The organism is Hymenobacter sp. GOD-10R (assembly GCF_035609205.1).
Classification (GTDB): domain Bacteria; phylum Bacteroidota; class Bacteroidia; order Cytophagales; family Hymenobacteraceae; genus Hymenobacter.
Genome location: NZ_CP141184.1, coordinates 2,625,245 through 2,682,915 on the forward strand (window position 1 = coordinate 2,625,245; position 57,671 = coordinate 2,682,915).

At 54.0% G+C, this 57,671-nt stretch carries 48 protein-coding genes (1 of these 48 cut by a window edge); 28 read left to right on the top strand and 20 right to left on the bottom strand.

Going from position 1 to position 57,671, the window contains the following annotated elements; all coding sequences use genetic code 11:
* Nucleotides 1-295 precede the first annotated feature (295 nt).
* The 7 genes from SD425_RS10560 to SD425_RS10590 form a co-directional block, all read right to left on the bottom strand.
* Nucleotides 296-1,054, bottom strand: a complete 759-nt coding sequence (locus tag SD425_RS10560) for an SDR family NAD(P)-dependent oxidoreductase (protein ID WP_324678246.1) — start codon at nt 1,052-1,054, stop codon at nt 296-298.
* A gap of 756 nt (nt 1,055-1,810) precedes the next feature.
* Complete coding sequence (locus tag SD425_RS10565) at nt 1,811-2,521, bottom strand: pirin family protein (protein WP_324678248.1); 711 nt, start codon at nt 2,519-2,521, stop codon at nt 1,811-1,813.
* A gap of 525 nt (nt 2,522-3,046) precedes the next feature.
* On the bottom strand, nt 3,047-3,616 hold the full coding sequence (locus SD425_RS10570) for a Crp/Fnr family transcriptional regulator (RefSeq protein ID WP_324678250.1): 570 nt from the start codon (nt 3,614-3,616) through the stop codon (nt 3,047-3,049).
* Between the two features lie 879 nt (nt 3,617-4,495).
* Nucleotides 4,496-4,933 (bottom strand): hypothetical protein, encoded by a 438-nt coding sequence (locus tag SD425_RS10575; RefSeq protein WP_324678252.1) that lies wholly within the window; start codon nt 4,931-4,933, stop codon nt 4,496-4,498.
* 704 nt (nt 4,934-5,637) lie between these two features.
* Nucleotides 5,638-5,919 (bottom strand): hypothetical protein, encoded by a 282-nt coding sequence (locus SD425_RS10580; RefSeq protein ID WP_324678254.1) that lies wholly within the window; start codon nt 5,917-5,919, stop codon nt 5,638-5,640.
* Between the two features lie 286 nt (nt 5,920-6,205).
* Nucleotides 6,206-6,562, bottom strand: coding sequence for a hypothetical protein (locus SD425_RS10585; RefSeq protein WP_324678256.1), 357 nt, complete (start codon nt 6,560-6,562; stop codon nt 6,206-6,208).
* 145 nt (nt 6,563-6,707) lie between these two features.
* A complete protein-coding gene (locus SD425_RS10590) occupies nt 6,708-7,232 on the bottom strand; it encodes a hypothetical protein (protein ID WP_324678258.1) in 525 nt (174 codons plus the stop codon).
* 427 nt (nt 7,233-7,659) lie between these two features.
* Here SD425_RS10590 and SD425_RS10595 point away from each other — a divergent pair, with 427 nt between their 5' ends.
* A complete protein-coding gene (locus tag SD425_RS10595; protein ID WP_324678260.1) occupies nt 7,660-8,211 on the top strand; it encodes a hypothetical protein in 552 nt (183 codons plus the stop codon).
* Between the two features lie 100 nt (nt 8,212-8,311).
* On the opposite strand, the gene SD425_RS10600 is transcribed toward SD425_RS10595, so the two are convergent.
* From SD425_RS10600 to SD425_RS10610, 3 genes are all read right to left on the bottom strand, one after another.
* Complete coding sequence (locus SD425_RS10600) at nt 8,312-8,602, bottom strand: hypothetical protein (RefSeq protein ID WP_324678262.1); 291 nt, start codon at nt 8,600-8,602, stop codon at nt 8,312-8,314.
* Between the two features lie 427 nt (nt 8,603-9,029).
* Nucleotides 9,030-9,434 carry a VOC family protein gene (locus SD425_RS10605; protein ID WP_324678264.1) on the bottom strand — a complete coding sequence of 135 codons (405 nt, stop codon included), beginning with the start codon at nt 9,432-9,434 and terminating at the stop codon, nt 9,030-9,032.
* A gap of 90 nt (nt 9,435-9,524) precedes the next feature.
* The gene (locus SD425_RS10610; RefSeq protein ID WP_324678266.1) at nt 9,525-10,220 is read right to left on the bottom strand and encodes a YafY family protein; all 696 of its coding nucleotides are present in this window, start codon (nt 10,218-10,220) and stop codon (nt 9,525-9,527) included.
* A gap of 270 nt (nt 10,221-10,490) precedes the next feature.
* Here SD425_RS10610 and SD425_RS10615 point away from each other — a divergent pair, with 270 nt between their 5' ends.
* The 3 genes from SD425_RS10615 (at nt 10,491) to SD425_RS10625 (ending at nt 12,221) form a co-directional block, all read left to right on the top strand.
* Nucleotides 10,491-11,099: a GrpB family protein gene (locus tag SD425_RS10615; RefSeq protein WP_324678268.1), complete on the top strand. Its 609-nt coding sequence runs from the start codon at nt 10,491-10,493 to the stop codon at nt 11,097-11,099.
* 218 nt (nt 11,100-11,317) lie between these two features.
* Nucleotides 11,318-11,581, top strand: coding sequence for a hypothetical protein (locus SD425_RS10620; protein ID WP_324678270.1), 264 nt, complete (start codon nt 11,318-11,320; stop codon nt 11,579-11,581).
* A 259-nt stretch (nt 11,582-11,840) separates the two neighbouring features.
* Nucleotides 11,841-12,221 (top strand): hypothetical protein, encoded by a 381-nt coding sequence (locus SD425_RS10625; RefSeq protein WP_324678272.1) that lies wholly within the window; start codon nt 11,841-11,843, stop codon nt 12,219-12,221.
* 237 nt (nt 12,222-12,458) lie between these two features.
* Here SD425_RS10625 and SD425_RS10630 read toward each other — a convergent pair whose 3' ends face one another.
* Complete coding sequence (locus SD425_RS10630; protein WP_324678274.1) at nt 12,459-12,887, bottom strand: hypothetical protein; 429 nt, start codon at nt 12,885-12,887, stop codon at nt 12,459-12,461.
* 311 nt (nt 12,888-13,198) lie between these two features.
* Here SD425_RS10630 and SD425_RS10635 point away from each other — a divergent pair, with 311 nt between their 5' ends.
* Nucleotides 13,199-13,504 carry an antibiotic biosynthesis monooxygenase gene (locus SD425_RS10635; protein ID WP_324678277.1) on the top strand — a complete coding sequence of 102 codons (306 nt, stop codon included), beginning with the start codon at nt 13,199-13,201 and terminating at the stop codon, nt 13,502-13,504.
* Nucleotides 13,505-13,922: 418 nt separating this feature from the next.
* Nucleotides 13,923-14,735: a PAS domain-containing protein gene (locus SD425_RS10640; protein ID WP_324678279.1), complete on the top strand. Its 813-nt coding sequence runs from the start codon at nt 13,923-13,925 to the stop codon at nt 14,733-14,735.
* Between the two features lie 317 nt (nt 14,736-15,052).
* On the opposite strand, the gene SD425_RS10645 is transcribed toward SD425_RS10640, so the two are convergent.
* The 5 genes from SD425_RS10645 to SD425_RS10665 form a co-directional block, all read right to left on the bottom strand.
* The gene (locus tag SD425_RS10645) at nt 15,053-15,790 is read right to left on the bottom strand and encodes an SDR family oxidoreductase (protein ID WP_324678281.1); all 738 of its coding nucleotides are present in this window, start codon (nt 15,788-15,790) and stop codon (nt 15,053-15,055) included.
* A gap of 84 nt (nt 15,791-15,874) precedes the next feature.
* Nucleotides 15,875-16,765, bottom strand: a complete 891-nt coding sequence (locus tag SD425_RS10650; protein WP_324678283.1) for a helix-turn-helix domain-containing protein — start codon at nt 16,763-16,765, stop codon at nt 15,875-15,877.
* A gap of 164 nt (nt 16,766-16,929) precedes the next feature.
* Nucleotides 16,930-17,154 carry a hypothetical protein gene (locus tag SD425_RS10655; RefSeq protein WP_324678286.1) on the bottom strand — a complete coding sequence of 75 codons (225 nt, stop codon included), beginning with the start codon at nt 17,152-17,154 and terminating at the stop codon, nt 16,930-16,932.
* 245 nt (nt 17,155-17,399) lie between these two features.
* The gene (locus SD425_RS10660) at nt 17,400-19,439 is read right to left on the bottom strand and encodes a glycoside hydrolase family 65 protein (RefSeq protein ID WP_324678288.1); all 2,040 of its coding nucleotides are present in this window, start codon (nt 19,437-19,439) and stop codon (nt 17,400-17,402) included.
* Nucleotides 19,440-19,631: 192 nt separating this feature from the next.
* Entirely contained in the window at nt 19,632-21,209 is a 1,578-nt protein-coding gene (locus SD425_RS10665; protein WP_324678290.1) for a DUF6377 domain-containing protein, read from the bottom strand.
* Nucleotides 21,210-22,191: 982 nt separating this feature from the next.
* Between SD425_RS10665 and SD425_RS10670 the strand changes: the two genes are divergently transcribed.
* The 13 genes from SD425_RS10670 to SD425_RS10730 all read left to right on the top strand — a co-directional run bounded on the left by SD425_RS10670 (nt 22,192) and on the right by SD425_RS10730 (nt 39,073).
* Nucleotides 22,192-23,964 (top strand): alpha-glucosidase, encoded by a 1,773-nt coding sequence (locus SD425_RS10670; protein ID WP_324678293.1) that lies wholly within the window; start codon nt 22,192-22,194, stop codon nt 23,962-23,964.
* Nucleotides 23,965-24,298: 334 nt separating this feature from the next.
* Nucleotides 24,299-27,211: a SusC/RagA family TonB-linked outer membrane protein gene (locus tag SD425_RS10675; RefSeq protein WP_324678295.1), complete on the top strand. Its 2,913-nt coding sequence runs from the start codon at nt 24,299-24,301 to the stop codon at nt 27,209-27,211.
* Between the two features lie 22 nt (nt 27,212-27,233).
* Entirely contained in the window at nt 27,234-28,802 is a 1,569-nt protein-coding gene (locus tag SD425_RS10680) for a RagB/SusD family nutrient uptake outer membrane protein (RefSeq protein WP_324678297.1), read from the top strand.
* A gap of 256 nt (nt 28,803-29,058) precedes the next feature.
* The gene (locus SD425_RS10685) at nt 29,059-29,922 is read left to right on the top strand and encodes a sugar phosphate isomerase/epimerase (RefSeq protein WP_324678299.1); all 864 of its coding nucleotides are present in this window, start codon (nt 29,059-29,061) and stop codon (nt 29,920-29,922) included.
* Between the two features lie 48 nt (nt 29,923-29,970).
* The gene (locus tag SD425_RS10690; RefSeq protein WP_324678301.1) at nt 29,971-31,647 is read left to right on the top strand and encodes a GMC family oxidoreductase; all 1,677 of its coding nucleotides are present in this window, start codon (nt 29,971-29,973) and stop codon (nt 31,645-31,647) included.
* 19 nt (nt 31,648-31,666) lie between these two features.
* Entirely contained in the window at nt 31,667-32,281 is a 615-nt protein-coding gene (locus tag SD425_RS10695; protein WP_324678303.1) for a gluconate 2-dehydrogenase subunit 3 family protein, read from the top strand.
* Between the two features lie 89 nt (nt 32,282-32,370).
* Complete coding sequence (locus tag SD425_RS10700; protein ID WP_324678305.1) at nt 32,371-33,534, top strand: Gfo/Idh/MocA family oxidoreductase; 1,164 nt, start codon at nt 32,371-32,373, stop codon at nt 33,532-33,534.
* 123 nt (nt 33,535-33,657) lie between these two features.
* On the top strand, nt 33,658-34,710 hold the full coding sequence (locus tag SD425_RS10705) for a sugar phosphate isomerase/epimerase (RefSeq protein ID WP_324678307.1): 1,053 nt from the start codon (nt 33,658-33,660) through the stop codon (nt 34,708-34,710).
* An 88-nt stretch (nt 34,711-34,798) separates the two neighbouring features.
* The gene (locus SD425_RS10710) at nt 34,799-35,335 is read left to right on the top strand and encodes a c-type cytochrome (RefSeq protein WP_324678309.1); all 537 of its coding nucleotides are present in this window, start codon (nt 34,799-34,801) and stop codon (nt 35,333-35,335) included.
* 154 nt (nt 35,336-35,489) lie between these two features.
* Entirely contained in the window at nt 35,490-36,743 is a 1,254-nt protein-coding gene (locus tag SD425_RS10715) for a nucleoside permease (protein WP_324678311.1), read from the top strand.
* A 100-nt stretch (nt 36,744-36,843) separates the two neighbouring features.
* Nucleotides 36,844-37,716, top strand: a complete 873-nt coding sequence (locus tag SD425_RS10720; protein ID WP_324678313.1) for a hydroxypyruvate isomerase family protein — start codon at nt 36,844-36,846, stop codon at nt 37,714-37,716.
* A gap of 52 nt (nt 37,717-37,768) precedes the next feature.
* Complete coding sequence (locus SD425_RS10725) at nt 37,769-38,557, top strand: DUF1080 domain-containing protein (protein ID WP_324678315.1); 789 nt, start codon at nt 37,769-37,771, stop codon at nt 38,555-38,557.
* A 303-nt stretch (nt 38,558-38,860) separates the two neighbouring features.
* Complete coding sequence (locus SD425_RS10730; protein WP_324678317.1) at nt 38,861-39,073, top strand: hypothetical protein; 213 nt, start codon at nt 38,861-38,863, stop codon at nt 39,071-39,073.
* Between the two features lie 81 nt (nt 39,074-39,154).
* Here SD425_RS10730 and SD425_RS10735 read toward each other — a convergent pair whose 3' ends face one another.
* A complete protein-coding gene (locus SD425_RS10735; RefSeq protein WP_324678319.1) occupies nt 39,155-41,563 on the bottom strand; it encodes a mechanosensitive ion channel family protein in 2,409 nt (802 codons plus the stop codon).
* A gap of 261 nt (nt 41,564-41,824) precedes the next feature.
* Here SD425_RS10735 and SD425_RS10740 point away from each other — a divergent pair, with 261 nt between their 5' ends.
* Entirely contained in the window at nt 41,825-42,742 is a 918-nt protein-coding gene (locus tag SD425_RS10740) for a pirin family protein (RefSeq protein ID WP_324678321.1), read from the top strand.
* A gap of 30 nt (nt 42,743-42,772) precedes the next feature.
* Here SD425_RS10740 and SD425_RS10745 read toward each other — a convergent pair whose 3' ends face one another.
* Nucleotides 42,773-43,288: an RNA polymerase sigma-70 factor gene (locus SD425_RS10745; RefSeq protein ID WP_324678323.1), complete on the bottom strand. Its 516-nt coding sequence runs from the start codon at nt 43,286-43,288 to the stop codon at nt 42,773-42,775.
* A gap of 431 nt (nt 43,289-43,719) precedes the next feature.
* Here SD425_RS10745 and SD425_RS10750 point away from each other — a divergent pair, with 431 nt between their 5' ends.
* The 3 genes from SD425_RS10750 (at nt 43,720) to SD425_RS10760 (ending at nt 49,807) form a co-directional block, all read left to right on the top strand.
* The gene (locus SD425_RS10750) at nt 43,720-44,733 is read left to right on the top strand and encodes a FecR family protein (protein WP_324678325.1); all 1,014 of its coding nucleotides are present in this window, start codon (nt 43,720-43,722) and stop codon (nt 44,731-44,733) included.
* 85 nt (nt 44,734-44,818) lie between these two features.
* Nucleotides 44,819-48,169, top strand: coding sequence for a TonB-dependent receptor (locus SD425_RS10755; RefSeq protein WP_324678327.1), 3,351 nt, complete (start codon nt 44,819-44,821; stop codon nt 48,167-48,169).
* 24 nt (nt 48,170-48,193) lie between these two features.
* A complete protein-coding gene (locus tag SD425_RS10760) occupies nt 48,194-49,807 on the top strand; it encodes a RagB/SusD family nutrient uptake outer membrane protein (protein WP_324678329.1) in 1,614 nt (537 codons plus the stop codon).
* A 187-nt stretch (nt 49,808-49,994) separates the two neighbouring features.
* Here the strand turns inward: SD425_RS10760 and SD425_RS10765 are convergent, their stop codons facing one another.
* A complete protein-coding gene (locus tag SD425_RS10765; protein WP_324678331.1) occupies nt 49,995-52,463 on the bottom strand; it encodes a beta-galactosidase in 2,469 nt (822 codons plus the stop codon).
* A gap of 24 nt (nt 52,464-52,487) precedes the next feature.
* Here SD425_RS10765 and SD425_RS10770 point away from each other — a divergent pair, with 24 nt between their 5' ends.
* The 5 genes from SD425_RS10770 to SD425_RS10790 all read left to right on the top strand — a co-directional run bounded on the left by SD425_RS10770 (nt 52,488) and on the right by SD425_RS10790 (nt 57,447).
* Entirely contained in the window at nt 52,488-52,613 is a 126-nt protein-coding gene (locus tag SD425_RS10770) for a hypothetical protein (protein WP_324678333.1), read from the top strand.
* 215 nt (nt 52,614-52,828) lie between these two features.
* On the top strand, nt 52,829-53,395 hold the full coding sequence (locus tag SD425_RS10775; RefSeq protein ID WP_324678335.1) for a biliverdin-producing heme oxygenase: 567 nt from the start codon (nt 52,829-52,831) through the stop codon (nt 53,393-53,395).
* The gene (locus SD425_RS10780) at nt 53,392-55,692 is read left to right on the top strand and encodes an ATP-binding protein (RefSeq protein ID WP_324678337.1); all 2,301 of its coding nucleotides are present in this window, start codon (nt 53,392-53,394) and stop codon (nt 55,690-55,692) included. The genes SD425_RS10775 and SD425_RS10780 overlap by 4 nt, the downstream gene beginning before the upstream one ends.
* Nucleotides 55,693-55,696: 4 nt before the next feature.
* The gene (locus SD425_RS10785; RefSeq protein ID WP_324678339.1) at nt 55,697-56,143 is read left to right on the top strand and encodes a response regulator; all 447 of its coding nucleotides are present in this window, start codon (nt 55,697-55,699) and stop codon (nt 56,141-56,143) included.
* Nucleotides 56,144-56,151: 8 nt separating this feature from the next.
* Nucleotides 56,152-57,447 carry a hybrid sensor histidine kinase/response regulator gene (locus SD425_RS10790; protein ID WP_324678341.1) on the top strand — a complete coding sequence of 432 codons (1,296 nt, stop codon included), beginning with the start codon at nt 56,152-56,154 and terminating at the stop codon, nt 57,445-57,447.
* An 85-nt stretch (nt 57,448-57,532) separates the two neighbouring features.
* Here SD425_RS10790 and SD425_RS10795 read toward each other — a convergent pair whose 3' ends face one another.
* Nucleotides 57,533-57,671, bottom strand: partial view of a hypothetical protein gene (locus SD425_RS10795; RefSeq protein ID WP_324678343.1) — the 3' portion only. 272 nt of this gene lie beyond the right edge of the window; only the last 139 of its 411 coding nucleotides appear in the window; its start codon lies off the right edge, out of view; it ends in the stop codon at nt 57,533-57,535.

Below are 57,671 nucleotides of genomic sequence, written 5' to 3' on the forward strand. Positions count from 1 at the left end.
CCCACGTTAGTGTTCACGTTTTCACTAACACATCCCAGTTTTCAGAACGGACGGTGCCTACAAGGAAAAGCGCCGACGGACTCTTCTGTTTTTCAAGCTGCTGCTAGCGTCAAGCCGGCATTAGAAATGGCTTTGCACAACGATTGTTTTGTCCTATCGAGGAAACAAAACGACCAGGCGACTTCTACCTCCCGTTAGTACTAACGATTCGCCTTTTGGTACTTTTCGTATGCGGGGGCTACTAAGTGGCGGGCCCTAGCTTCCGGAATGACTAAGCAGTCAAAAACAAAAGCAGCTACACCTGCGCAGCTCCCCCGTCTACAAACAGCTCAGTGCCCGTCACGAAGCTGCTATCATCGGAAGCCAGGAACACGAGGGCCTTGCCGATTTCATCGGGGGTACCCAAGCGACCCAGCGGCACGGTGCTGGCCAAGTAGTTTTTGATTTGCTCAGCCTGAGTGACGTCGGCGGCGAGGCCGCTGAGGCCCGGGGTGTCGATGGGGCCGGGACTGATGGCATTCACCCGGATTTTACGGTCCTTCAGGTCGGCCGTCCAGGTGCGGGCAAATGAGCGTACGGCGGCCTTCGAGGCGCTATACACGCTAAAGTTGGCCCCACCCTGCGAGCCGGCCGTGGATGACATCAGGATAATGGAGGCGCCATCGCGCAACAGGGGTAGGGCTTTCTGCACCGTGAAGAGTGTGGCTTTCACGTTCAGGTTGAAGGTGTTGTCAAAGTGCGCTTCCGTGATGCCGCCTAGGGCGCTAAACTCGCCGCCCCCCGCGTTGGTGAACAGGATATCTAGCTGGCCTTTCTCTGCCTGGATGGTGGCAAACAGCTGGTCAAGGTCGGCTTGACTGGTCACGTCGCTGCGGATGCCTTGGGCGTTGGCGCCGAGCTGTTGCACGGCCGCGTCTAGCTCGGCTTGCCGGCGACCCGTAATAAAGACGTAGGCACCCTCGCCGACGAAGCGCTGGGCAGCGCCCAGCCCAATGCCTGTGGTACCGCCCGTAATGAGGGCCACTTTACCAGCTAGTTTCAAGTTGTTGCTCATAATAAGAAACGAAAAAACAGTGTGAAGTTGTGAGTCAGTGCGGCAATTTTTGCCGGCTGTAGGAGAGCAGCAGCAGCCTTTTGGCTAGCTTCAGCTAACGGTACAAAGGTGTCACCCTGCTCCCCTAGCTCCATTGATATTTGTCAAAAAAGCAAGCTGACAATCAGGTGTCAGGTAGATAAAAGCACCTAGGTCATTGCTCACTTAATTGTTGCTTAGTCTGGTGGGTGAACCTCAGCTCTGACGCGCGAACACGCAGCATGCAGTGCAGGAAGCTGTCTTTCTTCCCCTTATCCGAAGTAAGTGAGGCATTCAGTCTCACCCGGCTTAGCGCTTAACCTTTGGCGCTAGGCCGGCTGCCAGTTCAAAGGTGAACCAGGCGCGACTGGTAGTGCGGTCCGTTGGCACTCAGTTGCCAGGAAATCAACTGTATGCTAACTTCTTCACTGGCAGAATATACCTCTCCATTCTATTTAGAATCAGTGTATTAATGTTGAAGTGAATCCGCCAGATTCCCTAACGCACCTAATTGGGCGTATATTAATCGTGGCGGCGGTGTAGCAGTGGAAGGAGGTAACCTCACCGAAAGGCGTCACAGCAAGGGGCATGCATCTCCTTGCCAGTAGCGAGTATAGTACCCGTCAATGCTAGGTGCCTCTGGTGCGTGATGCTCAGCGGTAGCTCCACTACTGCTACATTACCAGCTACGTACAGATCAAGATTAGCCGCGCAAACCAGGCCTAGATAGCCAATCATCTAAGCCTTCATAGGAACATCTAGCAGCAATACTTCCGCGGGGCTGCTGGCTTTTAAGTGCAGCACTTCGGTATTCCAGATACCTAGCCCGTCGTAGGGGCCTAGGAGTTGGCCGTCGATAGCTACCTCGCCCCGTAGCACGAAGGCGTATACCCCGTTACCCGTCTTTTTTACTTGATAGTCCAAAGAAACCTCGGAGTCGAGCGTGCCCAGGTGCAGCCAGGCTTGTTGCCGGAGGCTCACCCCTGCCTCATGGGCGTGAGGCGACGCCACTTGAACAAAGTGGTTAGGAACGGCCAAAAAGGCTTGTTGATCGTAGCGCGGCGCAGCGTTGGGTTGATCGGTAGTGAGCCAGATCTGCAGAAAATGCACGGGCTGCTGATTACTGTTGTTCCTTTCGCTGTGAGCAATACCCGAGCCGGCACTCATCACCTGCACTTCTCCCGCCTGAATGACCGCCTGGTGGCCTAAGGAGTCTTCGTGCGCCAGCGCGCCGGCTAGGGGGAAGGTAATAATTTCCATATTTTGGTGGGCGTGCATGCCAAAGCCGCGACCCCCTTCTACGGTGTCGTCATTGAGGATTTGCAGTGCCCCGAACGCCTGGCGGTTAGGGTCATAGATTCCGCCCGCATTGAAGCTGCGATAGGCATCAAGCCAGCCTAGGTTCGCATGGATGCGCGTAGTGGCCGGGTGAAAAATGGTAGAAGTCATAAGAGAAGAAGGGAAGTGAGGAGGAGCTATCGGCCCTGCCAGCGAAACCTTTGTTGCGGACAGATTCAGGCTACAGAAGTTGCCCGATAACACAAAGGTCTAGCCCAGCGCTGGCTGCACCTTTGACATTTGTCAAAAAATGGAAAGCCCTACTTACTCACTACCTCCTAGGCGCCAGCTGCCTTATAATCACAACAAGACGCTAGCATGACTGGGCTCTTCTTGATACCTATCAATGGCCCTGCTCTTGCCGTAGCTAGGACCTGTGCTGCATACTTATTCGCTCTGCGGTATGGAAGGTGATACCCCCTTGCTGCCCTACCTTGCCAACCAAGTCTGCTTCTTAGCCTCTACTCAATCCACAACTAAGACTGAATAATCCCCAGCAAAGGTATCGTTCACGTAGCCGTAATTAGTCCACCATTTAAGGTTGCCCAGAAGCTGAACTTTAACGGTGTCAGTCACTTTACACAGCCATTTTGCAGCCGCGCTATCGGAGAATCACAAACTTCATAGCTGACCAGGTTACACCTTCCGCCGGATGCGGCTCAAGGTTTCGGTTGTCATGCCCAGGTAAGAGGCCACCATATGCTGTGGAATGCGCAAGGCGAAAGCGGGGTATTTCTGGAGGAAGTCGCGGTACTTTTCCTCGGCTGAGTAGCTAATAGACGCGTGAATCCGACTTTGGGACGCTAGAAAGCTGTTATGCAGAATATGGTTGACTAGCTCATTTAGTACCGGTATTTCGCTTCGCAGCCGGTCAAAGTCTTCGCGCTTAATCAACAAGACAGTTGAGTCCTCTACGGCGTCGATGTTGTAAGCCGAAGGCAGGCCGGAGGTCAGGCTCTGGCGGTCACCGGTCCACCAGTTTTCCACGGCAAAGTTGATAATGTGCTCCGCCCCTTTAGCGTCGATAGTGTAGGTACGGAGGCATCCACTAGTCACGAAGGCATTATAAGTCCAGACGTCTCCCGCTCGTAGCAGTAAATGGCGTTTAGGCAAGTTTAAGAGAGTACTCACGGCCTGGATCTGCTGGATTTCGGCGGAAGTAAAAGCGGCCTTGCTCATCAAATACTCTTCAAATGCAGCAAACATAGACGCGGAATAAGATCGGTATGGATCACAAAGAAAAGCCTCGGCAAGTAGTTGCCAGCATATTGTACAAATCTTACTGTGGAATTCTCTGCGGAACGCTGCATCCGACGGGAAGTAGCGATAACTATCTTTTAGCTGAAAGGATGCCGCTACGTTTTTTACATAGCGGTTTTTCGTACCAGACGGCCGAGCACCGCGAAGGTTTTATGTAGGTTATTGATCGGAATACTACATGGTATTATCCAGCACATATAAGCTTCTACTAAGTGCATAACTTGCAGATGCTCTTCAATATCAAGGTGATATGAAAACGAATTAAGAGCGTATAAGTCTTGGTTCGTTTTGCCATCAGCGGTAGCTTGCTGCGTGAAAGACTTTGGAAGAACAAGGTGTCAACATTCTTCTCCTCACGCTGCAGACGCTGATATAGTACATAGCCAATAGCGGTGAAGAAGCGCGTAAAGTACCACTGGTGGGTTCCAGTTATGCTAGAGCGCGGTACGGCTGCCGAACGCCTCAAGCTGCGATATACAGGAGCTGAGTAGAAGGCAACCTGTCGCTGCAGGCTAGGTTAAGGTCGAACTTCGCCTTGGTTCTTCTGCTACTAGAGTTGGAGGATAAACCACACATTAGCTAACTATTACGCCGCTCAGCTGCAACCGTAGCGGACCAGTCTCGCTGGGCGAGTTGAAAATCGATAGGATTGCGTTGAACTTCTTCTTCGGTAAGTTCATGCTCTACTGCGACCTAGATTCAACGACTTGGCCCGCAGAAGCGTCATTACTCGAACATCCTACTATTGGCGCTCTGTTAGGCACCGATTTCTCTTCCCTCCAATAGCTCGGTTACTTCAACTAACACACCGCAGCTAGAAGACGCTTATGGTTTTCTTTGCGCCTGCGCGGTAAGCCTCTGTTCCTCGCGTAACCAGGCTTGTGCGTCGGTGATGCTACCGAACATGCGCATTTGAAACCGGTCGCTGATGCCGATATACATGGCCTCGGCAGATTGGGCTGCAAACGACTCCGGGCTGACCACTTGAGCAAAGTGGGTTAAACCCTGAGCCATGGCCCGTGGCGCCCACTGGGTGACGAGCCACTCCACGGCATGATTCCAGGGACCTAGCACCTGGCGATTATCATTCAGTAGGTAGGCGCAATTGTTCTCCTGCAATGGATACAGGCACTCGTCAGCCCCTTTGATAATACCTACGTAGGTTTGGTAGCCAATCCAGTTGTTATATACCCAGTGATTAACAGAATCGTATTCGATGGTGAGGTAGACTTTGCCGAACCCGTTGATTAATTCTGTAGGCATGGAGAAAAAGAGAAGAAAATAGAATGTGAAGGCTACGTGCAGTAGGCAAATGCCAGCAGTAGGGGCATACGCTCCCGGGTACAACACTCAAAGATAATTCTGTGGCTATAAAGAAGGATAGAACTACCGCTCGCAGACACATGGCTCAGTTATCGTGCCGGGTAATAGTTGAGGAATGAGCAGCAAGACGGAAACAGCTGATCGTAAGCGCAAAATTCACCAAGTGATGAAGTAGACGGAAGACCCTAGCTCTCAACGTGACGAAGGATGTAACGATGTGGTAGTTACTTCCAAGCGTGTAGAGCAGGAACAGCACCTTGCCTCGTACTTGGCTAGTGCAGATCAGGTAATTCGTGCCGAGTACCAGGACAAACGTAAAAGCTAGCTGTCCATAGCCCGTCTGTTGGAGTGACTAGGTGATAGTTGGCTCAGCGGTATACACGGCTTCAAGCGGGGATGCGCATGCTAGTGACAACCTTCGATTAGAAGGGAGCAGCCCGAGAAAGTAGTTATCATAAGCACTCCTTGTTCGAGTTCAGAAAGGCAGATCAGGGAAGCAGCAGTGCGTTTTAGACGAATTAGCATGACCGCGCATCTTCGTTGCCGAGGTGCTAGCATATAGCAGCGTCGGGCAACTTCACGCGGAAGAAGATGAGAACGATTAAGAAAGTACCGTCTCCAAGGAGGAACACTACAGAGGCTTTCTACCTCCCAAACGTCTGTTCGAATAAGGCGCGCGTATCACGGGCAATTTCCTCGGGCAGGTGCGGGTGCAGGCTTAAGCGCATGAGTTGCTGCTGGCATTGCAGCACTAGGTTTTCAGCTAAAGTAGAGGGTTGCGGTTCGTGCCACGCACTCCGCCGGGAAGGCGTGCTAGCAAAGTAGCCGTGGTGCTTGTGCTCGAGCGTCGCCACCCCGGCCCAGAAAGCGGTGAGTTGAGCGGTTACATCGAGCGAATAATGGGGAGGGGAGGACCGTTTGCGCATGCGGACAGAGGAGACAGGACGTATTAGCCAAATACCGCCATGGCATCGACTTCGATAGTACTTATCTGCTTGCTAAAACGTTACAGCCGAGTTGCTTGTAAAATAAGGGCATATCTTCTAAAAACACATTCGCCCACCACTCTCGACCCGGCCAAAAGAGAAGCTAGGGTTGAGTAGGAAGGATTGTTGCCGTCTACTAAGGCCTAGGTAGTGACGACTAGCTGTGTACCTAAACTCCTCGACTACTTGCAATTCAGTTCAAGGGCACTTAGTAGTTAACAGCGCGTTACTGTGCTACCTGGGTCAAGGGGAGCACGGACAAGCGTATAACAGGCCCATGCGCCTCGGGACCATAGTCTATGACATTACGGTCAACGAGGGCATACCGAATCGTGGCGGGGAGCTGTACGCCTTGCTGATCAGTGACAATGGCTTGCAGCCAATGCGGCTCACTGGCAGTATTGCGGTAAGAAAAAGAGGATGCTAACTGCGTACTATTGCCGGCAAAGAAGTAAGTAGCTAGGTCGATCTTCGACGCGGCACTCGTGCAGGTAAAGATGACCTGCACCGGCACTTGACCGGTAAAGTCAATCATAATCAGGACACCTTTTCCAGGCGGTAGGCACAGGGGAGAGTCAGTCATGCCGTATTGTACAACCTTTTCGGCAGAGCCCCTACTATTGACTGGTGGATAATACTAGTAGTTGTATCTCCTAGACACTACTTGCAATCTGTCACTTGTGATAACGACTAGCTAGGTTGGTTCAGCCTCCCTGTATGTAGGGCAATTAGCGTTGGAGTGTTACTGAAGGTGACCCTAGGGTAGTGGTGCTACGCATGGCTTGTTTGAGGGAAGCTGCTAGCTGGTTGGCGCACGCTTGCACGTGCTGCTGGAACTGGGCTACCATCTGCTCTTCGTTGCTGCGAGGAATGAAAATAGCTTCCAGATACTTTTCCAAGGGGAAAAAAGCTGGTTTGGGATGATCAGGATCTGGATGGAGCTCTACCGTGAAGTTGCTGATGGTGTAGCGATAACGCCCTGCGTCGGTGCGCAGGGTAACCAAGTAGTGAAGAGTATAGGGAATGGCTAGGCCTTGCGCTTGCAGTTGATATACTTGCTCACCTGGGCTACTCATCGCCTCTTGTTGCTCCGACGTTTTTCCCTGGCTGGGGCGTTGGAGATAGGTGCAAAGCCAACGCTTGCCGCGCCCGCTAAGCACCGTCTGAGATTGGCCTTTTACTAGAATTTGCTCACTGTAGAGCACTTGGTGTGTGTCAGGGGTGAGCGGTAGATGTACCTCTTCGTTGGACACAGCCCTAGATGGGAGAGCAGAGGCGGGCAGTTGGGCGTAGCTGCTAAGAGAATATAACAGAAGTGCTAGGAAGGCTACTAGCGGACGCATAATGAGCATAGTCAAGTAGAAGGAACACTCGCCTCTATGCAATTTCAAGTCCTTTTTTCTGCTGGAACAAAGTAGCCGTGCTTCGAGCTTGGTGTATCTAGCCATACAGCACGCTAAAATGATGAGCGCCATATTTCTTGCGGACGCCTATAACATCTGCTTCAGCGCACGTAGCAAAGTTCTCTGTTGGGTACGCTGTCGAGGAAAACTTAGCACAAAAGGCCTTTCCTGGAGCTGTTGGTCACATGCTTATAAAAAGTGGCACAGAATTGCTTGTAGGAGAAGCGTCTCTTATCGCGCGGCTGCCTTGGTGGAAGCGCTTTTATCTCCTTATTTTATGCTACTTGTTCTTGTTCGTTCGCTCTTTACCCTAGTGCTCCTGCTTCTACTGAACGGCGCACTCTACGCACAAGGCTCTTTGGCCAAATTAGATGAACAAAATGGCTGGCAGGATGCCCCTTTCGAGCAGAGTGATACGGCATTTGAAAATCTGGTTAGCACAAATTGTAGTGCGGCCGAAAGCACAGGGGTAAGCTGTTATACTCGCCGCACCGACAGCTTGAAGCTAGGCACAGCTACCTTAGATACGGTTCAGTATACGTTTTACAACCATTCGCTGGCCGCTGTTACGGTGACGCTCAAAGGAACGCAGAACATTGCCGCCTTTTGTAAGGTCCTACAGGAAGCTTATGGAGCTGGAAATCCCTCAGACGAAGGACCAGGCGCCGTAGAATGGGACGGGGAACGTGTCCATATGGGGTATACTGTCGTATCAGGTAGCAGCAAGTACGAGCCGGTTCTGCGGCTGGTACTGCGTAGTAAGATGCAAATGGCCCGGTACCAAGCCGACCAATTGGTCGCGCGGCGGAGCATTACGCAAGGCCTCTAAGCGAGAGTTACCTAGGTCCTGTTGAATAGGCTGTGTGTACCCCTTGCTACCCAGCAAGCTCTCATCTTGTTTGATTAATTAGGGGCATCCGATGGGCCCTTCAGAAACGGAAGGCCGCGTGCTCCAGCACCTGCTCTTGGAAGGAGTGGTCGAGCTGAGAATACCAGGCTACCACGCCGCGGGCTCGACGGAAATCAGTATAGAGGCTCTCGCCTACTGGTTTGCCCCATACTCTCACAAAGGCATGGTGAATATCCTCAAAGTCGCCAAAGGAACGCAGCCGCTCTAGCTGGAGCAGGCGCTGCAACACCTCGGAAGTGGTCATGCGTAGAAAGAAAAAACGTGTAGAAGCGCCGCTGTAGGTGGTGTACGCATGCAGGGCCGGCGTCATGTGACTACCAACTTATTGAAATACAGGTAAGAAGGCAAATATGCGTACGTACATCTTTTTGGCACAGCTAGACTTGCTGAATCTTAGCTTCGTGGGCTACCGCACCCCTAGGCTAGGTAGGAGTCTTCACAAACACCTGTCTTGTTGCTGCCTAAACACCTTGACAGCATGATTTTCATCAGAGGTGCTATTCAAATAGTTGACTGAAGCCAAAAGCTATAGAACTCACGCGCATCGCTGCCACTGCATTGCGCGCCAGCGCAATGCTAACGGTAACGGGTGCTTGGGCGCGAGCACTATTTTCAAGTAGTTACAAACAGAAAGCCCCCTTGTGAAAGGAGGGCTTTTGCTTGTAGCAGCGGTGAGGAATTAACCTGCGCGAAGCCTTCCAACAATCCTGCAAGGCAATCAGTGGGCGTTCTACCGCTTACCCCTCAAACTTCCGCAAGGCTTCGGGGGTGACTGGAGTAAAGAAGTTGACCAAATTACCATCTGGGTCTCGTAGCAGCAGCGAGCGGTTGCCCCAAGGCATAGTGGTTGGCACTTGCACGATGGCGTCGCCTAGCACGCCAGCCAGCCGTTGGTAGTCAACGTCTACATCCTGTACCCTGAATTCAAGGATGGCGGAATGGTTGTTGGCGGCCGTTGCTACCTGCTCGCCTCCAAACAAGGCTAGGGTGCGCGTACTGCCGATGGCTAAGGTGGCCGTGGGCGTTTGCAGCTCAGCAAAATCAGGCGTGTATTGTGTCACCAGCACACCAGTGACTTGCTCGTAAAATTGCACTAGGCGCTGAAGGTCGGCGGTGATGAGGCGGACAGAGGCAAACTTCATGGGAGAAGGTTAAAAGTGAACGATACCCCAAAGCTCTCCACGCCCACTGTCAACCCTATGGCAGCCGACATCGTGCAGGGTAAAAAAAAATTATACCGGGTAGGGTAGGTTTAAGCTCGCTATGTAGTCGGAAAGCGAGAGGTGTTGCTCGCACGTAAAAGGAAGGGTCGTGGCCGAGAGATGCTGCAGGCGCGCTACCTTGAAGTCGCGGTACTGCCGCCGCAGATGGCACCAACCGATCAGGTGCCAGGCAAAGTTATAGAATACCAAACCGATGGGTTCCACATGGCGCCGGCTCGTCTCGCCCTTCTTCGTGCAGTAGTCTACGGCGAGAACACGCCGTTCTGCAATGGCCAGCTGTAAGGTGGCTAGGTAATCTCCTTCTCCTGGCGAGTACTCTGGCACGTGCAATTTCAGGCGGTGGGTGAACTGCTCCAATTGGTCCTTCTCCGGTGCGCGTAGCACCGCCTTCACTTTTTGCAAAGCGGTGGCAGTATGTGTTTGAATAGACTTATCGGCTAAGGTTTCGGCTAGTGCTTGCAGCAGTACCAACGCCCCAGCCTCCTGTGGGGTGAAAGAGACCGGCGGTAGAAAGTAGCCTTGCACGAGAAAGTAACCTCGATGCGGCTCAAAACCTAGGGGAATGCCCTGCTCGCCCAAAGCCTTAATATCCCGGTAGACCGTGCGCACGCTAATACCAAATTGCTCGGCAATTTGCTCGGCTAAGACATACTTTTTGGTTTGCAGTAAGGTGGTAATTCCAAATAGGCGGTCGATGCGGTTCATGGCCCTTTTGTGCTCGTGGAACTTGCTGGCATTCTACGCAAGATAGGCGTGTAACCGATCCTGGTGGGCAAGCTACTGCTGGTAGGTAGTTAGACGGCTTTGTTATATAGAGATGCCAAATAGTACAGGGCGGATTCGGTTCTCCCATGTACTCTTGGCTTCTGCGTAATTCATATTTGTTTCTGCTGTTGCTAATTTACAAACGACTCAGTTGCCAGGCTTTTCCTAACAGGTGCTCAACCGCTACGAAGCACGCAAACTCCAGCTCCTATGTCGAATGTGCTCACCTTTGAACCATCCAGGCCCGTCGTGCTGCTGCCCTACCAGGCCGAGTGGGCCGATGAGTTTACCGCTACTGCTCGCCGCCTTCAGGCTTTGGTAGGAGCAGCCCTTTTACGCGTCGATCATATTGGCTCCACGGCAGTGCCCGGCCTCGTGGCTAAGGATGTCATTGATGTTCAACTAACTGTCGTCGATCTGGAGCATGTGTTGGAACTAACACAACCTTTAACGCAGGCCGGGTTTCGCCTGCGAGCTGATTTTGACTATGATGTCTTTCACGACTTGCCAGTTCACTCTCCCGAGTTGCGCAAGTGCTACCTGCGCGAGCCGGTAGGTGAGCGGCGTCTGCACCTGCATGTGCGGGAAGCTGGCCGGTTCAATACCCGCTATGCGCTGCTATTTCGCGACTATCTGCGCGCTAATTCTGCTGCTTGCCAAGAATATGGATTGCTGAAGCGCCGCGCTGCCGCCATCTTTCCTAATAGTATTGCGGGCTACTTGTATTTAAAAGAGCCCGTTTTTCACCTTTTGTACCAAGCAGCCGCCTTGTGGGCCGACCAGGTGGGTTGGCAGCTGGAGGAACCTAGCACGTCCTAGGGGGGAGCAGAGAAGCTAAAGTAAAAGAGGAGCGTCACGGCAAGCTAGCTGTCGCCGAAAACATGGCCAAGAAGTAGCTGGTTGCCCGTTGTAGGTGCTAGAGAAGCGGGCCTAGGCTGTAGATGAGGCAGAAAATGTATCCGCAAGAATTCTCTTTGCTAGGATGACGAAAATCTATGTTCTTGCGTAAACCCGTATTGCTTCTCACTTCTTTCGCCATGACGACTCCTACCCCTGATCCTACGGCCCATCTCTCGCAACTTGTTCGCTACAGTTTGCAACTACCCACCATGGTCGAACCTGATGACTTGGCCGCCGTGCGCACGCTGCTGACGAGCCACCAGTTGGTGGTAGACCGCGTAGTGCCCGGCGAGGCGCTGGTCGCTTCCGCGACGGGATCCGACCCAGATTGGCAAACAATTAAACTGGCCTTGCAAGAAGTAGGGTACCCCGTCCAGCATACCAACACGGTCGAAGATTAATGGCTCCTATAGCCTGCAACACCCCAGAAAGCCCCTTGTTAAAGGGGGCTTTTCTTTTTTCAACGAAAGTATTCGCTGAAAAAAGCAGGCTATTCACAGCAAAAAAGAGGCTGTTCAGCAGAAAAACCGGAAGCGCCTGCTTCGGTGCCGTAACCTTGTAACATCAACGAGGGCAGTCAAGCAAGTTTTGCTAAGCCTAGCACTACTGCCTCGTACTCAACAGCTCTTTTTCCATCTTTCTTCCTTTCCTTCCTTCCTCATGGCATACTCTACTTCCACCCCTGCAGGCCAATCCGTTCAAGAAATTATCAGCGCCCTACCTGGCCTTATGGCTGTAGCCGTGGTGGATGCACAATCTGGCATGGCCCTAGCCTCGCACTCTAACTCTCCTAGCCTAAACCCAGAAACTGCAGCGGCTTACAACACAGAAGTTGTGAAGCAAAAGCAGAAGGCCATGGCCGCTTTGAAGCTGACGGGGGAGAAGATTGAAGATATTTTGATGACTCTCAGCCACCAGTTGCACCTGATCAAGCTCTCCGAAGATGGCAAAAAGTTCATCTACTTGGTAGTTAACTCCCGCGACACGAACCTAGCTATTGCCCGCGAGGTACTGCGGCAAGGCGCCGAGTTGCTCAAGTAATCTTCAGTACAGTAGTTTATTGATAACTACAGCGACCAGACCATCCGCATAGTATCTGGTGGCACTCTGAAGCAGTTGTTCCTGCGTAGCTGTACTAAGAACCAGTCGGCACGAGCTAGCTTCCAACCTTCTTAGAACGTCACTAATCAAAAAAGCCCCTCCATGTAGAGGGGCTTTTGAGTTAATAAGCCAAGCTATCTGCTTGCAGATGATCCTTTAGTGTAAAGGGCCTAGGCTTTAATACACCAAACACTTCCAAAATTTGAAATCCTGCTGCAAGGCTTGTCCAGCTACTACCGTAATGGTATTCGTGGGCTGGTACAAATAAACTCCCGTGGGCATCACTACATACGTACCAGCGGGCACATCTGCGGACAAGCGGCCATCACGCAACGGATAGTGAAGGCTGGCAGCCCGAAGTTGCTCAAAGTCGCCGTTGCCGAGTTGATCCAGAGCGGCTTTGCGGATGAAGTATAACTCGCCCGTGTACGGGCTATACGTGCGCGCTTGCTCATTAATTAGGGGCATACAATCTCCTTGACCGTAGCGTACCGTCCCCGTCACGCCTGTGAAAATAGGGCAAATAGCCGGTTCAGGCATTTCCTCTGGGGCCGAGGTGCAGTACATAGTAAGAAAAGCCAGTGGGGCGATTAGTAGACGTTTCATCACGAGCAATTGAAAGAGGATGGAGAGAACTGCAAGCAAGAGCCTGATGGTAGAAAAAAGGTTGCAAGGTTCTCTTCTACAAGAGAAAAACCATCAACATCATATCGGATAGCCTAAAGTGCTTTTCCCTGATTGGCTACAGCAACCAAGAATCGTTTGGTACAATAAAGATTGCTGGATTTCGAGAACGTCTTTTAAGGGATTCTTTTCGTAGTATGTTAGCGTCGATAGCTGTCAATTAGTAGCTGTGCCACAGCGTAGTTATCGTATGTTCACAGCTAAGCCTACCTTTTTTCTAACCGGTACAGACCATGATTGCACGTCTATGGCACGGAGCCGTGCCCCTTCACCTAGCTGACGCTTACTACGCTTATCTGCTCCGTACGGGCCTGCCCGATTACCAACGGACGCCTGGCAATCAGGGCGTGCATGTTTTGCGACGAGAAGAAAATGGAGTGGCCCACTTTCAACTGCTCACGTTCTGGGAATCCTATGCCGCTATCAAAGCCTTCGCCGGAGAGGACTACGAGCGGGCGCGTTACTATCCTGAAGATGCAGACTACCTGCTAGTAATGGAACCACAGGTTACCCACTATGAGGTCCTGACTCCCCTCTAATACGACTATGACCGAGCCCACAAAGTGATGTGTGGTACTCCTCAGTCAGAAGTTTTATACTAATCCTGTGGCATAATTGCTTGTACAAACAAAAGAGCCCCGGCCCACAGGAGTCGGGGCTCTTTTGTTTGTGCAAGTAGCTTCTTTGGCCCAACAATTAGTTGGGCTAGGTAGATGGCCTCTGTCTTTTCGTTTCATGAAAGTCCGGATTTTCTTCCGGGTTAACGACTAAAAAGGATGCGTTACGTAGTATGATTTTATATTTTACTAATATAATTTTGAACTATACTATTTCTTTTGTCGCTATTTGTGCGTAGGCTGTTGAGGAAGGCTCCTGCTCGTAGGCGCAATTCGTTGCTCATTTGCTTACTGCCACTTCTCAGAACGCCTGCCTGCACGTCCTCTATTTGCTTTGTTAATGCCACCTATTGCTTTACTTTCTCCTGACGTGCTCCGTACGTTGGAAGCCTTGCCTGATTCGTACCTGATCTTAGCCCCTGATGCCGCGTTCACCATCCTGACGGCGACTTCTGCCTATCTAGTTGCAACAGGTACCACTCGAGAGGCTTTGCAAGGCTGCCCCGTGCTGGAAGCTTTTCCGCAAGCTCCCTACGTTGTCGCCACAAACAGCGCGGACCTGCATGCCTCCTTGCAGCAGGTGTTGCAGACGGGGCAGCCTCACTCCATGCCCCTGCAACGGTACGACATGCGCGACGGCGATGGATCCTTTCGGGAGAAATACTGGGACATACTCAACTGGCCGGTCCTGGATGCACAAGGAAGAGTACGGTACCTCGTCCATAAAGCTGTAGATATCACGACGCAAGTGCAAGCCCATGCCCAGGCCGAGGATCTGTTAGAAATACGGAACCGGCAGTTGCTGCAACTGCTGACCCAGGTGCCTGCAGCCGTCGCGGCCGTCACGGGGCCGGAACACCGGTACTCTTTTCTTAATGCCCGCTACCGTGCTTTAGTTGGCACTCGGGCCGAGCTTGGGCGCAGTGTGGCAGAGGCGGTGCCGGAACTCGCTGATCAGGGATTCGTTGCCCGGTTGAACGCCGTCTATCATACCGGGGAGATGTATCATGGACAGGAAACACGACTGCTGCTGCAGGATCCTATAGCGAAGGCGCCACGCACGGTTTTGTTGGATTTCACCTACCAGCCACTGCGCAACCAACACGGGCAGATTACCGGTGTATTGGTCTTTGCTGTCGAGGTAAATAGGTAACGCCAGTGAATATGGCTACTCTACCTGCTATGGTTGCCGAGCGCGGCCTAGCAGCAGTTGCATCGCCAGTACTAGTCTAGCTGCGCTCCGATGCTGTTTTCTTCACCAACTACGCTATGATCATAGGAGCCGCAAAACAAGTAAGCAGGTCCAGCTTTGTGCTAGCGCAACGAGGGGACATTACCGAGCTGACTAGAAAGTCTACTCGGTGATGTCCCCTCGCTGTGCCAGCACTATTAGCCTAGGTTGTATTAGCTGCTATTAGCGAGCTTACTTAAAACCTAGAATCTAGTAGTCGCATCTGCCCAAATAGGAAATTACCATGGGCTGATGCCTGTCTCCGGCGCATTGTCATCGCTGAAGAACTGGCTCGTGGGGCCATCTGCCCCCAACAGGGCGGCCTTTACTAGGCGGGCAGCAGCGTCGGCCACGCTGCCAGGGCCGCTGTGGTGGTTGAAATCGGTGGCGGTATAGCCGGGGTCCACGACGTTCACTTTGAACGGGGTGTCGCGCAGCTCATAAGCTAGCATAATCGTGTAGGCATTCAGGGCCGCTTTAGACGGCTGGTAGGCGGCACCCTTCACGGCATAATACTTCCAAGAAGGGTCGTTGTGCAGTGTTAGCGAACCTAGGCCCGACGTTACGTTGACAATCCGAGGTGCAGGCGACTGCCGCAGTAAGTCGATAAAGGCCTGCGTTACTTCAATCACGCCAAACACGTTCGTCTCATACACCTCTTTGATCATGCCGATGCTGCTGGTGAGAGCTGGTTGCGACGGATCCCCCAGGATGCCGGCATTGTTGATGAGCACGTCCAGCACGGTCGTTTTCTGACCGATGGTCTCCCGGGCAGCGGCTATCGAGGCGCTATCTGTTACATCAATCTGAATGGGCTCCACCTGGGAGAGACCTTCCGCTTTTAATTGGTCGACGGCCTGCTGGCCTCTTTGCAAATCGCGGCTACCTAGGTACACATAGTAGCCGTGTTGGAGTAGTTGGCGGGCCGCTTCGAAGCCGATGCTTTTATTGGCGCCGGTAATAAGTACTGTCTTCATGGTCAAGGAGGTCAATTGCTTGCTTGAGTTAACAGCACAAAATTACCGGGCGCCAGCGGCGCCGTTGGCACCAATTCTACGGTATTACTGGTACATTTTACGGATGTTGGTGCGGTACTCAGCTGGGGTGGCACCGGTTTCGCGCTTGAAGAAGCGGTTGAAATAAGATGCATCCGAAAACCCAAGGTCAAAGGCAATTTCTTTGAGCGCGAGGGGAGTATAAAACAACAGGCGCTTCGCTTCAAGCACTAGGCGCTCGTGCAGGTGCTTGATGGCCGGCTTGCCGCTTTGGACTTTCACCACCTCGCTCAAGTGCCCCGCCGAAATATGCAGCATTGACGCATAGGCGCCCACCTCGTGCAGGGCGCGGAAGTGTTCCTCCACTTTGGCCTGATAGGTCGTTAGCAACCGCTTGTCGGCCGATGGCTCGTCGCCCGTGAACTGCTCTGTGTACAACCGACTCAGGTATGTAAATAATACGGTCAGGTAAGCGGTGAGCATGCGATGCTGCCATTCGCCAGGACGGTTGTACTCAGCCTCGATTTTGGCCAGCATTTCTTCCACAAAGACCCCGTCTGTCGGCGTAAGCAGCAACTCGTGCCCGTTCTGTGGGTTCTGGATGAGCGGCAGTTCCCGGATAGTAGCGTTTTGCTGCAAGGCCAGAAACTCGTTTGTAAACGTGAGGCGAGTGCCCCAAAAAGGAGTAGCTGCCTCCTTGACTAAGATTTGGTTGGGGGTTGAGAAATAAAGTGTGTTGTCTTTACGCTCGTAGGATTTCATATCCACCCAATGCCGCCCACGGTTATGCTTCACAAAAACCAGCAGATAGTACGCCTTGCGGTGTGGTATCAGCAGATTCTCCTCGTAGGTTAACTCGCCTTCTGAGCGAAGGACAGTGAACAATTTGCTTCCGGTTACTTCGTCGCGCTCGAACGGATATATCGGTACCGGCAGCTGGCTGTTGAGCGTATACATGGTCCAAAATTACGGCTTTTGCGAGGAGTGCCGCGAAGCTTTTAGCCACTTGGCAATTCCTTAGCTAAGATAGCAAGACCTAGGTAGCACTTGAGGCAGACTAGACCTAGTCTGCCTGCAACTACTCTGTATAAGATAGGATAAGCTAAACTCAACAATACAGCTTAAGCCGGCATGAAGCGGTCCTCGTCGAAGCTAGGCTCTGCTACGCGGCCGCTGCTGAGCTTCATCGTAGGGTTGCTGATTTCTGTAAGGTATATGCCAAATCCCCAAGGCTTAGGCTCAATAGCCCGAACATGATACACCGGACCTAGGGTCGGCACTTGTAGGTTAGAGGCAGTAACTAGGGCTGGCCATGTAGCATTCACGCAGACGACGGGTTGACCCACGTGAAATCTAGCAATAGGATGATTATAATCTTCTGACATTGATGGATAATGTGTAAAGCAGTTCGGATGGCTTCTAAATCAAAATCGCGCCACATTCTGCTCTACCTTCTCCTGGATGGGTAAAAAGTACATTGCAAAGAACCTAGGGTCTTTGTTGCTTTAAAGAAGCCCCTTTATACAGCCTAAGCTAACTGCCTTGTGTACCAACGTAAAGAGTACAACCTGCCGGCTGCCAGCACAGGTTTTTAGCGACCGACGGAATAGCTCTTGTGCTGCGGACCTACGCCTGTGATCTTCACTGCTTGCCAGCCCGTGGGTAGCGTCGTTTTGCGCTGTACGATGCCCGTGGGCGTAATGTCGAGCCCGCCGAAGCCCATGAGCACGGCTTGGAGTACGCCGCCAGCCCCGGTGGCGAAGTAAGGGTTAGTACCACCCTTTGTCTCGGCAATAACCCGGAAGGGAGCCAACAAGTTGGGGGTGTAGGCATCCTGGAAGAAATGCTGCGCCTTGCCGCCGTCGCCCAATCGCGCGTAGAGCAGCGCAAAAATAGCCTGCGTCATGGCTGGGGTGCCTTCGTTGGGTATGCGGGTTTCGTAGTAAGCTAGGTCCTTGCGGATCTGAGCGGGCTCCGTGATAACACCTAAAGGGTAAGCCAGCAGGTTGACGTCGCCCTGCTTGATGCCTTCGCCGTGGTAGCTGGCGTGCTCCTGGGTCACGCCGTCGGGGAAATGGAGCAGGGGGATGTTCTGGGCTACATGCAGCCAATCAGGGTTGGCCTGGAGCCCTAGCAGCTTGGCGGCGGCGGCAGCGTTGCGTAGGTTGACTTGGGCGGCGGCATTGGTGAAAGCATTGTTGTCCACGTTTTCGGCCCACTCATCAGCGGCCACCACATTCTTGATATCGTAGTGGCCGGGACCATTCCGCTCCACACGGCTCGTCCAGAAGTCGGCTGTGGCTGACAGGATGGGCCATCCAGTTGAGCGCAGCCAGGCCTTATCCTGGGTCACGCAGTAATATTGCCAGGCTGCCAACGCCACGTCGGCCGAGATGTGGTGCTCGAAAGGCCCGCTTAACGCCCACACGGGCGTTTCCTCGACGCCCGAATCGGCACTTTCCCACGGAAACATCGCGCCCCGATAACCATGCGAGAAGGCGTTGCCCTTGGCCGTTTCTAAGCGTCGAAAACGGTATTCGACCAGAGACTTAGCAATTTCAGGATGCAGCACGGCCAGCACCGGGAACATCCATAGGTCAGTATCCCAGAATACGTGCCCATTATACCCTAGCCCCGAAAGTCCCATGGGAGAAGGCGAGTAGTCGGTGCCGGCCCGCGAGAAGCTATAGAGGTGGTAGAGCATGCTGTGCACGTCCTGCTGGGCTTGGGCGTCGCCCGTTATTTGAATATCGCTCTGCCACAGCTCCTGCCAGGCTTTGGCGTGAAAAGCTAGCAGGCGAGCTTTGCCCTCGAGGCGCGCAAAAATGGTCAGGCGCTCGGCTTGGTTGAGCGGATCAGGATCGTGGGCGGAGGTGATGGTAGAGCCCGCTACGGCGTAGGTATAGACCTGGCCGGCTTTTAGGGTTTTCCCAAACTTCATGAGGTGCATGTTGCTATCCCACATCTCATGAATGATGCGCGGCTCCTGGCCATGAGGCTCATCAAACAAGAAGCTCGTGCTGGCGCACATTTGCAGCTTACCGGTAGGGCTCTTAGCCGACGAAGTAAGTAGGCTGAGCGTGGCGTGCGGCCGGTCTATTTCGTTGTAATAGTTCTGTGCTTCGCGCAAGGCATCGGGGGCTTCGAGCACGCTGGCGGCAGTGAGAGCTAGGTCCTTCTTGGCGGTGATGCTGACGTCGATCAGAGCCGTGAAGGGCAAGTGACGCAACGCATAGTAGGTGTAGCTGATCGTCGCCTTATCGCCGTAGTCGAACGTGGTCGTGAACGCCGCTCGCTGCATATCGAGCTGCTGATGGAAATTGCTAGCATCCTGAGCGTTCAGGCGGTGACCATCAATTTCCATGTACATGTTGAGCAGGTTGAAGCCATTGAGGAAATTGCTCACACGTCCGCGGCCGTACTGGTCGTACGTGCCCGCCAGCACCACATTCTTGACCTGAAAAGGCACCGGTGACGAAACAATACCGAGCACGCCGTTGGCCACGGTGATGCCATAGTAGTTGCTAGGGTCAATCTTGGCGGCTGTGATGCGCCACGGATCAGGTGTTTGGGCAGCCAGGGGCAAGCGAACTGCTAGCAGTAGCAGCCAGGCGTAGAGGTAGGTTTTCAAGGTAGATCGGTGGAGGGTGGAAAAAGAGCAGGGCTGAACGACACAAAGAAAATGCAGGTAGTTGCCCATTAACTGCTATGCCATGATACTAAAGGTCACGAGGGCTAGCTTCCGCCACATAGTAGTGTAGTTAGTAAGCAGCCGTAGTGTGAAGTACTTAGCTGAGTAGGTCTGTTAAACCAGGCCGCGTGCCTACGTAGCCTGAATGGCCAAGACGCGCGCTTCAAAAGCTTCGTTCGGCAGGAAAGAACGGTTCTTAACCCGGGTTTTGTAAGCGTATACGGTATGGATCGAGTAACCTAAAATGCGGCTAATCTGCTCGTTATCGTTAATACCTAGGCGGATGAGAGCGAAAATGCGCAGTTCGGTTGTAAGCAAACTGTTTTCGACCAACTGGATGCGGTCGGCTTCCGTGAACAGCGCATTAAACTCGGCCACGAAGTTGGGGAACAGGTGAATAAACGCTGTGTCAAAGCCCTTAAACAGCGCGGTTCGCTCCGACTTGATATCAATGTCTTTTACTAACTGTTGGGCCGCTGCCACTTGCTTAGTTGAAAGCAGCGTGTTAAGTTTTTTCTGCAACACCTCCAGCTTGTCGATGTAGCGGGAAGTGTTGTTGAAGTAGTAACCAATGTATTCTTCCTTTAAATGATTGGCTTCGTTGAGGCCTTGGTTCAACTCCCGGAGCTTTTTGTTTAATTCCTGCTGCTTATCATTGAGCACATGCAGCTTGCTATTATTTCCGTGCAATTCTTGATTGGTAACAGCCAATAAATGCCCCGTAGATTGTAACCGCCGCAACTGAAAATAGATAATGAAAGCGGTACCTAGCAGAAGCGAGGCCAGTACGCCAATAGCTAGGGCGTACATTTTAGCTTCCCTGCGTTGCTTCTCAACAATTGTAATCTTTTGACCCTCAATGAGAGAGGAAATTGGCGACATCTGCACGAGGCGTTGCCGGGCCGAGTAAAAGGTAGCTGCTTTGCGGGCTTCCTTGATATAGTAGTAGGCCCGTTGCAGGTCACCCCGCTGGTAGCAGTAGTCAGACACGTTGAAGAGGGCAATGCCTTCTTTCGTAGAGGACCTTATGTCATCGATAGCTGCTAGCGTCATGTACTGGAGGGCTAGCTCCCGCTCGCCGGCGTACTCATAAAGTTTGGCTAAGTCGCAGGCGCTGATGGCACGTTGGTGCGCCGTGAGCGGCAAGCGGCAAAGTTGGGCGTAGAAAACCTTACCCGCTTTCAAGTCGTGCTGCTGTTTGGCCCGAAATAGCTGTTGCGATAAGTCCGAATAGGAGCCGGGCTCCCCATACCGCGCCGACGTATCGGCGTAAGCGTACGATTTAGCTGTGTAAAATGGCTGATAATAAGGATCTTGGTTGTAATCGGCTAACTCAATATAAACCAGACTGTAGGTCGCGTAGAATTCGGACCGACAATGGGGGGCTAGCAAGCGTCGGTTTACGACCCGCAGCGTGTCAAAGGCATCCTTATACAGTCCACCTGAGCGCAAGATGAAAGCTAGCTTCGTGCGAGCCGTCTGAATCTTGGCGGGGTTGCGTAAGGCGCGGGCTAGTGTACCTAGCTTCAGGCTGTATACGAATGCAGAATCATACTTAAAGGCTTGGTATTCTTTACAGATAAGTAATGCTAAATCAAAGCTAGCATCGTAATCGGCTCTGCCAGAACGGAGCTCTGCCTTCAGGGCTGCTAACCGGTTGAGTCGCTGTTTATCATAGTTGACGTGGTTGGCTAGCGTTTGGTCAAGCACCTGCAAGAGGCTATCTGTTTGGCTCTCTTCCGCATAAGTAGGTATGGCTCGCCATAATAGGCTGTAAAGAACAAGAAGCCAAGCAGTTCTTAGAGTAGCTGGTTGTAACACGGGCAGGGGTGGGAGGCATGGTAGAAGATCGGAAAGGGTACTGTGCGAATGAGGTGTGCCCGTCTTGTGCTGAGGCGGGATGCTAGGTCAGTGTTGGGAACATCTAGCCGAGTTCTGGAGTGCAGAACTCAACTATTGGTACAAGTAGAAGAATGTACTGCACAATGAGCAAGCAGGTGGATAACGATAAGGTAGACTTGTAGCTCCTGTTGCTCTCCAGTAGCCTAGGCAGGGACCTAACTAAAAGAAGTAGTCCATGATCTTATCTAAAAGGGTACGGTAATATAGTGAGAGTAATCACACTACGCCAGTATCGTAAAGGAATGCTTGCCCTATGAGTACAACCTGTATCTGAGCTGCACCGGCTAGGTTGAGTTTGCTAGGCTTAACAAGACACAAATTGACGGTTTTTGGCTTATATCAGCATGATAAAAAGTTGATATTATTGTTGTTTAAAATATTACATAATACATTGATATTCAAAATAATAACGAAAAATATTGTTTATAATTTTTGATACACGCTTTATACACGTTTTTAGATAAGCAGCAGAGCAAATTCTTTTGTCAAACTTGTTCTAGGTAGCTACTGCAATCGTTTGCGGTTTCTAGTTTCTTGGGGGCTGCTGAGAAACGAGTTGTTGAGCTTTGAAGTGGCCAACAGTTGTGTATCTGTCACCGGTCTACGTCACTCGTGTATGTAAAGATTGTACAGAATACAGTGGCTGCTCATCTGATACCAACATCACACCTGCTGTGGTTGCGGTGCAACAAAACCTGCCGCGAATGGCAGTAAAGAAGCTTCACTTAGTCTCCTTTGACCGATATAGCTTACCTACTAGCCTATCGGAATTTGTACCGCTTAACGCATTATGAAGGGACTCCTACTACTTCTATTGGCTGGTGTAACGGGGCTGTTTGCTTACGTGGTGAGCGTAGCGCAATCACCGACTTCCGCAACAGCGCCGGAGAAGTCAGTTTGGTGGAAAGAAACGGTGGTATACCAGATTTACCCACGCAGCTTCAAGGATAGTAACGGCGACGGCGTAGGAGATCTACGTGGCATTATTTCCAAGCTAGACTACTTAAAGACGCTCGGAATAGGAGCTGTGTGGCTCAATCCTATTTATGCCTCTCCCAACGACGATAACGGCTACGATATCAGCGACTACCGTCAGATTCAGCCGGAGTACGGTACCATGCAGGACTTCGATGAACTGCTAAAAGGCATGCACCAACGCGGGATTAAGCTGGTAATGGACTTGGTGGTAAACCACAGCAGCGATGAGCATGAATGGTTTAAGCAAGCCCGGTCGTCACGCACGAATCCTTACCGCGACTATTATCACTGGTGGCCGGCAGAAAAAGGCAAACCCACACCGCGCTTCAGCTTCTTCGATGTGAACAACGATGCTTGGAAGTATGATTCGCTGACTAAGGCTTACTACCTGCACTACTTCTCGCGCAAGCAGCCTGATTTGAACTGGGAAAATCCCAAGCTACGCCAGGAAGTGTACAATATCATGCGCTTCTGGCTAGATAAGGGCATCGATGGGTTCCGAATGGACGCCTTTCAGTACATAGCCAAAGACACCACGTTCCCTACTTTCCCAATTGGCTACGAGAAGCAAATCATTAAGTACTATAGCAGCGGTCCGCACCTGCACGATTATATCCAGGAAATGAACCGCGAAGTACTACGTAAGTACAACGTGATGACCGTGGCAGAAGGGGCAGGTAGCTCGCCCGCTGAAGCCATGAAGTTTGTTGACCCGGACCGCCGTGAGCTGGATATGGCGTATCACTTCGAGGGCGTTGATTACGGTTATGTGCAAGGAAAGGATTACGCTTACCTCGACCCCGCAGGCTACGACCTGGTTAAGTTTAAGCAGATCTATACCAAATGGGATAAGGCTTTTGCTGAGAAAGGGTGGGGGACGGTCTACCTAGGTAACCACGACCAGCCACGCATGGTCTCCCGCTGGGGCGACGACCGGCCCGCATTTCGAGCTCCTTCCGCCAAGCTGCTGACTACGTTCTTGTTAACCATGACCGGCACACCCTTTTATTATAACGGCGACGAGCTCGGCATGACCAACTCGGTTTACAAAAGCATCACCGATTATCGCGACGTGGCGGCGCGCAACCAGTACAAACATCTGCAAGACACAGGCACCGACCTAGCACTATTCCTCAAGCGTCTGAATCAGTCGTCGCGCGATAATAGCCGCACGCCTTTTCAATGGGATGCCACGGCCAATGCCGGCTTTACCACTGGCACTCCCTGGATTGCCGTCAATCCGAACTATACCACCATTAATGAAGTGGCGCAGGATAAAGATCCTGCTTCCGTGCTCAACTACTGCCGCAAGGCCTTAGCTACTCGCCGTCAGCACAAAGTGCTCATATATGGTAAGTACCAGCTGCTTGATGAGGCCAACCCACATATCTATGCCTACACCCGCACGCTAGGCAAGGAGAAGGTGCTCATCGTTCTAAATTTTTCGCCGGACAAACGTAGCTGGTCGGTTCCTTCAACCCTGAAGCCTAGCGCTCAAGCTTTACTGAATAATTACCCAACGTTGAAGGTAAGCTCTGTGCTCGCCTTACAGCCGTGGCAAGCTGTAGTGCTCAGCTTATCGTGAATGGATTTGTGCCATAAGACACGGCTCTAATACTCTCCTTTACACCCGATTACCATCTAGTTAGCGAAGAATGGTTGAGCGTCTTTCCAGCAAACGTTTGCTTCTAATTTGAAACGTTTGCGGTCTTCGACGCGAAGCTAGGTGCAGTTTAATTCCCACTCTTATTCTTTCTCTTATGAGTAACAACTGGTACAACAGGTATAGGTCGTCTGGCTGGTCAGTAACAGTTCAGGCTAACAGCGCACCCCTCCGAAAAGCTTTATCGCTTTGGCTGCTGTTCATCCTAGTTTCCCTAGCGGGTCAAGCGCAGAACACGGTTACTATTACGGGTAAAGTGGTTGACGCGCAGGCTAGTGGCTTGCCCGGCGTAACAGTAGTGGTGCCAGGCACCACTGTCGGGACGAGTACTGGCGCTGATGGTACCTTTAAGGTAGACGTGCCCGCCACGGCCACCACATTATCCTTCTCGTATGTGGGCTATTCGGCGCAACAGGTGAATATCACCGGTAAATCGTCGGTGCAGGTGACCATGCGGGAAGATGCTCAGGCCCTAGCCGACGTTGTAGTGGTTGGCTACGGTACAGTGAAGAAGAATGACTTAACCGGTGCCGTAAGTGCCTTGAACCCGAAGGACTTCAACAAAGGAACCTTTACATCACCAGACCAACTGATCCAGGGTCGCGCCTCGGGCGTGCAGGTAACGCAGAATAGCGGCCAGCCTGGGGGTGCCAACACCATTCGCATCCGCGGCAATGCTGCCGTAACCGGCACTGGTCAGCCGCTGTACGTAATCGACGGCGTGCCGCTCGACGGCCGCTCGGCCCGGCCCGGCCTAAATACTACCTTCGGTGATAGCCCCGATAGCAATCCGCTCAACTTCTTGAACCCTAATGATATTGAGTCGATCGATATTCTGAAGGATGCTTCGGCTACGGCTATTTACGGTTCGCGCGCGGCTTATGGCGTGGTGATTATAACCACGAAGAAAGGCAAAGCAGGCGAGCCTAGGCTCGATGTGAGCGTGTCGGGTGGCTTCTCGAAGATTTTGCGTCGCATTGATGTGCTCGATGCCAATGAGTTTCGGCAAGCGCTAACGTACTACGGTGCTTCGGCCTCCAACGATAGAGGCTTGAGCAACGATGCGCTCGGAGCAATCCTGCACACCGCCTCGGTACAGAACTACAATGCTTCTATTAGCGGTGGCAACGAAAACGCGCGCTACCGTTTGTCGCTCGGCTATCTTGATCAGCAAGGAATTATCAAGAAGACTGGCTTCCAGAAGTACAGCGCCAACTTCTCCACTAACATGAAGTTCTTAGAAAGCAAGCGTCTAGGAGCAGATATTAGTATCACAGCTAGCCAGTTTCGTGAGCAGCTAGCACCGGTTACCAACAACGGCGACTTTCGCGGCAGCCTTATTGGGCAGGCTTTGCAGTGGAATCCGACTGATTCCTTATACAATTCCAAAGGGCTTCCCGTGTCTAGGTTCGGTACTTCCACGATTAACCCCGTGGCAATGCAGCAGTACTACAACGATAACTCACGGGTAACGACAGCCCTAGCTTCCATTTCGCCCTACTACAAGTTCACGGATTGGCTAGAGTATCGCGCGTTGGTGTCGGCTAACTATAGCACGGGCGTTCGTCGCACTTCCATCGATCAGCGCCTCAACGTTGAGCAGTATCAGCGGCTAGGGTACGCCGCGGTCAGCAACAACGAGCTGCTCACCCAGCAGATGACTCACACGTTGAATTTCAATAAGAAACTCGGTAGCGACTTCAATTTAAATGCTCTGCTAGGCTACGAGTATCAGAAATTTGGCAACTCGGGTACGGGCTTAAGCGGGCTAGGTCCGGTGAATACGCAGACAGGCAATCCAGTAGGTTTCGGTACGTATGGGCTGGATTACACGAACTACCTGCAATTCTCTAATCCTTCGGGCCGTAAGATTACTGCCTTTGTAGACCCTGTATCGGAACTGCAATCGTATTTCGGGCGTGCCATTCTTAACTATAAGGAGCGCTACTTACTAACGGCCACTTTGCGCGCTGATGGTAGCACCAAGTTTGGCGACAACAACAAGTACGGCTACTTCCCGTCGTTGTCAGCTGCTTGGGATATTAGTCAGGAGGATTTCTTTTCTATAGAAAGTGTCAACCAGTTGAAAGCGCGGGTAGGTTACGGCCGCACCGGCAACCAAGAGTTTCCAGCTGGCTCAGCCCGGGGACGGTACGCATTTCTGCCTGACAATGGCGGGCTAGGCCAAACCAACAACCCCAACCCTGATCTGAAGTGGCAATCAGATGAGCAGTATGATGCAGGTCTAGACGTGGCCTTATTCAACAACCGCTTGACCCTGACAGCTGACTACTTCTATAAGCGGACCACGGACCTGCTGTATCCCAGTGCGCCCATTCAGCCCGCTGCCCCGGCCGCAAACGGGGTATCGCTCGTGACCTGGAGCAATCTCGACGGGGTTATCGTGAACAAGGGAGTGGAGCTAGCTGCTGGCATTACGGCCATTGATAATCCGCGGGTCGGCCTGAACTTCAGCGCTAATGCCACCTTCATTAAGAACCGGGTGTCGGACGTGAGAGGCGTAATCCAGACGGGAGCACTCAACGGCCAGGGCTTGTCGGACGTGACGGTAGAGGTGATTCAAAGCGGCTTACCAATTAATGCTTTTTTCACCCAGCAGTTTCAGGGAATAGAGGCTGGCTCTGGCCAATCTACTTATGCCGACAACGGTACATTCCGCTACCTAGGTAATCCAAACCCGACAGCCATAGCGGGTCTGAGCGCCAACGTACGCTTCATGAAATTTTCCCTGACGGCCAACTTCAACGGCGTGTTCGGCAATAAGATCTACAACAACACTTTCAACAGTGTGCTCAACGTGAGCCAGATTCAGGGCGGTAAAAACATTGCGCGCGAGTTCTATAAGTCGCCCGTTAAGGAAGCGCTCAGCAACCGCCTTGCGCCTTCCTCTCGCTTCCTGGAAAGTGGTAACTACGTGAAGCTCTCTAACCTAACGCTGAACTATGCCTTCGGTGACCTAGGTCGAGTGTTTAAAGGCACCAGCCTTTATGTCACGGGTCAGAATCTCTTCCTCATCACCAAGTACAAGGGCTTCGATCCTGAGATTAACACCAACAAGTCGGTGAACGGCGTGCCCTCAGTGGGCATCGATTATACCGGCTATCCGACGGCCCGCACCTTCACGTTCGGCGCCAACTTTTCCCTGTAACCCACTCAGCAGCTAGTATTGTATGAAAAAGGTATTGAGTGCAGCGGTCTTGCTGGCCCTTCTCCAGCTGGTCAACAGTTGCGAGATCAACGAAGAGTTTCAAGGTTCGCTGACTACCGATCAAGTAGGTGGTAGCGGTTCCTCCAATACGTCCTCCCTGCTCGATGGCGTGTACACGGCAATGCGCAGTCCTTTCCAGGGAGCAGGTCAGGTATTTGCCCTGTCGGAAGTAACAACTGACGAACGTCTGATGCCTACGCGGGGCGGCGACTGGGATGATAACGGCAAATGGCGCCAGCTGCACCTGCACACCTGGGACGCCAACCACATAGAAATACGCAACAGTTTCAATAACCTGAACGCAGTTGTGTTTGCCGCAACGGACTTGTTGCGTTACAATCCTACGCAGCAGCAGCAAGCGGAAGCCCGGTTCCTGCGCGCTTGGGCCACCTACTGGATCCTCGACCTCTTCGATCAAGTACCTTACCGCGACCCAGGCGAATCGGTAACACAGCTGGCCCGCGTGCGCAAGGGTACTGAGGCGCTCGAATACGTCATAAGCGAGGTAAACGAAGTGTTGCCTAATCTGCCCGACGCACCCGCTTACCGCGCCAATAAGGATGCCGCGCGAGGCTTGCTCATGAAGTGCTACCTCAATCGGGGGGTGTACGCTAACCGCGCGGCGCCCACGTTTGCCGCCGCCGATATGAATCAGGTCATCACCCTCGCCGACCAGATTATCAACACGAACCGCTACAAGTTTGCCGCTAACTACTTCGATAATTTCGCGCCGGATAACACGAATATTGGTACGGAGAACATCTTCACGGAGCTGAACCAAGGCGGTGTAAGCAGCGGAGCACAATTCGACTTGTGGCGGTTTATCTCGCACTACAACATGGTGCCTAGCGGCTACAATGGCCCCACGGCACTGTCTGATTTCTACGACAAGTTTGGCGCGAACGACATTCGGCGTGGTACCGTGTACAGCTACACCAATGGGCCTCTCAACCCCGGCAAACGTCAAAACGTGGGCTTCTTGGTAGGGCAACAGTACAACCTGAACACGGATGCACCCCTGACGGACCGTAGCGGCGCACCCCTAGCTTTCACGCGAGAGGTAAGCATTATTGAAACCGACGCCAAAACCTTGGAGCGCACCGGTATTCGTCCGATGAAGTATCCGCCGGATTTCACGAACAACTCGGCTGGCACCACCGACAACGACATGGTGCACCTGCGCCTGCCTGACGTGTTGTTGATGAAGGCGGAGGCTATTTTGCGGGGTGGCACGGCTACGTCGGCGGGTCCTTATGGCAATACCCCCTTAGCCTTGGTAAACTCTATTCGGGCGCACCCATCGCGCAATGCTGGGGCTCTCCCTAGCTTAACCCTGGATATATTGCTCGACGAGCGAGGCAGAGAACTGTACCTAGAAGAATGGCGCCGACAGGACATGATTCGCTTCGGTAAGTTCCTCGGTCCCATTCAGGAAGGACCTACGAGTAGTTCTCCTACCTACCTCATTTTCCCGATTCCGAACCAACAGGTTGCGGTGAACTCCAATCTCACCCAAAACCCGGGCTACTAACCGAAGGGACTGACTATGCAAACGTTGCAGCGCTACAGTTGCAACGTTTGCATAATTATGGTGTCTACTTGTAAAAAATACGCCTACCTTCCCCTATATTGGCCAGCATGACCTTAGCAACAAGCGAATTTCTTCGGCTCTAAACCGTTTGATTAGCGGGTATACATTACTCGTTTTCGTTGCTGTAGGCTACTAGTTCTTCCGGCTATTTCATCCTTTCCACCAGACCATTTCTGTGACTTCCCGCCGCACATTCGTGAAATCTGCCGCCCTGCTTTCGGCTGGGGCGCTGGTGAGCCCTGCGTTGCTTGCTGCTCCCACCCAATACATCGGTCTTCAGCTGTATACTGTGCGCGACGCCATGCAGCAAGACCCAACGGGCACGCTTGCGAAAGTGGCTCAGCTCGGCTACAACTCAGTGGAAGGTGCTACCTATACGGGTACTCAGAAATTCTACGGAATGGAGCCTGCTGCCTTCGCTAAAACGTTAAAGCAGCACGGATTGATCATGCCCAGCAGCCACTACGTACTCGGCATGGCTGAGAACCAAGGCAAGCCTGTGCAAGGCACCATTCTGCACGGCTGGGACAAAGCCGTGGACGACGCGGCCCAGGTGGGCATCAAGTACATGGTGTGCGCTTACCTCCAGGAATCGGAGCGGGGCAACCTAGATCAGTACAAGCGTCTTGCCGAGGCGCTGAACAAAGCCGGTCAGCGCTGCAAGAAAGCCGGCATCCAGCTGTGTTACCACAACCACGATTTCGAGTTCGTGGCCCAAGACGGCAAGCTGCCCTACGACATCCTCCTCAAGCAAACCGATAAGGACTTGTTGAAGATGGAGCTAGACCTGTACTGGGCCAGCAAAGCCGGGCATGACCCCGTGACTTTGTTCCAACAGAACCCCGGTCGCTTCCCGCTGTGGCACATGAAGGACATGGATAAAACGGAGAAGCACGACTTCACGGAAGTCGGCAACGGCTCCATTGACTTCAAAAAAATATATGCTCAGCGCAAGCTAGCAGGCCTCCAGTATTTCTTCGTGGAGCAGGACCGCACGCCTGGTTCGCCCTTCGACAGCATCCGCAGCAGCATCTCCTATATCAAGGGCACGCTGCTGTAAGTCGCTCACGAGCGGCTATTTACCTCATCTTATTCTACTTCGCTTTTTATGGAACAAAATACCTATGACGCCATCGTCATCGGTTCCGGAATTTCGGGCGGCATGGCCGCTAAGGAGCTGACTGAAAAGGGCTTAAAGACGCTCATGCTGGAGCGTGGCCGCAACATAGAGCACATCAAAGGCTATGTGAACGCCAACAAAGCGCCTTGGGAGTTTCCGCACCGTGGGGGGAAAACTCAGCAGATGATTGAGGATTACCCGGTGTTGAAGCGCGATTACACGCTTAACGAAAGCAACCTTGACTATTGGGTGAATGAGAAGGAAAGCCCCTACACGGAGGTGAAGCCCTTCGACTGGTTTCGCGGCTACCACGTAGGCGGACGCTCCCTGATGTGGGGTCGGCAGTCGTACCGCTGGAGCGACTACGACTTTGAGGCCAACGCCAAAGATGGTATTGCCGTGGACTGGCCTATTCGTTACAAAGACCTAGCTCCGTGGTACAGCCACGCCGAGAAGTTTGCGGGCATCAGCGGCAACCGCGACGGGCTGCCCCAACTCCCCGACGGCGACTTCATGCCGCCTATGGAAATGAACGTGGTGGAGAAAGATGTGGCCGCGCGCATCAAAGCCAAGTTCAAGAACCGACACATGGTGATTGGCCGCACGGCCAACATCACGCAGCCGCACCACAACCGCGTAAACTGCCAGTACCGCAACAAGTGCTGGCTTGGCTGCCCATTCGGTGCGTATTTCAGCACGCAATCGGCCACGCTGCCTGCGGCAGTGGCCACAGGCAACCTGACGCTGCGGCCTTATTCCATTGTTACGCGCATTCTGTACGATAAGGATACCAAGAAGGCGAAAGGCGTGGAAGTGCTGGACGCTGAAACGAACAAGACGTACGAGTACTACGCAAAAGTGGTCTTCCTCAATGCCTCGGCGCTGAACTCTGCCTGGGTGCTGATGAACTCGGCCACTGATGTGTGGCCTGATGGCCTAGGTAGCAGCAGCGGGGAGCTAGGCCACAACGTAATGGACCACCACTTCCGGGCTGGTGCCCACGGCACAATGCCAGGCTACGAAGACAAGTACGTGTTTGGCCGGCGCGCCAATGGTATTTATGTGCCCCGCTTCCGCAACCTGTTCGGCGACAAGCGCGACTACATCCGTGGCTTCGGCTACCAAGGTAGCGCGAGCCGCGAAGGCTGGAGCCGCGACATTGCCGAAATGAGCATTGGCGGTGACTGGAAAGATGCCCTCTCGGAGCCAGGCGCTTGGACCATGGGTCTGACAGGCTTCGGCGAAACGCTGCCGTACCACGATAACCGCATCTTCCTCGACAAAGACAAGAAGGACAAGTGGGGCCTGCCGGTGCTGGCCATGGATGCGACTATTCGCGAGAACGAGCGCAAAATGCGCGTCGACATGATGCAGGACGCAAAGGAAATGCTGGAAGCTGCCGGCATGGAGAATGTGAACACCTACAACAACGACTACGCCATGGGCGGTGGCATCCACGAGATGGGTACGGCGCGCATGGGCCGCGACCCCAAAACATCCGTGCTCAACCAGCACAACCAAGTTTGGGACGCGCCCAACGTGTACGTTACCGACGGGGCGGCCATGACGTCCGCTGCGTGCCAGAATCCTTCGCTTACCTACCTAGCACTCACGGCCCGGGCCGTAGATCATGCCGTAGGCGAAATGAAAAAGCAGAATATCTAATCCTTTCACTGATAAGGTTATGAACAGACGTGATGCCGTCGCCCGAGTAGCCCTAATTATGGGCGGCACCCTCATCGGGGGCGACTACTTGCTAACCGGCTGCGGCCCGGCTAGCACCGATAAAACTGCTGATAACGGAAAAGGAAAAACCCAAGCCAACGGCAAGCTGGCAGATGTGCTCGATGCCAAGCAGGCGGCTTACCTGAACGAAGTAGGCGAAACAATTTTGCCGACTACCGCAACGCCCGGCGCTAAATCCGCCAATGTGGGCGGTTTTATGGCCGTAATGGTACGAGATTGCTACACGCCAGCCGACCAGCAAGCCTTCGTGAAAGGCTTGGATCAGTTGGAAGAAGCTAGCAAAAAGCAGAACGGCAAAGGTTTCCTGGAAAGTACGCCTGAGCAGCGCACGGCCTTGCTTCGTGCGCTCGACACGGAGCAAAAGCAGTACAGCAAAACCAAATCGATTGAGGCACCCAATCACTATTTTCGAATGATGAAGGAGCTGACGTTACTCGGTTATTTCACGTCGGAAGTAGGGGCAACGAAAGCCTTGCGCTACCTTCCCGTGCCCGGTAAGTACGATGGCAACGTGCCATACAAGAAAGGGGACCGGGCTTGGGCTACCACTTAATTTTTTAGCGGTTAGCGGCTAGCGGTTCGTTTTATCTACCAAATGGGGAAGGCGAACAGCTAGCCGCTACCTGCCAACAACACAACTGAATGAAATTACGACTTGGAATGATTGGTGGCGGGCAGGGCGCTTTTATCGGGGCCGTGCACCGCATCGCAGCAGCTCTCGATAGCCAATATGACTTAGTAGCAGGCGCTTTCAGCAGTAACCCCGCCACGTCGCGGGCTACTGGAGAGGCGTTAGGTTTAGCGCCTGAACGAGTGTATGGCTCGTACCAGGAGCTTATTGAGCAAGAAAAAGCACGGCTGGCGGCCGACCGAGTGCAGGTGATTAGCATTGTTACGCCAAATCACCTGCACTTCGCGCCAGCCAAGCTAGCTCTGGAAAGCGGCTTCGATGTGGTCATTGATAAGCCCATGACGTTCTCATTGGCCGAAGCCCGCGAGTTGGCGGAGGTAGTAAAAGCTACCGGACGCCACTTGTGCCTTACGCATACCTACACCGGCTACCCAATGGTGAAGGAGGCAAAGCAACTGGTGGCTTCGGGTGGGCTTGGTACCATTCGCAAGGTGTATGTTGAGTATCCGCAAGGATGGCTGAGCACCTTCGAGGAAGGCAGCGCCGACAACAAACAAGCCGCCTGGCGCACCGACCCCGCGCGGAGCGGTATAGCAGGCGCCATGGGCGATATCGGTACCCACGCCTTCAACCTGCTCGAATACGTGACCGGCTTACAAGTAGAAAAGCTGTGCGCCGACATCAACGTGGTGGTGCCCGGCCGTCAGCTCGACGACGACGGCGCGGTGCTGCTGCGCCTCAGCTCCGGCGCGAGTGGCGTTCTGGTGGCAACGCAAGTAGCTGCCGGTGAGGAAAACAACCTGCGCTTACGCGTGTACGGCGACCAAGGCGGCCTAGAGTGGCAGCAAGCCGACAACAACACCTTGCTAGTAAAGTGGCTCGACCGCCCCGCTGAAATCCGCCGGACTGGCGCCGGTTATCTCAGCGCTGCTGCCCGCCACAACGCACGCGTACCAGCCGGGCATCCAGAAGGCTACCTCGAAGCTTTTGCCAATATTTACCGCAACTTCGCCCTGCACCTGCAAGCTGAGCAAGCTGGCGAAACGTCCTCCCCCGAGGTGCAAGACTACCCTAGCATTACCGATGGCCTGCGCGGTATGGCCTTCATCGAAACCGTAATTGCCTCGGGCCGCTCCGATCAGAAGTGGACCGAGTTTCCATCTATTGGTGCTTAGGGCTAGGTGACTGGTGCTTCGTTTTGGGTAGTGATATAAGCGTTTTTCCTTATGCTATTTACCAGGAGCGAAGCACTAGGCACCTAGTACCAAGCACTAAACCAGTACCAAGCACCAACTTGAATGAAGACCCTAAAAGGACCCGGCATTTTCCTGGCGCAATTTATTGGCGAGGAAGCGCCGTTCAACGGCTTGGCCGCCATGTGCGAGTGGGCCAAAGGCCTCGGCTACAAAGGCGTACAGCTACCCACCACCGATCCACGTTTCATTGACCTGAAGCTAGCGGCCGAAAGCCAGACGTATGCCGACGAGCTAGCCGGCACCGTGCGGGCTGCTGGCCTGGAAATCACGGAGCTTTCGACGCACTTGCAAGGCCAGTTAGTGGCTGTGAATCCAGCTTACGATACACTGTTCGACGCTTTTGCGCCGGAAGAAGTGCGCGGTAACCCCGCTGCTCGGCAAGCCTGGGCCGTGCAGCAGTTGAAGTACGCAGCACAGGCTTCGCAACGGCTAGGATTGACGGCGCATGCCTCGTTCAGCGGGGCATTGGTGTGGCCGTACGTGTATCCATGGCCTCAACGCTCGCCTGGCTTAGTCGAGACGGGGTTCGATGAGCTAGCTCGACGCTGGCTCCCCATCCTCGACGAATTCGACCGTAATGGTGTAGACTTATGCTACGAGGTGCACGCCGGCGAAGACTTGCATGACGGCACGACCTACGAAATGTTCCTGGAGCGGGTAGGAAATCACCCGCGGGCTTGCTTGCTCTATGATCCCTCGCACTTTATCCTGCAATGTCTTGATTACCTAGAGTATATCGACATCTACCACGAGCGTATTCGGGCTTTTCACGTCAAAGATGCCGAGTTTAATCCTACGGGTCGGCAGGGCGTGTACGGCGGTTACCAAAACTGGATCGATCGGGCCGGGCGGTTCCGCTCGCTCGGCGACGGACAGGTTAACTTTAAAGCCATTTTCAGCAAGCTAGCTCAATACGATTATGCCGGTTGGGCCGTGCTGGAGTGGGAGTGCGCCCTCAAGCACCCCGAAGACGGGGCCCGCGAAGGCGCGCAATTCATCAAAGACCATATCATCCGGGTCACCGACCGTGCCTTCGACGATTTTGCCGCGGCAGGTACCGACGAGGCCAAGAACAAGCAGCTGCTAGGTTTGTAGCACCTAGCCCTGATTACTTATTTATGCGGAGCTTTTACCTTCAATTCTTAGCGTAACAGCTGCGATTTACCAACTCACCTCTGATTCTATGAAAAAAGCTTTTGTCTTGTTGAGCTTCAGCGCGGCGTTGCTGGCGTGCTCTTCTAACACCGAACAATCCTCTAACGCTGAGCAAACCTCTAGCACTGAACAAACCTCTTCGCCATCAAACGAAAACACCCTAGCAACAGAAGGTTCAGGTGAAGAGCAGCCCCAAGCCGCCCTAAATCCTGACAGCGCAGTAGGAGCCGACGTATCAGCTACCGCCCACCAGCCCCAGGTAAGCACCAGCGTTAACGACATTGGGACGGAGCCTACCGGTGTGCCCGTGGGTGGCAAGGGCGGCAAGCTCATCGCCGCGTCGGACTGCGGTGGTTGCCACCGCGAAGGGGAGAAGCTACTTGGCCCAGCCTATGTGGCTGTAGCTGAGAAATATCCCGATACGCAAGCCAACATCAACATGCTGGCTAAAAAGGTTATCACAGGCGGTAAAGGCAACTGGGGCGACATCGCTATGACGCCGCACCCCGACTTGAAAGAAGCAGATGCCAAGGAAATGGTGACCTACATTTTGAGCCTCAAATAGCCTAGGTGCTTTCTGCTACGCCTTTGTCGTTCCGGGCAGGGGTGAGGAGTCTGACGAGTTTTCAACTTAGTCTCCTTGCGCTGCCCGGAACGACAAAGGTTATCTGTTCTTCCAGGCGCCGATTGCCTTTCGCTAACCTTAACCTTTCCTGCCCATGACTGCTACTACCCGAGTTAAGCTCTCCTTCATGATGTTCCTGGAGTTTTTCATCTGGGGCGCGTGGTTTGTAACCCTAGGTACGTACTTGTTGCACAACCTCAGTGCCTCGGGCACGCAAGTAGGGGTAGCCTTCCTCACCCAGTCCATCGGAGCTATTGTGGCTCCCTTCATCATTGGACTGATTGCCGACCGCTTCTTCTCGGCGCAGAAGATACTGGGTGTATTGCACTTAGTGGGCGCATTCCTATTGTGGCGCGCTAGCAAAGCTCCTGATTTCGACAGCTTCTACCCAAACATCCTGGCCTACATGGTGGCCTACATGCCTACGCTGGCGCTGGTTAACTCCATTGCCTTCCGCCAGATGCAGGACCCACAGAAGGAGTTTGCTCCTATTCGGGTGCTTGGTACGCTAGGTTGGATCATCGCAGGCCTAACCATTGGCTGGCTCAACTGGGAGCAGAGCAATAGCTTGCAGGCAACGTTCGTGATGGCCGCTGGGGCGTCGGCGTTGCTAGGTTTGTTCAGCTTCACGCTGCCGGCCACGCCGCCTATTAAGCGCGGGCAGTCTAGCTCGCTGGGGCAAATGCTAGGCCTTGATGCTATTGGCTTGTTGAAGAATCGTTCGTACTTGATCTTCTTCCTGGCTTCTATTGCCATCTGTGTGCCGCTGGCCTTTTACTACGGCTTCACTAATCCCTTCCTGAACGAAGTGGGCATGAAGGGCGCTGCTGGCGTGCAGAGCCTAGGTCAGGTGTCGGAGCTGCTGTTTATGCTCGCTATTCCGCTGTTCTTCAAGCGGCTAGGTGTGAAAAAGATGCTGGCTATAGGTATGGCCGCGTGGGTGTTGCGCTACTTGTTCTTTGCGTATGGCGACGGCATGGGTAATTACTGGATGCTCATCCTGGGTATTGTGCTGCACGGCGTGTGCTACGATTTCTTCTTCGTAACGGGCCAGATTTACACCGATAACCTAGCCGGCGAGCAATTCAAAAGCTCGGCGCAAGGCTTCATTACCCTAGCTACGTACGGGGTGGGCATGCTCGTGGGTACGCTGCTCTCAGGCCGCATCTTCGACTCGTACCAGCTTACTGGCGGCACCCACGATTGGCGCATGATCTGGCTGATTCCGGCCGCCATTGCCGCCGTGGTGCTGATTGTATTCCTGCTTTTCTTCCGCGAACGGAGTACCGCTACCGTCCCCACCGAAGTGGCCTACGGCTCAGCTCCTTCGCTGGCTGAGGCCGGCTAAGGATCAGTAATGTGTTCTGCGTCCTCTACGCGGCCCTCTGCGTCTTCTGCGGGAACCCCGATAGAAAGACGTTTTCCTAAAAATCAACAGCTCACACAAAATGGCTGCTTCTCACTCCCGTCGTGCTGCCCTCAAAGGTCTATTGACCAGCACAGTAGCCCTAGGTGCTCCTACTATTATGGCCGCTGATAAACCCGTAGCTAGCTCCGCCGACGGCAGCATCAAACAATCAGTTTGCCGCTGGTGCTTCCAAAGCATGTCGTTAGAGGAGCTTTGTGTGGCCGCCAAAGGCATGGGCATCAAAGGCATCGATCTGGTTGGTCCCGCCGATTGGCCTACGCTCAAAAAGCACGGTCTCGACTCGCCCATGTGCAACGGCGCCGAAATCAACCTCACCGATGGCTTCAACGACCTTAAGTTTCACGCTCAGCTCCAGACGCGCTACAAGGAAATGATTCCGAAGGTAGCCCAGGCCGGCTACACCAACCTGATTTGCTTCAGCGGCAGCCGCCGGGGCATGTCGGATGAGCAGGGCCTAGAAAATGCTGTGCGCGGTCTGCAACCGCTGATGGACCTAGCCGCCAAGCACAAAGTAGTGCTCGTGATGGAGTTGCTCAACAGCAAAATCGACCACAAGGATTACCAGTGCGACCGTACCAGCTGGGGTGTGGCGCTGGCCAAAAAGCTAGGTTCCGAGAACTTCAAGCTGCTCTACGACATCTACCACATGCAGATTGACGAGGGCGATGTGATCCGCAACATCACTGACCACCACGCATACATCGCGCACTACCACACGGCCGGCGTACCGGGGCGTCATGAGCTCGATGATAAGCAAGAGTTAAACTACCCAGCCATCATGCGGGCCATCAAGGCGACAGGCTTCAAAGGCTACGTAGCCCAGGAGTTTATTCCTACCCAAACTGACAAGCTCGCCTCGTTGCGCCAAGCTGTGAACTTGTGCAATGTGTAGCTTCCGTTTTTCTCTCCCACCTTCTGAACTCAAGGCTAGCAAGCCTCTCACTATGACGAAAACTGCGCTTCTTTCCTCGCTGTTGGTACTTGGAATGACTTCGCTCGCCGCCGCTCAGCAAAACGGTAAACCCGAAGACACCGAAGTGTGGGAGCCGGTCCCTAAAACGGTAACCGCTACTGCCCTCGCCACCGCACCGCCCTCCGATGCGCTCGTGCTTTTCGACGGCCGCGACCTGAGTCAGTGGGTAATGACCGAGGACCGTAATACACCTGCGAAGTGGAAAGTGGCCGGCGGCTTGATGACCGTGGATAAAACCACCGGCAACATCGAAACCAAGCGTAGCTTCACCAACTATCAGCTGCACATCGAGTGGAGGGTGCCAGCCAACATCACCGGCACAGGTCAGGCCCGCGGCAACAGCGGCATCTTTCTGGCCTCACTTGGTAAGGGCGACCTAGGGTACGAACTGCAGATTCTGGACTCGTACAACAACAAAACCTACGTCAATGGAATGGCGGGCAGCATCTATAAGCAGTTCATCCCGCTGGCTAATCCCACGCGCAAACCCGGCGAGTGGCAGTCGTATGACGTGCTCTGGACGGCGCCCACGTTTAAGGCCGATGGCACAGTGCAAACGCCCGCCCGCGTTACGGTTATCTTCAACGGCGTGGTGGTGCAAAACGACACAGAGCTTTTAGGCCCTACACAGTACATCGGCAAGGCAAGCTACCAGCAGAGCCACGGCGCGGCGCCTATCAAGCTCCAGTCGCACGGCGACAAGAGCGAGCCGCTTAGCTTTCGTAACATCTGGATTCGGGACCTAAGTGCGAAGCAGTAGCCTAGCTTCAGCCCAGCATTAAGCGCGTAGCGCAGCCCGTCTAAAGCGCAAAAAAGAAGCCGGCACTCCAATTGGGGTGCCGGCTTCTTTTTTGCATTTATCAAGTAGAAAAGAAGGCTTTTGTGTGCGAGTTTACCTCTGTGGACCAAGGAAGGTTTTAAGCAAATTCAACTAATATAAGCATTTGCCTTGAGTGATGCTAATAATCAGTATTATTATTAATGAGTAGTGTGAAAGCGAGTTTTTGGCATAAAATGCGCAATAGTGTGTTTATATTAGTGAAATTTTCGTAAAAGCAGAACCATGAGATTATCCCATCAAACCCCTCTCGGTGGCACCATTGAACGCATCACTCGTGTAGACGCCGTCGTGTTGCCTTATATTAAGCCTGTGCACAGTGAAATGGCGCACCATATCCTCGTGATTCACGAATCGCCTGAGATGGAGAGCCGGTACGAGGGCCGTGCATTGGTGGCCGTGTACCACTACCAGTTCCCGGGCATCTACCCCAACTGATAGGCTACAGCAGCTCGCTCATTCGTCCAGCACAAGACGAATCAAACATACTGCTGCCAAGGCATCGGCATACCTTACTACTTACGATAGGCTAATGCCCTCTTGGGTAAAGCGCCGGTGAATGCCGGCCAGAATCTCGCTTTTCAGGGCTTGCTCTTGCCGAATGTTGTTGATCCAAAACAGCACTTTCAAGTCGTACACTTGGCCATTGATGCCGCTGAGCAAGATTTCGGGCGCGACTTTGTGCAGGGTGCTGGGGTTTTCGAGGATTTCTTGACTGATTACTTCCTTCGCGTGGTCGAGGTCGGTGTCAGGACCTAGCTTCAAGCCTAGCTCGACGCGGATATGGTTGTTACTCAGCGTCCAGTTGATGACGTGACCCGAGAGCAAGTCGCCGTTGGGCACAATGATTTCGGAGCCTGACAAGGAAATGAGTTTGCTGGCGCGAATCCCAATGTCTTTCACGCGTCCGGTTTTACCGGTCACCTCAATAAAGTCGCCTACCTGGAAGGGCCGCTCAAAAATGAGGATAACGCCCGAAACGAGGTTGTTGATGATATTCTGCAAACCTAGGCCCACACCTACGCCTAGGGCACCCACCACAATGGTAATCTTATCGAGCGGCAGGCCGGAGGCCATGGTAGCCAGCAAGAAGCCCGCGGCCAGCAATACCAGTCTGATGGCAACTAGCCAGGAGCCGCGGCGGTCGGGGTCACTGTTGAACTCGTCATCCGTTTGACCGAAGAAGTAACCCACGTAGCGTTGCAAGAGCACCGAGAGGTAAACGATAGCGAAGAACGCGACAATGTTGCCGACGGTGAAGGTCAGACTGCCCATATGGTGCGGCGTAGTGAGCAAGTACTCGAAGAAGCCATACAGGGGCCGAAAGACGTTGAGATTGGAGGTGAACGTCATCAGCCACAGCCCACACACCACCATCGACAGAACTAGGCGCAGCCCCTGCTCAATCTTGCGGAAGTTGAAGTGCATGGCCATGCCGCCCCCGAGTCGACTACGCTGCATCTGCAGGTGAAAGGCCTCGGTAAGCAACCGCACAAAAGCAGAAAGCGAGATAATCTGCGTAAGGCCTAGGATACCACTGCTGCTGAATACTTTAGCCAAGCTCAGACGACCGGTCAGGTTGCAGAGAATAGCTAGTAGGTTCAGCACCAGAAAGAGCACAATAACGGGCGGAACGAAAGCTGCGAGCTTAGGTCCGCGTTGCAACTCGCGCCGAAAGCCAATACCTACTCCTAGGGCTGTCAGGTTCAGCAGCAGCATAGCCCAGCGTAAGCCAGGGCTCGGTTCGTTGGCGGCGTACACGAAAGTGAGGCCAAAAAACAAGCCCACGATGCCAAGCCAATACAAAAACTGTTGGCGCGGCCAGCTCCGACCTAGCAGCACGCTGAGTACCAGAAGCAACAGCAACTCCAGCAAATCGGTATAGGCGGCCGGCGGATTCAGATCGAAGAACGGCGCCATGCTGAACACAACCACCAACGTGCCCACTACCGGCACCGGGCGCAGGTAGCGAAATGGCTGCTTCTCAGAATTTGTTGCTGCGTTGACGACGCGGAAGTTGCGAAATACCCAGAAGAAGAAAACAGCACCAATCAACACCATCCAGACGCCGAAGTGCCAATTCTCACTGAAGTAGTACCGCATTAATCGGCGCTGGCTGGTGTACGACTCGCGCACGAGCTGCCCCGCAGCAGCTTGGCGGCTAGCATCGATGGCCGATGCGCGCCACAAGGGCGGGTTGTTGGGAGCCAGCGTACGGCGGTTAAAGCGTCGCAGCTGTTCGCGCGTTTCGTCCTGCAACTCCAGCGCCTGGATGTAGCAATCGGACACGCGCGTTTGCAATTGGGTGACGGTTCGTTGGGTGCGTTGCAAGAGCAACTTAGCGCGAGCTTGCTTGCGTTGCAGGCGAGCGGTAGTCCGGCCTAGGGCCGTTGTCGTGTCGGGTTGTTTCGTAATGGCGTACCGGCCCAAGGAGTCGAGCTGGCCTTGCATGCGCGTGAGCTGCTGGCCCTGCGTCGCCAGGGCTGTGCGCCACGTACCTAGCTGCTCCTGCATGTCGGTGAGCAGCACCTGGAATAGGTGAACTTGCTTCAGGTTGATGACGCTGCTGTACTGCGTCAGGTTTTGCCGGATGGTTTTCAGGTTCGCTTCCACGTCGGGCAGTTCCTCGGCAAGGTCTTCGGTGTCCACGCCGCGCCGCACCGCCCCACTAATGCGACCTAGCTTCAAGTACGCCTGCTCCACGCGTTGCGCGGCGTCTTGCTCCACGGCAGGCTTCGGCTGCGAAGCAGCGGTTTTAGCTGAGTCTTGCGCTAGCGTGCTGAGCGGCAAGCACAACCAAGCGCACAACACAGTCATCCACAAACGACTAATCACCCACTGGTTAGTAGGAGAAGAAGCGGCCTTGTGACCACGGCAGTAGGTAAGCAGCGAAGAAAAGAGAGAGCTAGGAGAAATAAGCGAAAACATCAGTAGATAAGCTTGCTGTAGGCGCCTGGTGCCGTACAACGTTGGAGGAAGCGAGTGGAACAACAACCCGGCCACTCCAAGGTTGCTTGTCTACGGCCGATTTGGTGGACAGAATAGCCTCGCGAAAAAGGTAACTCGCTCTAGCTACCTGCACGCAGCGTAAAGCGCAGCCTCAAAACTACGCAAGGAAAGCTAGGCAGCGTGCTCGCGCAAAGTGCGTGTTGTGTACCTTGCCCATCCACTACCATTACCGCTGCTGCCATGCTAGATCTAATCATCGATGCTCGCCCCGCCGACCTAGGTAACGGATTCGGTGTCCGCCGCATTCTGCCCTACCGCCTAAAGCGGATGCTAGGTCCGTTCATCTTTCTCGATCATGCTGGTCCGGTAAACGTGGCGCCCGAGCAGCTGCCAGCCCTCGACGTGCTGCCGCACCCACACATCGGTCTTTCCACGGTCAGCTACTTGTTCGGCGGGCAAGTGATGCACCGCGACAGTTTGGGCGTCGAGCAAGTGATTCGGCCGGGCGAGGTGAACTGGATGACGGCTGGCAGCGGCATTGCCCATTCCGAGCGGTTCGAAGATCCGGCGTCCCTAGCTGGTGGGGCTCTTGAAATGGTACAGAGCTGGGTCGCGCTGCCCGAAGCCGACGAGGAAAATGCGCCGAGCTTCACCAACTACCAGCCGCACGCGCTGCCCATCTTCACCGACGCGGGCGTGTGGATGCGCCTGATTGCCGGCGACGCTTTCGGCTTGCGCAATGAAGTGAAAACGCACTCCCCGCTTTTCTACCTGCACGTAGTACTGCAAGCCGGTGCCCGCTTTGGCCTCCCGCGTGGCTACCCCGAGCGCGGCGCTTACGTAGCCAAAGGCAGCGTAGAGGTGAACGGCCGAACCTACACCGCTGGGCAGCTGCTCGTGTTCACGGCGGGCATTGATCCGGTGCTGGTAGCCCGGGAAGCTAGCACGCTGATGCTGCTAGGAGGGGAGCCGCTGGGCGAGCGGTACATCTGGTGGAACTTTGTGTCGTCGCGGAAGGAGCGAATCGAGCAGGCAAAAGCCGATTGGCAGGCCGGCCGCATTGCCCTCCCACCCACCGACAACGCCGAATTTGTTCCGCTGCCCGTCGACCGTTCGAGGCCGGCGTCTTCTTCGCCGCCACCTCAGCCTCTATCTTAATCTTAACACCTGTTGCCGGGCACTAATCCTTTATTCTACAGCTGATAATAAGGCGAGTAGTAAGATTAACGATATGCCGTGAGCCCGGAAGTAAATACGCAGAAACTTCAAGGCATGGGTCATCTGGGTTTCGACGCTTTTCACGGAGATGTTCAGTTCCTGAGCAATGTTAGCGTAAGACAGGCCTCTTTGCCGGCTTAGCGTGAAGATCTCCCGGCGCCTAGGGGGCAATTGTGCGAGTGCCGCCTGGTATAGTTGCTCCAGCTCATGAAACTCAGCTTGGCTGCTCAAGATGTTCTCTTCTACCAGAATCTCCTCGTGACAATCTTCGAAAACCCAGTACTGCTGTCGCCGAAGTTGTTTGAGAATGGCGTGGTAGGCAGACGTGTAGAGGTAGGTTTTGAAGATAACATCATCGGTCAACTCGTGCCGCTTTTCCCACAGCTTTAGAAAGCAGTCCTGCACTACTTCTTCTGCGTCGGCGGCAGACTTCAGGTGACTAGTAGCAAACCGACATAGTCCGGGCGCAAATTGATAGAAAAGCATGTCGAATGCCTGGCTATCATCTGCCCGCAATTGGGTCAAGCAAACGTAATCGGAAAACGCGCGCGCAGCTTTCAACAGCAGGGTGGATGATATGTAGTAAATTAGAAGGCTTTAAATATACAAGATCATTTGCCATTTGCTACAACTAGCAAAGTACAGATAAACAGGGCTTAAGCTATATAGAAGCCCTATGGGCAAGTACCTCACTGAGCTGATTGTGCAAACGTTACACTACGATCAACTCCTTCAACCCATAGGTTGTCAGATTAGTTACTGCGACATGCTAGGTTTTTCTTCCGAGCGAGTTAGGAGCTATTAGTTTATCTGCTCACCAAGCCCCTTACTACTTTTTAAATTTTTTTGCTGCTCGCTTCAGGGTAGCGGCAAGTTCGTGGACTTTACTACAGAAGGCGCCTCAAGCGTTTGCGGAAATGATGGAAATTAATTTTGAATCTTATTTGCGTTACGTACGTGGCGAAGCATCATTGGAAGAAGCAAAGGCAGTACGTGCATGGTTGACACAGCCTGCCAACGAGCTAGTAGCGCAGTACTGGATGAGTACCTACGCGAGCATGGCGGAATCTGAGGCAGAGCGACTCGGTCAGACCCATGACTATGATAGTATGTTGGCCGACTTGCGCACTCGCATTGGTTTGGACGTGCTTTCGCCAGAATCGGACATACCTGCTGCTGGTAGAAGGTGGTACCGGTGGGCCGCAGCAGCTGTCCTGACCATGGGCATGGCTGGCGCGGGTAGCTGGTGGCTCTACCAGCAACACCAGGTGACACGATTGCCTGTGCAATACAGCACCGACTACGCGCAAACTCGCCTCGTGCATTTGCCTGATGGTTCAAATGTGACGCTGAATGCCCACTCGACTTTACGTTATACCGGCGACTGGAGCGGCAAAGCCCAACGGGAGGTATGGCTTGATGGAGAAGCCTACTTTGCGGTTAAGCATCTGCCTACGCATCAACGCTTTGTGGTGCACACTACTGCTGGCTTCAAGGTAGAAGTACTGGGCACCAAATTTACCGTGTATCGGCGGCAAGAGCAGGCGCGAGTCGTGTTGCTGTCGGGCAAAGTACGGGTAGCTTTCGCCGATAGCAGCAAGCGCAAACCCGTCATTTTGAAGCCCGGCGAACTACTCCAAACCTCTGATAAGCAGCCGCAGCAATTGCTGCACAAAGCCGTGCAAACAGATGCCTACGCTGCTTGGCGGAATGATAAAATGGTCTTCAATAAGACGCCGCTCGCCGAGCTCGTCTTGCGTCTGCGCGACACCTACGGGGTGAAAGTGACTGTGAAAAATCCCGAGTTAAACGAGCGCAAACTCACGGGGACCATCCCGCTCAGTGACCTAGACCTGCTCTGCGAAACCTTAGAGGAAACCTTCCATCTACAGGCTGAGCATCACCAGAACAGTATCGTCTTATCTAACTAACACCTTATCCCACCTCTTTCTCATGAATTTACCTCGTACCCGAACAAACAAATATCTGTTTTGCTCCGCCTGCGTTGCGACCGGTATGTTGCTGTTAGATGCATCTGGCTCTGCCGTCGTGGCACAAGTCCTAGCTTCTGCACGGCAGCAGGCACCCTCGCACGCCAACTCGCTGACCCAGGCGGTACCTCTTTCTCGGTTGCTCCGGCAATGGGAAAAGCAGTACAAGAGCACTATTGCCTACGACAGTGATGTTGTCGAAGACAAACGCGTGTTTCCTCAGGAGGGACCCGAAAAGTTGGAGGACAAGCTACAAGCGGTGCTGGCCCAAGCGGACTTGCAGTTCAAGCAACTGCGTGCCAACTATTATGTAATCAGCAAGATTCCCTTAGCTAATACTGCTCCCGCAAACGTTTCCGGTAGGCAAGATGTAACGATTGCGGGTCGAGTAGTAGACGCGAAAGGTGCAGGCTTGCCTGGCGTGACGGTCGTGGTGAAAGGGACTTCAATCGGCGCGGGCTCTGGCCCCGACGGCAGCTTTACCCTACAAGCACCCGAGAATAGCGTACTCGTATTCAGCTTCGTCGGCTTCACGCGCAAAGAAGTACCCGTAACAGGCGCCACCAGCAACCTGACCGTGACGCTAGCCGAAGACACGCAGGCCCTGAACGAAGTAGTGGTAATTGGCTACGGCACCGCCCGCAAAAGTGACCTGACTGGCGCTGTAGCCTCGGTTACCAGCGCGCAGCTCACGCAAGTAGCTACCTCCGACCCTGTACAGGCGCTGCAAGGCCGCGTAGCCGGCGTAGAAGTGACTTCTAACAGCGGCCAGCCAGGCTCGGGCACCCGCATTCGGGTGCGGGGCGTAGGCACTATTAATAACAGTGACCCGCTGTACGTAGTGGACGGCGTCCAAACCAGCGACATCGGCTTTTTGCTGCCCGCCGATATCGAGTCAACCGAGATTTTGAAAGATGCTTCGGCCACGGCCATCTACGGCTCGCGCGGGGCCAACGGCGTGGTACTTATCACCACTAAGCACGGCAAGGCGGGTGCCACGCAGTTCAACTTTTCTGGCTACACTGGCTTTCAACAAATCCGGAACACGCTACCCCTCACCAACGCCGCCCAGTACTCGACGCTCGTGACAGAGGCCTTCACCAACGCCGGGAAGTCGCTGCCCGATTACGGTCCGCGGTTGCAAGAGGCCATTGCTACTAATGCTGAAGGCATTGATTACCAAGATTTGGTAACCCAGAAGGGCTTGATTACCAACTACAGTTTATCGGCCTCGGGTGGCTCCGAGCAAAACCGCTACTTAGTGAGCGGCAGCTACTTTCAGCAAGACGGCATTATCAAGAACTCGGGCTTCAAGAAGTTCGTGATTCGGGTGAACGACGACGTGGTGCTCACCAAGCGCATCAAGGCGGGCGTGGCGGCTACGTTTACCAACAACAACCAGACGGGCAGCGGCAATGGCCAGGGGGGCTCGCAGCCCTACACGATACTGCAATATGCGCAGCAAGTAAACCCGGTTCTCAACCCGTTCGGCCCCAACGGAACTTACAACGACGACGTTATCACGCGCAACGCGCTGAACGTGCCGCGCCTCCTTGACGAGCAGAAGTACAACAAGATTCAGAACAACAACCTGTTCACCAGCAGCTACGTCGATGTTTCGCTGTTTAAGGGTTTGTCGTTCCGCTCTACGTTCGGCATCAACTACTTCAACAACCACCCCAAAACATACCAGCCGCAGTACTACATCGGCCCGGTAGACCAGCGGGCCCAGAGCGCGCTCATCGAAACGCGCAACGAAAGCGTGAGCTGGGTGTGGTCGAACTACTTCAACTACAACAAAACGTTCGCTGATAACAGTAACCTCTCCTTTACCCTAGGCCAGGAGGCGCAACGCGGCTACGGCAATGGCATTTCCATCACGGCCTTCAATGTGCCACTCGATGCTTCGCTGCAATACGCTTCAGCCTCGCGCAGCACCGGCAATGTGGTGCGCAGCAGCCAGTATGATGGTAGCTTGTCCTCTTACTTCGGTCGGGCTAACTACAACTTCCGCGACCGTTACCTCCTGACGGGTACGTTGCGCTTCGACCAGACGTCGAAGTTCCTCGGGCCAGTGCGCACAGGCACGTTCCCGTCGGTGGGTGCGGCCTGGAACATTTCCAATGAGCAGTTCCTCAAGGATGTAAGCTACTTGTCAGTGTTGAAATTACGCACTAGCTACGGCGAGGTAGGCAACCAGAACGCTGCCCCTAACTATGGCTACGCTTCAGTAGCGCGCAACAACCAGACCTACTCCTTCAACGGAGTGGCCGCTCCCGGCTTGGCCATCAGCCAGCTTAACAATCCGGACCTGAAGTGGGAAACGGCTATTACCACCGACGTGGGCCTCGATGCAGAGTTTTTTAATAGCAAGCTGACGCTTACGGCCGACTATTTTGAGCGCCGCACCAAGGACATGATTGCCTTGTCGCCGGTACCCGACTATGTGGGGCAGGCTCCTGCTCCTGCCAACGTAGGTTCTCTGCGCAACCGTGGCCTAGAGCTGGCTCTGAGCTACCGTAATACTGTTGGCAAGCTGCAGTACAACGTAGGGGTTAACTTCACTAAAATCAACAACGTAGTAACCAGCCTAGGGGGCGGTAATGCCATTGCTGCTGGCAATGTGCTCCCGCAAATCGGCAATACTACCCTCACCGACGTAGGCCGCGAGATAGCCTTCTACTACGGCTTGAAAGCCCAGGGCGTGTTTCACAATCAGGGCGAAATTGATGCGTATAAAAATGCCGCTGGTGGGTTGGTGCAGCCCGGGGCCAAGCCCGGCGATGTACGCTACCAGGACACGAACGGCGACGGCACCATCACGGCTTCCGACAACACGTACTTAGGCAGCGGCACGCCCAATTTTACCTACGGTGCCTCGCTGAACCTGAACTACTTGGGCTTCGACTTCCGGATGTTGCTCTACGGCGTGCAGGGCGCCGAAGTCATCAACGGCGGGGCCTTCAACCTGTCGAAATCCGCCGATTTTGTGGGTGTATGGAGCAACTTCTACGCCAACCGCATGGACCGCTGGACGCCCAACAACCCCAACAGTAACCAGCCCCGCGTGACCTCGACCGACACTAACGGCAACGACCGCTTTAGCAGCCGCTACGTGGAGGACGCGAGCTACCTACGCGCCCGCAACATGGAGCTAGGTTACACGCTGCCCAAGGCATTGCTAGACAAGGTTCAGGTGAAAGGTGCCCGGGTGTTTGCCTCGGTTGATAACGTGTTCACCATCACCAAGTACACGGGCTACGACCCTGAAATATCGACCGTAGCTAACTACAACAACCCCCTGTCGTACGGCGTGGACTACGGCAACTACCCGCAGGCGCGCACTTACCGCTTGGGCTTCAACGTGCAGTTTTAATCAGTTATTTCCTTCTCACTTTATATGAAACCCACTCGCGCCGCCATATTGCTCGGCCTGCTGCTAACTACTGCTCTTGCTCCGGGCTGCAAAGACTTTTTGGACAAAGATCCCCTAGGTACCACTACCCAGGATAATCTCTTCAAAGACCCCACTAATGCCGTACAGGCCATCAACGCCGTGTACGACGTAACCGCCTGGGACCAAGGCCCCAAGTGGGGTGACCCGAGCGGCCAGTACGTAGCCCAAACTTACGAATGGATGTTTGGGGACTTGATGACCGATGATTCCGAAAAAGGAGGCAGCTCGGCCAGCGACTTTCTGCCTCTCATCGAGCTCAAAACCTGGAATATTCCGCCGTCCAACCAGACCGTTACCACGCTGTGGGTACACAGCTTTACGGGTATTGCACGCGCTAATACGGTGATTAACAACATCGACGCGGGCACCATCGACGCGGGGTTGAAAGCGCGCTTGAAGGGCGAAGCCTTGTTTCTGCGGGCGTACTTCTACTTTAACTTGGTGAAAGGCTTCGGCGGCGTGCCGCTATTTGAGAAAAGCGTGGCACCCTCCGAGGTGTCCAACGTAAAACGCGCTACCATTGCCGAGACCTACGCTTTCATCGAGAATGACCTGAAGGCCGCTGCTGCCCTGCTGCCCGAAAAGAGCGCCTACGCTGGCGCCGACCTAGGCCGGGCCACCAAGGGCGCCGCCAACGGCTACCTGGCCCGCGCCATCATGTACCAGTTGGGCACCGTGAATGGGAACAACCACACTTGGCAGGAAGTGTACGACATCACGAGCACCATTATCTCGTCGGGTCAGTATAGCCTGCTGCCCAATTACGCGGCCATTCACCAGGAGATTGGCGAGAATAGCAGCGAGTCGCTGTTCGAGATTCAGTTTGCGACCTCCAACGACGGCTACGGCCCTATCTCGGTAGGTACGACGAACAATATCTTTCAGAATAATCGCAAGACGTTTGGCTACGGCTTTAATAACCCCACGCAGAGTTTGGTGGACGAGTTTGAGCCTAATGACCCGCGCAAGGAAGTTACGATTATCAAGAACAACGACATTGTGCTAGGTATTCTCAACCCCGTTGATATCACGCAGAATGCTACTGGCTACTTCAACCGCAAGGCGGCCATTATCGCCCCCAACGCCCCGGAATCTGGCCCGCAGAACATCCGCAAAATTCGCTACGCCGACATCTTGCTGATGAAAGCTGAAGCCGCCGCGCAACTCAACAAGCCTGCGGAGGCAGTGGCGCTGGTGAACCAGGTGCGTGCCCGCGCCCGTATGTCGACCCGCCCGCCGGGCACTACGTTGGGCTCACTGGCTTACGAACCCGCCAACGTCCCAGCCGGCACCCTCCCCAACCTAGCGCCTGGCCTTTCGGGCAGTGCCCTGCTCAACGCCATCTGGCACGAGCGTCGGGTCGAGTTTGGCGAAGAATCGCTACGTTTCTGGGACCTGGTTCGCACGGGCCGCTACCTGAACACTCTGCCAGCTGATGTACGGGCTCGGGCTGCATCGCACGTTGCGACCGAAACATCGGTAAACCCAATGCCCCTGCTACCTATCTCGCTGAACGACGCTCAGAGTTGGAAACTACCTCAGAACCCTGGCTATTAGTAGCTAACAAATGGACGCACTTAACAGCTTACGCGTCGATTAATAGCCAACTAGTATTTTAAGCTAACGCCCTGCTTTACCACGTGTAAAGCAGGGCTTTTTGTTTGGTCGCTAGAAAAATACAACGTGTGCACCGCTCAGGTGGCAGCCCTAGGTAGCACGTTAGCGTGAGCAGTGAAGCCTCATGCTAACGTGCGTCAACTGTGAGGCGGTACCGCGGAATAGCTTCTACCTTTTGCAGTTCACTTACTTGGCCAGTAGCAGGGAAAGAGGGGCGACGGCCTTCTTCTAAGTAAATAGGGGCGTCTTGTCGTAAGGGAAGAATATGGAGTAGCAAAGGTTTGCCAGCCACATCCGGCGCGATGTTGCGGTAACTTACGTGCCAGGGTGCACCGTTGTAGAAGTCATCGTCGAGAAGCGTGGCGCCGGCGTAGAGCCGGATAGCGTCGCCGGCGTAGGTGAAGTGCAGAATGATATCATCTAAGCCTTCTAGTTTGGTATCACCTAGGCTAATGCGCCACTGGGCAGCTTGCTGATACGTAGTATCGCTGGGCTCCACAGTGCCTTTCGCCGGACCTCCTAGTCGGACGGGCGGCACGAGGCCGGCCGGTTTTACCAATTCTGATTTCACCGCAATGGTTCGGGACGGTGCTGTGGCGGAGTAGCTTTGGAATAGGTCGGCTGGGCCAACGTTCAGCGGCAAGCTAGCTTTAGGCGCATGGCCTAGCTTCGGAAAAATGCTCAACGTGAAGTTCGGTTGGGCTTCGGCTTGTAGCTGAATTTGGTCGTGGTCGAAATAGATTTCATTTGGTGTCGTCACCAAGCGTTCCGCACCGGCCAGGGGCGCTTTCCAGGTTTGGCGCGCCTCTTTCTGACTTAAGACCAATATGTGGGCAATTCCACCCTTGCGCAGTTCGAGCTTGATGATCGTGCCAGGCTGAACGTTTGACAGCTTGAATTGCCCGTCGACTGCTTTCAGAGCGCCACTCAATGTTCCGACGCCTCGTACCGTTGTGGCATCAAATACGAACTCAGCCGGGATATCGGGCTGGGTGAAAAACAGGTAATAAGGAACAGCACCAACCGTCAGCTTCGTAAACAGTTGCGCCGTCGCATACTTCAGCCGCGCGCCACCTAGGTCCAGGTTGAACGGCCAGATAAAGTAGCTGTCGGCCGGGATAGTCACAGGCGTCTGCGGAAACGTTAGGGTTTCGCCGGGCAGCTGTACCGTGAACTGTACACCGGGGCGGGCCGGCATGGCGTAGTTGCGCACGTAATTGTTCAGGAACAGAAAGCCGCTCTTGCCCTTGCTCCGCACCGACCAGCGCAGAACCGATAAGTCGCTGGCGTTCGTAGGCTGTACGGCTGGGGCATGTGGCGCCATGGGCGCGAGCAAGTCGCCAAAGTCATTCAGGAAATAATGGAACAGCTTGAGGTAGGCAAACGACGCGTGCTCTTCGCCCGTTTCGCCCAAGGGCGCCTGGAAATCATAGCCAATCCGTGGCAAGTCGTTCCAGCTGCCCGTGCGGGTCGATTCCTGCATGTCGGAGAGTTTGCCCCGCGGATTGCGCCCGCCGTGAAACATGTAGTAGCCGTAGAGGTTGACGCCCGAGCCAAGCTGCACCGGGAGCATCGCCGCTATGTCGTAGGGCGTGAGCAAAGGCCGGCGACGATACATCACTGGCACTCCGCCCCCGAACTCGGCTCCGAAGAACGGGTAGTGCGCCAGCTGTACAGGGTTGTTGCGCGCCGCCGTTTCGCCGCCCTGAATACCTAGGTTGCCGCCCTCGCGACTGTTAAACCGAAAGTTGTACACTTCCACCGGAGGCATCTTAGCGGCCCCACGCCCCCAGGGCTCATCGGGGTAGCCGCCAAACACGGGGATAACCTCGCGCTCGGAGTAGCGGGCGCCTTGCCAACCCGTAACGGTGTAAAGCGGCACGTCAAAGCCTTCGGCTAGAGCTAGGTCCTTCAGTTTCTGGATGTGCACGGCGCCTTGGCCGGCCTTGCCGCGGTTGTACTCGTTTTCAAGCTGAATGCCGATGATGGGGCCGCCATCCTTCCAGAGCAAGCCGCGTGTTTGCGCCCGTAGCTGATGCCAGTAGGTTTGCACGGCCGCCAAGTAAGCCGGGTCATTGCTGCGCAAAGCGTTGGCGGGTACCTGCTTTACCAGCCAATCGGGAAAGCCACCGTTACGCAGCTCGGCGTGGTTCCAAGGACCAATGCGGGCCAACACCAGCAGGTTGTGCTTGGCGCAGAGCTGCACAAATGCCCGCAGGTCCCGGTCGCCCTGAAAGTCGAACTTGCCTTGTTCTTCCTCGTGGAAAATCCAGAACACATACGCCGCCACAATTTGCACGCCCGCGGCTTTCATCTTCAGCAACTGCTCCTCCCAGCGGGCCCGGGGAAAGCGTGCGAAGTGAAATTCTCCCATCACAGGCAGCCATGGTTTTCCATCGCGGGTGAGGTACTGGCTGTTCACTTCCAGTTTGTGGCCGGTAGGAGAGGTGGTAGTACCTAGGTGCAGGTAGCCCGTTTCGGGTGGTGGTGCGGCCGCAGTAGCATCTACCACGAGCGGCGCCGTTTGGGCAAAGGCGGCGTTGGTGGGAGCGAAGAGCAGCAATGAAAGGAGGAAAGCTAGGAGCAGTTTGGTCATATAAGAGGAGGCGCAGCAGCTGCCGTGCAGAAGTATCTGCGTGAAGAGGCGCTAGGCGGTAGTGGCGTGATTGGTAAAATTCGGCCGTCGGTCGATGGTGCCGGCAATGATCCGCCCTATGGGCCGAGCATCCGTCCTGTAGCATCCTGAGTTGTCTTACCAGCGCGTGCTTGAAGACAGATGCAGAAGCCCGCGAAAAATGGTTTCTCCTTTGTAGGTAAAAAGATACTTGGTTCCTAGGTCGGAAGTGAAACTCAAACCAGCAAAACATGTTAGGGTGTTGTTCCACGCGGGCGGTAAATTTGCGTTTTCCATCTTTGCTGCCTTTTCTACCTAGCCTTTGCTGGGCTTCGTTATTTCTCTGCATGATTTCCCCGTCTAGCTCACCCGAAATCCTTCAACGCCTCCGTGTCGAAACGCGCCCCTATCATGATGCCTTGGAACAAAATAGCTTCAATCGGGAGCTAACGGCGGGCGTCCCATCCCGGGAGGCAACGGAATATTTTCTGAGAAAGCTATATGGGTTTTTGTATCCCTATGAGGCGCAGCTCCGGCAACATTCCTTCTCCGAAGCTTGGGAAATAGAGCACCGTTACCGTGCCCACCTCATTCCGCAAGATTTGCAGGTGCCGGCCGCTAGCTTGCCATTGTGCCCCGCAATGCCGCCGCTGCACACGTGGCCTCAACTCCTCGGGGCTATGTACGTAATGGAGGGCTCGACGCTCGGCGGCCAGGTAATTGCTAGGCAGCTAGCCAAGGTGGGTATTCCAACTCGCACCTACTTCAAGGGCTATGATGAGCGAACCGGTCCGATGTGGAAGTCCTTTTGCCACTTACTGACCCAAGCTGCCACCGACGCTAACCAAGACGAGATTGTGCAATCGGCCAGTTGCACGTTCCAACAACTAGAAGCCTGGCTCCAGCAAGCATGAATTATACCGACGAGCGTCTGCTGAACGCTGAAATCAACCTAACTAACTGCGACCGGGAGCCGATTCATATTCCGGGCGCCATCCAGCCATATGGTTTTTTGTTGTGCCTGCACGAGAAAACCTTACGCATCGTGCAGGCAAGCGAAAACACGCTGGCTCTGCTAGGTATTCCCGCCGAAGAATTGATTGGAGCGGGGCTGGATCGGCTGCTGAGCCCAGGGCGCGTAGCTGAAATCGAACAGCTGCAAGCAGGCCTCTCGGAAAATGCCAAGCTGCTAGGTGCTCGCCTTGATAACGTGGAGGGACAACCCTTCTATAAGATCATTCTTCACCGCTACGACCACTTGCTGTGGCTGGAGTTTGAGCCCGTGGTAGAAAGCCAAGCCAACGGAATAGAACTGTCGTTTCTGAACGAAGCGCTGGGTAAGATGCTGGCAGCGAATAAGGTGACGGAATTTTGCCAATACACGGTGGAGCAGGTGCGCGGCCTCACCGACTTCGACCGAGTAGCCATCTACCGTTTTGCCGAAGACGAAAGCGGTGAAATCATTGCCGAAGCCAAGCACGAAGACCTAGATACCTGGCTTGGCTTGCATTATCCCGCCACCGACATCCCGAAGCAGGCTAGGGCCATGTACCTCAAAAACTGGCTGCGCTTTATTCCGGATGCTGGCTACAAGCCCGCGCGGCTGGTGCCGGTGAATAACCCTAGCACCAACCGCCCGCCCGACATGACGTACTCGGTGCTGCGCAGCGTGTCGCCGATTCACCTGGAGTATTTGCACAACATGGGCTCGGCCGCCACCATGACCATTTCGCTCGTCAAAGATGGGCAGCTGTGGGGCATGGTCACTTGCCACCATCGCACGCCCAAGCTGGTGAGCTACGAAATACGCGACCTGTGTCAGTTTATCGGCAAGACGTTCTCGGCCCTCATCAAAACCAAGGAGCAGCACGACCAGCAGGAATACCAACTGCACATCCGCGAGAGTCAGGTGCGCTTGCTGGAACACGTATCCAGCAGCGTCAACTTTGTGCAGGGCCTTTACAAGCACGAGACCAACTTGCTGCACGTATTTGAGTGCGGTGGCGCGGCTATCTGCTTTGATGAGGAGATTATCACCCTAGGCAACACGCCCACAAAGTCCCAAATTGAAGACCTGCTCCTCTGGTTGCAGGACAATGCACCGGGAGACGTTTTTCATACGAACTCCTACGTTCAGCAAAACCCGGCAGGCTTGTCAATTCGGGCTACGGCCAGTGGCATCCTCGCTATTTCGCTGGCCGATGCACCTGGGAACTACATCATCTGGTTCCGGCCTGAAGTTATTCAGTCGGTAACCTGGGCCGGGCAACACCAAAAGGTAGAAACCCTCGTCGACGGGCAGGTGTTTTTGTCGCCACGACAGTCGTTTGAGGCCTGGAAGCAGCTGGTAGAAAACTCGGCGGAGCCCTGGAAGCGCGTCGAAATTGAAGCTGCCAATGAAATTCGGCTGCACATTTCTGACGTGCGCCTAAAAGTGTTCAACGAGCTGCAATCCCGGGCTGCCAGCCTAGGCCGACTTAATGCGGAGCTAGAGCGCAGCAACGACGAACTGGACTCCTTTGCCTACGTAGCCTCGCACGACCTCAAAGAGCCACTCCGGGGCATCCACAATTACTCTTTGTTCCTGCTCGAAGACTACGCTGATAAGCTCGACGAGGACGGCGTGTACAAACTGCAAACATTGGTGCGGCTCAGCCAGCGCATGGAAGGCCTGATTGAGTCGCTGCTTCAGCTTTCCCGCGTGGGCCGCTTAGAATTAACGGTGGAAGAAACGAGCATAGACGAGCTGCTAGACGGCGTACTCGATCTGCTCGCGCCGCGTCTGGAGCAAACCCTGACCACGGTGGATGTAGCTCGACCGTTGCCCATAATTCGTTGCGACCGGATACGAATGCAGGAAGTTTTCAATAATCTGTTAACCAATGCCATGCGCTACAGCAACCAGCCGGAGAAGCATGTCACCGTTGGCTTAGCTTCCGAAAACAAAGCTGGACAGAAAAGGCTTGTGAACCATGATGATTTTTACGTGTTTTACGTACGTGACAATGGTATCGGTATCGACCCCAAGCACCACGAGAGTATTTTCAAGTTATTTAAGCGGCTGCACGGCCAGGACAAATACGGCGGAGGTACGGGTGCGGGGTTAGCCATTGCCAAAAAAATGGTTGAGAAACATGGCGGTACCCTGTGGGTAGATTCTGCTTTGGGGCAAGGTGCCACATTCTATTTCTCAGTTTCCAAACATCTATAGAAACATGGCTTCTTCGCTCCTCAAACCCGTTCTAGTAGTAGAGGATAGTGCCGAGGATTTCACGGCATTAGGCCGCGCTTTCCGCAAACATGCGCTACGCAACCCTGTGCTCCGCTGCGAAGATGGCGACCAAGCCCTGGAGTACCTACAAGGCTACGGCAGAGCAATTGGGTGGCCCCAAACATTGCCCGCCATTGTGTTGCTTGACCTGAATCTGCCAGGCACCGATGGGCGTGCCGTGCTCAGTGTGCTCAAACAAGATCCGCGACTACATTCCATTCCGGTTATCATCTTCAGTACCTCTTCCAACATCCGCGACATTGAAGATTGTTATCAGCTAGGGGCTAATAGCTACCTGACGAAACCAATTGAGTATGCCGCGTTGGAGGAGAAAATCCGATTGACAATTCATTATTGGTTGGATACGGCCGAGTTGCCGTCAGCGAACTAGCTTGCTTGGTGAAAAAGATTTTACTCGTTGATGATAGCGAGCAAGACCGCATGCTCTATAAGCGGTACTTGGGGAAGCACGCCGAATGTGGCACATTTGAAACGTTCGAAGCAGGCTCTGGTACAGAAGCACTTGCTCAGTTCAAAGCCCTGCGCCCCGATTGCGTATTGCTCGATTATAACCTCTTAGATACCGACGGCTTAACGCTGTTGAAAGAGCTAGGTGCGCTAGCGCCGGCTGATAGCCTGTGCGTCGTTATGATTACGGGCGGCGGCAATGAGCGACTGGCAGTCAGCGCGTTGAATGGGGGAGCTTTGGATTATCTGGTGAAGCAACAGTTCGACAAAGAACTGTTGTGTAAGACCGTGCTGCATGCCATCGAGAAAAACGAGTGGCGCCAGAGTGTAGCGCGCCATCATCAGGAACTGGAAGACGTAAACCGCCAGTTGCGCGCTTCCGTGGAAAGTCTGACGGAGGCGCGGCAGCATATCCATCACCAGAATAAGCTGCTGACGCTTGCCAACCAGGAGCTGGCTACGACCAACCAAGAGCTAGCCCGCACCAACGCCGACCTCGACAATTTCGTGTACGCGGCCTCCCATGATTTGCGGCAGCCGGTGCACAACCTACGTGGGTTGTTCGAAGAGCTGTCCCGCACGGCCACCTTCAACGACCCAGATGCGTCGCAAATCTGGCGGCTGCTCGATGACTCATTGCGCGCGCTCACTACCACCATCACCGATTTGGCGGATGTAGTGCAGGTAGCTCGCCAATCCGGGGAGCAGGCTGCCGAGCCCGTCGTGATGGCCGAGCTAGCTGACCATGTGCTGCAAACGCTGCACCCGCAACTAAAAGCCGCGCAAGCCGATGTACAAACTGATTTTAGCGCCCTGCCAGAGCTGACGTATGTACGCAGCAATCTGCGCACGATCTTGCTCAATCTGCTAGCTAACTCGCTGAAGTATCGGCACCCCGAGCGGCCGGCGCGCGTGCAAGTGTGCACCTACCTAGTTGCCGACCAGCCCGTGCTGGAGGTGAAAGACAACGGCCTAGGTATGAATATGCAGCTGCACGGCAAAGAGCTTTTTCAGCTATTTCGGCGCTTTCATCCGCAGGCCAGTTCGGGTACGGGCGTAGGACTGTTTCTCGTCAACCGCTTGGTGCAGTCGCAAAACGGTTATATTGAAGTAGATAGTAAGGTAGGAGAGGGTACAACATTTCGCGTGTACCTGCGGGCAGCAGAGTCTGGGAAGTCAGCCAACGAAAAACACGCCTCGCACCAGATCATCATCAATCAACGCTAGGCTAAGCCAAGCCTAGATAGTTAAGCAAAAGCCCCATCTTCTGGCCAGAAGATGGGGCTTTTGCGTTATAGCAAATGACTAGTTATTAGTCAGTCGTAAGCTTGAAATCACCGTACATTTCCTTTGTATCAGCGTTTTCGAGTATTAATCGAATTGCATCCTGGCCGTACACATACTGTCCGGTCGGCAGGGTAGAGTAGTTGATCTGCTGGTTTTCTTTCGGA

Bases quoted from the DNA above. Each gene is read 5' to 3' on its own strand.
- SD425_RS10780 (WP_324678337.1), top strand. From the start codon at position 53,392: ATGAATTATACCGACGAGCGTCTGCTGAACGCTGAAATCAACCTAACT.
- SD425_RS10730 (WP_324678317.1), top strand. From the start codon at position 38,861: ATGAGATTATCCCATCAAACCCCTCTCGGTGGCACCATTGAACGCATC.
- SD425_RS10635 (WP_324678277.1), top strand. From the start codon at position 13,199: ATGATTGCACGTCTATGGCACGGAGCCGTGCCCCTTCACCTAGCTGAC.
- SD425_RS10575 (WP_324678252.1), bottom strand. From the start codon at position 4,933: ATGCCTACAGAATTAATCAACGGGTTCGGCAAAGTCTACCTCACCATC.
- SD425_RS10680 (WP_324678297.1), top strand. From the start codon at position 27,234: ATGAAAAAGGTATTGAGTGCAGCGGTCTTGCTGGCCCTTCTCCAGCTG.
- SD425_RS10775 (WP_324678335.1), top strand. From the start codon at position 52,829: ATGATTTCCCCGTCTAGCTCACCCGAAATCCTTCAACGCCTCCGTGTC.
- SD425_RS10625 (WP_324678272.1), top strand. From the start codon at position 11,841: ATGGCATACTCTACTTCCACCCCTGCAGGCCAATCCGTTCAAGAAATT.
- SD425_RS10610 (WP_324678266.1), bottom strand. From the start codon at position 10,220: ATGAACCGCATCGACCGCCTATTTGGAATTACCACCTTACTGCAAACC.
- SD425_RS10560 (WP_324678246.1), bottom strand. From the start codon at position 1,054: ATGAGCAACAACTTGAAACTAGCTGGTAAAGTGGCCCTCATTACGGGC.
- SD425_RS10600 (WP_324678262.1), bottom strand. From the start codon at position 8,602: ATGACGCCGGCCCTGCATGCGTACACCACCTACAGCGGCGCTTCTACA.
- SD425_RS10760 (WP_324678329.1), top strand. From the start codon at position 48,194: ATGAAACCCACTCGCGCCGCCATATTGCTCGGCCTGCTGCTAACTACT.
- SD425_RS10580 (WP_324678254.1), bottom strand. From the start codon at position 5,919: ATGCGCAAACGGTCCTCCCCTCCCCATTATTCGCTCGATGTAACCGCT.
- SD425_RS10720 (WP_324678313.1), top strand. From the start codon at position 36,844: ATGGCTGCTTCTCACTCCCGTCGTGCTGCCCTCAAAGGTCTATTGACC.
- SD425_RS10690 (WP_324678301.1), top strand. From the start codon at position 29,971: ATGGAACAAAATACCTATGACGCCATCGTCATCGGTTCCGGAATTTCG.
- SD425_RS10710 (WP_324678309.1), top strand. From the start codon at position 34,799: ATGAAAAAAGCTTTTGTCTTGTTGAGCTTCAGCGCGGCGTTGCTGGCG.
- SD425_RS10715 (WP_324678311.1), top strand. From the start codon at position 35,490: ATGACTGCTACTACCCGAGTTAAGCTCTCCTTCATGATGTTCCTGGAG.
- SD425_RS10735 (WP_324678319.1), bottom strand. From the start codon at position 41,563: ATGTTTTCGCTTATTTCTCCTAGCTCTCTCTTTTCTTCGCTGCTTACC.
- SD425_RS10670 (WP_324678293.1), top strand. From the start codon at position 22,192: ATGAAGGGACTCCTACTACTTCTATTGGCTGGTGTAACGGGGCTGTTT.
- SD425_RS10745 (WP_324678323.1), bottom strand. From the start codon at position 43,288: ATGCTTTTCTATCAATTTGCGCCCGGACTATGTCGGTTTGCTACTAGT.
- SD425_RS10650 (WP_324678283.1), bottom strand. From the start codon at position 16,765: ATGTATACGCTCAACAGCCAGCTGCCGGTACCGATATATCCGTTCGAG.
- SD425_RS10700 (WP_324678305.1), top strand. From the start codon at position 32,371: ATGAAATTACGACTTGGAATGATTGGTGGCGGGCAGGGCGCTTTTATC.
- SD425_RS10615 (WP_324678268.1), top strand. From the start codon at position 10,491: ATGTCGAATGTGCTCACCTTTGAACCATCCAGGCCCGTCGTGCTGCTG.
- SD425_RS10785 (WP_324678339.1), top strand. From the start codon at position 55,697: ATGGCTTCTTCGCTCCTCAAACCCGTTCTAGTAGTAGAGGATAGTGCC.
- SD425_RS10765 (WP_324678331.1), bottom strand. From the start codon at position 52,463: ATGACCAAACTGCTCCTAGCTTTCCTCCTTTCATTGCTGCTCTTCGCT.
- SD425_RS10605 (WP_324678264.1), bottom strand. From the start codon at position 9,434: ATGAAGTTTGCCTCTGTCCGCCTCATCACCGCCGACCTTCAGCGCCTA.
- SD425_RS10640 (WP_324678279.1), top strand. From the start codon at position 13,923: ATGCCACCTATTGCTTTACTTTCTCCTGACGTGCTCCGTACGTTGGAA.
- SD425_RS10705 (WP_324678307.1), top strand. From the start codon at position 33,658: ATGAAGACCCTAAAAGGACCCGGCATTTTCCTGGCGCAATTTATTGGC.
- SD425_RS10755 (WP_324678327.1), top strand. From the start codon at position 44,819: ATGTTGCTGTTAGATGCATCTGGCTCTGCCGTCGTGGCACAAGTCCTA.
- SD425_RS10740 (WP_324678321.1), top strand. From the start codon at position 41,825: ATGCTAGATCTAATCATCGATGCTCGCCCCGCCGACCTAGGTAACGGA.
- SD425_RS10630 (WP_324678274.1), bottom strand. From the start codon at position 12,887: ATGAAACGTCTACTAATCGCCCCACTGGCTTTTCTTACTATGTACTGC.
- SD425_RS10750 (WP_324678325.1), top strand. From the start codon at position 43,720: ATGATGGAAATTAATTTTGAATCTTATTTGCGTTACGTACGTGGCGAA.
- SD425_RS10620 (WP_324678270.1), top strand. From the start codon at position 11,318: ATGACGACTCCTACCCCTGATCCTACGGCCCATCTCTCGCAACTTGTT.
- SD425_RS10725 (WP_324678315.1), top strand. From the start codon at position 37,769: ATGACGAAAACTGCGCTTCTTTCCTCGCTGTTGGTACTTGGAATGACT.
- SD425_RS10695 (WP_324678303.1), top strand. From the start codon at position 31,667: ATGAACAGACGTGATGCCGTCGCCCGAGTAGCCCTAATTATGGGCGGC.
- SD425_RS10585 (WP_324678256.1), bottom strand. From the start codon at position 6,562: ATGACTGACTCTCCCCTGTGCCTACCGCCTGGAAAAGGTGTCCTGATT.
- SD425_RS10645 (WP_324678281.1), bottom strand. From the start codon at position 15,790: ATGAAGACAGTACTTATTACCGGCGCCAATAAAAGCATCGGCTTCGAA.
- SD425_RS10595 (WP_324678260.1), top strand. From the start codon at position 7,660: ATGCTACTTGTTCTTGTTCGTTCGCTCTTTACCCTAGTGCTCCTGCTT.
- SD425_RS10565 (WP_324678248.1), bottom strand. From the start codon at position 2,521: ATGACTTCTACCATTTTTCACCCGGCCACTACGCGCATCCATGCGAAC.
- SD425_RS10570 (WP_324678250.1), bottom strand. From the start codon at position 3,616: ATGTTTGCTGCATTTGAAGAGTATTTGATGAGCAAGGCCGCTTTTACT.